Below are 57,671 nucleotides of genomic sequence, written 5' to 3'. Positions count from 1 at the left end.
TATGTGGTGTTTTGATTATTGGCTCTGACTATATTCCGTCATTATTTAATGATGATCCTGAAATCATACAACATACACCAAGTGCTATATTTTGGATATTTTTAGCTACCCCTGTCGTTATTTTCCAACTAATTGGAGCTTCCTATTTTCAGGCCTTAGGAAATGGTAAAATGGCCTTAGTTTTAACCTTATCCAAACAACTTTTCTTTTTAATTCCATTACTTTATATTGTTCCTCCATTCTTTGGGTTAAAAGGAATTTGGTATGCTTTTCCTATCGCTGATATTCTATCTGCTATACTTTGTTTTATTTTCCTATATCAAGGGATTAAAATCTTAGCTTCTAAAAAATAATTCATTTTTTTTGAAACTTTTTCCTTGCTTCATTGTCTATTGGGTAAATTATAAATTAAAAACTCAATATTATTATGGAATTGAACTTAACACCAGTTTTTATTATTAGCAGTGTTTTTGGAGGATGGGCTCTAATCCTTCACATTATCTTCTCGAGTAGAATTAAACGAAAAATTATTGAAGTCGGCAACCTTGATATTAACCCAGATCTTGTTAAGTCTTTGATGAATAAAAATAGCTCTTCAACAAATACTTTAAAATGGGGAATTATTGGAACTTTTTCTGGAGTAGGCCTCCTCATTATTCATTTATTATCAGATCAGGATGCTCCCGCTCTATTTTTTGCGATTGAAATAATTGCGGCATCGCTCGGTTTTTTAACTTACTTTTTTCTTCAAAATAAATTTAAAAACTAATCACAAAGTTATTTAGGCTAAGAATCATTGATTAATGGAAGACTTAACAATCATAACAAAGATTAAGCATAAAGATTTTGATGCTTTTAATCAGTTGATTCGCAAATACGAAAATTTGGTTTTTAGTATTATTTTAAAAGTTACCAATAATAAAGATGATGCAAAAGATATAGCTCAAGAGGTTTTTCTATCTGTTTTTAACAAAATACATACTTTTAGAAACGAATCATCATTGGCAACTTGGATTGGGAGAATAGCCTATAATTTAGCTATTAATCACGTAAAAAAACATAAAACCGAATACAATGACACTATTGTAGAACATCAACTAACAACAGCTTCTCCAGAAGAAACAATTATTGCTCAAGAAAAAAGCGATTTTATTCAAGCACAAATAAAACGTTTACCTCAAAAATATCGTACGGTATTATTACTTTATCATAAAAACAATATGAGCTATAAGGAAATTAGCTTTATTACTAAAACTTCTGAATCTAGTGTAAAAACTAATATTTTTCGAGCTCGAAAAATGCTAAAAGAAAAACTAACCATGTATTTAAAATAACTATTATGACAGATGAAGAAATACAACAACTAATTGAGCAAAATCTCAATAAAGATGAGCAAGATCAACTTCAGAATCTTAATAAAGATGAAGCTGTTTATACTGCTATTTTTGAAGAGCTTAATAAGGCAGAAAATATTGAAGTACCTTATCTCTTTTCAGAAAAGATCATAGAAGAAGCTTATTATCAAGAGGAACAGAAAGAAGAAGCCAAAACTCGATTAAAAACAATAGGATTAACTAGTATTGCACTATTAATATCTGGAGTAGCGATCTATACTTTTGAAGTTGAAGTACTTTCGTCTATTAGTTCTTCTTATTTCTTATATGGAACTTTATTGGCTTTTGTTTATTTTCTAACAGAGCTAGCAGACTTCTATCTTATTAAGAATAAACAGTAGTTCTAATTTAATAGTTCCTTTGCATTATCCAAAGCTGCGTTAGTTGGGTTATTTCCACTTAACATTTTAGCTATCTCGACCAAGCGTTCTTCATGGTTTAAAGTCTTAATAAAAGTGTTGGTTACTTCTCCCCTATCTTCTTTATAGACTTTGATATGATAACTTCCTTTACTTGCAACTTGTGGTAAATGGGTGATGCTCATTAGTTGCATTTTTCTCCCCATTTGCTTCATAATTTCTCCAATTTTATTTGCTACTTCACCACTCACACCTGTATCAATTTCATCAAAAATTAATGTTGGCAACATTCCCTTTTCGGCTAATATTGTCTTTATGGCTAACATAATTCGAGATAGTTCTCCGCCAGACGCAACTTTTTTAAGCGAATTAAACGCCATGCCTTTATTAGTAACAACCTGAAAATCGATCTCTTCTAAACCATTGCTTGTAGGCTCTTCCAATGGAGATAATTGAACTTTCAATACTGCATTTGGCATGGCCAACTCAGTTAAGATCGCCTTTATTTTATGTTCTAAATTAGGAACACCTTTCAATCTAGCTTCCGATAACTTTTTCCCCTTACTTAATACTTCTTGGAATTGAAACTCGGTTGCTTCGGTTAATTTTATAATATCTTGTTCTAAAGAACTAAAAGTATTTTCTTTTTGTTCCAACTCTTCCTTTAAATCAACTAACCCTTGAATACCAATAACGTTATACTTTTTTTCTAGTCTATTGATTTCTCCCAGTAGTTCATCAAGATAAACTAAACGCTCCTCATCCATTTCTAACGCTCCTACTTTATTGGCCAATTCAAAATCAATATCTTGTAACTCTATGGCAACACTATTTATTCGCGCTAATAAATCCCCATACCAATGATCTACACGTTCTAACTTTCCCAATATTGCCTTTAACTCTTGTAGTGCATTAACAACACCGTTTTGATCGTTATTAATCACATTTGCAGCTTCTTCTGAAACTCTAATGACGTCCTCAGCATTGGCTAATAAATTATATTCTTGTTCAAGCTCCTCTTTATTGATCGACAAATCAAGGTTTGATAATTCCTCTAACTGGAAACGAATATAATCCTGTTCTGCATTAGCTTTTTGTTGTAAATCCTTTAAATCCTCTAGCTCTTTTACTGTTTTTTCATAGACTTTCAAAACACCTTGATAAGCTTGAAACTCTTGTTGGGCATTACTAGCGACATCCAAAACTTGATATTGGAAATTAGAGGTATTGAGTTGTTGCGTTTGATTTTGACTGTGAATATCTATCAAACGTTCTCCTAAGCTTTTTAGCACAGCTAAATTTACAGGAGTATCATTGACAAAAGCTCTTGATTTTCCTGATGGAGTGATTTCTCTTCTTAGAAGCGTCTCTTTATCAAAATCAATATCATTCGCCTGAAAGAAAGTTGAAAATTTTGCTTGATCCATTTCAAAAGTTCCTTCTATGATACATTTAGCCCCTTTATCTCTTAGTGACTTTAAATCTGCTCGTTCTCCCAATATTAGTCCTAAGGCTCCTAATAGAATTGATTTACCAGATCCCGTTTCTCCTGTCAACACAGTAAACCCTTTTTGAAAATCTAACTCTAGCGCCTCTATTAACGCGTAATTTTTTATGGATATTTTTTTTAGCATCTTTTCCTTATCTATAGGTTGTCTTTCTAAAGCACTGAATATAATATACGAGCAACTCTTTTTAAAGCGAATTAATAATATTTGTATTCTTTTTCAAGACTATATTCGATATCACCTGATTGATCTATAAATTTAATCATTTTAGGATTACCATACTTGTCTAGATCCTCATTAATCGCTTTTGAAACTTCAGCTTTCCTTGAAACACCTTCAAAATTATTACTTTGTGTAATATAACTTAAAACCTTATTTTCATAAGCATATTCTGTAGAGGTTTCAACATTCTTTTCTGTATCATTAGTCATTACTTTCGTTTCTATCTTCTTATTTCGGTGTTCTGAATCCAATAAAAAACGAATATTAATCACTGTGTTTTTAGGAGATGGTTCATTCAACTGGGCTTCAATTATTGAATCATTGACATAGACATACTCCCCTGTACGTATCGTATCTTTATTCTCTTGACCTAAACTATACATTAGCTGTTTCCCGTCTTTCAAATCTCCAATAAATATTGTTTCACTCAACGTATAAGTCTCTGTTTCTTTATTGTAATTCTTATACACTTCTATTTTTGTGATATATCCTTTTTTGTTGTAATAAAATTCCTTTTTAAGTATTGGCCCATAAGAGGGAGACGTCATTACTTCTGTAAGTTTTTTCACTTCTCCTTTTAAGTTGTACATTTTCCAAGAATTGGGCTTTCCGTCTGAACTTTTACAACTTAAAGTAATAAAAGACAGCATCATAATAAATAATAGTTTCATAAATTTTGATTTATAGCCTACAAAGATAAAATTTATCCCATTACTTGACCAGCTCAACGACATATCTAAAACCTATCATTGGGGATTCTTTTGTTGCTGGTATAAATGAATTCACAGTGACTTCATCTTCAAAAGCTTTCCAATGGCCACCAACTGCAATCGAATCTTGATGCAATAGCTCAGCGACATTTCCACAAATGTTATATAATCCTATAGAATTTGGTTCAAAAGCATTTACTGGTGACAATAAATCATCAGCTGCCTTGATGACTTTCTTCCCTACATTTATTTCACCTTTTGTATAGCGAAAACGACATTTGAACAATCCATTTTCGCCACGCATTCTTGTCCCTTCCCAAGTATATTTTGAATACGTTGGCAAAGTACCCAAAGCTGCTGCTCGCCATTCTTTGCGATTAGGCAGTCGCACACGAATTAACTTTATACTGTCTCGTTTGGCTAAAGGGATTTTTTTTAGTTGTTCATTCAGTATTGCTGCTTTCCAATCACAAAACTGAACAGCTTGAACATTGGTGATGTTTACAACAGGATAATTCTTATAAGCTGGATGTTTAAAATAATAGTCTTCATACGCTTTGGGTTTATTGGGGACATTCTCCCACCTAGAAGAATTTGGCAAAACATCTGAATATAAAGCTGGATAATTTTTCTGAACATATTTAGTAAATTCTAAATATTCCTTATTCGTCACTTCTGTTTTTCCAACATACAAAGAATCACCATAGAGCATCGCTGTATCAACAGCCAATAAGTCTCGAACTGATTGATATCTTTTCCCTAAGAAAGGGATAATTAGTAAAAGTGCTAAATACTTCATTTAATAGTATAAAACTAACAATAGAAAAAAAAGTTACAGAATAAGTCTACTCCAAATTGAAAATAAAAACTGTTGCTTTAAACTTCACTACATCCTTTCTATTATCTAATCAACCAATTATCTCATTATCTCATTATCTCATTATCTCATCAGCTAATTATCTAATTACTTTCTCACTCTTTGCCCTCTTATTTTACTTAAAGCTTCAGGGGTAATTCCTAAATATGAAGCGATCATCTTTTGAGGAACGCGTTGTACGATATCAGGATATGTTTCGAGAAAATGTTCATAACGTTCCAAAGCTGGGGCACTCATCAAGAGTAAAACACGTCGTTGAAGAACAGCCACTCTTTTTAATAACTTTTCAACTTCTTCTCCATCAAAATATTTGAATGTATCTATTTCTTTGATAGTCCCGCGATCAATCATTTCTATTTGGGTATCTTCAAGCGCATCAATATACAATTCAGCCGATTTATTAAAAACTTGAGATTCAATATCCGACATAATCCAATCTTCAGAAGCAAACATATATATATGCTCTTTCCCTTTTTCATCAATGGTATAGCTTCTCAATAATCCTTTTACAACATAATAATCATATTTAACTTTATCACCTTTACGTTGTAAGAGTGTTCCTTTTTTCACCTGTACTGTCTTCACTGCTTTTTTGATGAGCGACTTTTGGTCTTCTGTTAATTCTTCATTTTTGATTAAACTCTCTAAGAAACCATTCATATACAATAGATTATTTTAGGGTAAATATAACAGCTTTCGAGCTATTAAAAACACTTTTTTTTTGTTAACTTCTCTAGGACTCGAATATTACAAATTTATACCATTTATAATGAAGTTTTTTCTTAAATTCGCAATCAGTTAAAAAGATAAAATATGAATTACGACGTTATAGTATTAGGTAGTGGTCCAGGAGGATATGTTACTGCAATTAGAGCTTCTCAATTAGGGTTAAAAACCGCTGTTATTGAGAAAGAATCGTTAGGTGGGATTTGTTTAAATTGGGGATGTATCCCTACAAAAGCATTATTGAAAAGTGCTAACGTTTTTGATTATATTAATCATGCCGCTGATTATGGAATAACTGTTAAAGATGCGAATGCTGATTTCCCAGGAATTGTAAAAAGAAGTCGTGGAGTTGCTGAAAAGATGAGTGGAGGTGTTCAATTTTTAATGAAAAAAAATAAAATTGACGTTATCATGGGGATGGGAACTGTAAAGCCAGGAAAAAAGGTGGATGTTACCAACGACAAAGGCGAAACAACTGAATATAGTGCTAATCATATCGTAATAGCAACAGGAGCTAGATCTCGTCAATTACCAAACTTACCTCAAGATGGGAAGAAAATTATTGGTTATAGAGAAGCTTTAACTTTACCTGAATTACCAAAGAAAATGGTAGTGGTTGGTTCTGGAGCTATTGGAGTTGAGTTTGCCTACTTCTATAATGCTATGGGAGTTGAAGTAACGATCGTTGAATACATGCCAAACATTGTTCCTGTTGAAGATACTGATGTTTCTAAAGCAATGGAAAAATCATTTAAGAAACAAGGGATTAAAGTCATGACCAATTCTGCTGTTGAAGCTGTTGACACAGCTGGAAACGGTTGTAAAGTTACTGTAAAAACGAAAAAAGGAGAAGAAGTTTTAGATTGTGACGTTGTATTATCAGCTGTTGGAATTGAAGCTAACATCGAAAACATTGGATTAGAAAGCGTTGGGATAGCTACAGATAGAGGAAGAATTCTAGTCAACGATTATTACGAGACCAACATCCCAGGATACTATGCTATTGGTGATGTTATTCCTGGACCAGCACTTGCTCACGTAGCTTCTGCTGAAGGAATTACTTGTGTTGAAAAAATCGCTGGGCTAAACCCTGAAACTATTGATTACGGGAACATCCCAGGATGTACCTACGCTACACCTGAAATTTCATCAGTTGGTATGACTGAAGCACAAGCTAAGGAAGCTGGATATGAATTAAAAATAGGTAAATTTCCATTCTCAGCATCTGGTAAAGCAAGCGCTGCTGGACATAACGAAGGTTTTGTAAAGTTAATTTTCGATGCTAAGTATGGAGAATTATTAGGTGGTCACATGATTGGAGCTAACGTTACTGAAATGATTGCTGAAATTGTAGCAATTAGAAAGTTAGAAACAACTGGACACGAATTAATCAAAACTGTTCACCCTCACCCAACAATGAGTGAAGCGGTAATGGAAGCTGCTGCTGCTGCTTACGGTGAAGTGATACATATGTAACATACTTATATTATGTACAATGTAAATTGTACAACGTATTTATAAAAACCGCTTAAGTATTTAGCTTAAGCGGTTTTTTAAAATCTAAAATTATGAACAAAACACTACCATTACTTCTCTCTTTTATTCTATGGGCGAACACCCCACTCTTTTCTCAAATTGATGTAAAGACCAACCCTATTACCTATGCTTTTGGTGATTATGGAATCTATGGAGAATACTCTCTTTCGGAATCAATTTCGAGCCAATTAGGAATTTTCATTGGAGAAAGCCTCAACGAGCGAATAATTAATCAATCTGGTACCTTTAACCACTTTAGAAGCAAAGGATTTAGATTAATGCCTAGTTTCAGGTATTATCCATACCTTCCTAATAATGATCCTACTAATGGAAACTTTTTTGAATTTTTCGCTGCTTTTGAATGGATGAAGTCTTTTGATATCTACGCTGAAGAGGTTCCTGTAGATGCTAACGGAAATCTATCCAACTATCCATATACTGTTAAAGTACTGGATTATACCCCTTATACCATTAAAAACAATAGGTTTGGATTAGGACTAAATTATGGTTACAAATTCACTACATATTCAGGCTTTATCCTTGAGTTCTTTTTAGGACCTAGACTTGATCTTGTTGAGACCTATAAACACGAAAACTTGGAACTTGAAAAATATGTAAAAAAGATGCCTAAACTATATAAAGAATCAAGGGCTTACCTCAATTTCGGAATCAATTTTGGATGGCGTTTTTAAACGATTAATAGCTAAAAAACTACAACAAAAACCACTTTAGATTAAATCTAAAGTGGTTTTTGTATATTTAAGTGAAAAATGAATTTCAAACAATGAATAAACTTTTATTTTTTCTTTCAGGATTAATAATATCTTGCCATATTACTGCTCAACATCCTGCCGATAATTACAATGTAGTTTCATTATCAAATTTGAACCTGAACCGTACAGCGACTAAACTAACAGCAGCTCAAAACAACAGCTACCCGCATTCAGATTGGGGTTTTAGATGGAACAGTGGAGATAATAGTACGTTAAATTGGCGTCCACAAGGGATTACAGGTATAAAATCATCAACGTTAAACTTTATTGTTGTATCCTGGTACGGCCGCTCTGATTATGGTTATGAGGATAGAGGTGCTCGTATCTCATTTGTGGATATTTCAGATCAAAACAACCTCAGCTATAGACATGTCTTATTAGTTGATGAAAACTACAATACTTTTCCAGACTTACACGCAGGTGGTTTAGCTTATATCAACGATACACTTTATGTTCCTGATAGTAGAAGTGGGAATAAATTTATTTTACGATTTGATATTAACCAAATAAAACAAGTTCCAGCAGCAGATTTGGGTAATTTCTATAACTATGGTTATATTTTGCAATTGGTAAGCACAGATACAGTTCCAATAAAACCATCTTTTTTATCTTATGACTGGGATAGTCAAGAATTAGTAACGGGTAGTTTTAACAACTGTGGAACACCATATTGTTCTCCAAATACATCAAATACACTTGCATGGCAAAGTATTGGCAACTTTAGTAATGCATCACCATATTATTCTGGCTTCTTTGGAAAAATGCAAGGAGTAGGTTCTATTAATCACCCTAATAATGCTAATAAAATAATTTGGGTTTCTACAAGCTATGGAAGAAGCAACAACAGCAATCTATATATCAGTAACTTTGACCCTGGTCAAAATAATAGTCAAGCACAACCTGTTAGCCTAGGGCAAAATTATCAACAGATCACCTACCCGCCTGGCCTAGAAGATATACATATTACACCTCAATCTGACACGCTTTGGACACTGACAGAATTTGGGACAAATGAAGGTTCCAATAACAATAGAGATGTTTTTGCTATACCTATTCAATCAATACTTCCAACAAATATTTGTCAAGATTCTACAGAGTTACCACAAGATCTTATCCAGGATATTTTTAAATGTACGATAGATACAATTTCTTATGCTGCATCTACAAACTATGTATCTTATGCTTCGTTTCATTCTTCAGAAAACGAGTGGATAAATATTAATTCAACTGCTCCTTATATCTCCAACACTAATCGTTCGGTTTTTATGTGGGTAAGGATCCCTTCTATCTCATCTACAGAAGTGCTCTTTGGAGCAAACACATCTACCTATGGAAATATTTCTAACTTACAAATAGGTAATAATGGAACACTTCAGATTTATGATGGCAGTTCCTCTCATTCTGGAACAACAAATATCGCTGATGGTCAATGGCACCATGTGGGGTATAGTTATAATGAATCAACCAATCAAACGCTCATTTATGTTGATGGGCAACAAGAAGTCAATTTTAACAACAGTCAAACAATTTCGACAACTTCACTCATTTCATTAGGTCAAGAATTTGATTCTGGAAATACCATCAGTAATTTATACAACGGAGACATGACAGAAGTCTCTATATGGAATACCATATTATCACAATCCGACATTAGTTTAATTAAGACCAGAGCCATTGACCACAATCATCCAAAATATACAAGTTTAGTTGCTTATTATCCAATGAATACTATTTGTGGGGATAACTTAAGTATTCTACAAGATTTCTCACCCAACAATATTGTAGGAGAAGCTTCTAACACAACTGTATTGTCTGTATCTAACTTAACTCAATTACCAAACTTCAATAGTGCTCAACACTTTCAAAAACAATGGAAAGCAAACAATACTACTATATCCAATTTAGATACATTAACGCTCTCAAATTATGATACAGGATACTACGAACTTATTTTGAATAGAAATAACATTACTATTTCAGACAACTGGAATATTGACTATAACATTTCACATGATACCATCAGGACTTGTAATTCCTATACAGCCTTAAATGGAGTGACCTACACCTCAAGTATCAACACTCAATATATTCAAGATGCTAATTGTGACACCTTACGTCATCTTTATTTAACAATACTAACTCCTACTACAAGTACTGACACACAAACGGCTTGTGGTTCTTATACATGGATAGACGGAAACACTTACACAACAACTAGTAATACAACTACTTATACAATTCCTAATACAGCTGGATGTGATAGTATCATCACTTTAGACCTTACCATAGTTCATGATACTTTAGACTATTCAATTGCTGTTGACACTACGGGGTTAGTACTTACAGCAAATGAATCAAATGTTAATTATCAATGGATAGATTGTAACGCTAACACTTTAATTCCTAATAGTACTCAACAAACTTATACAGCCACTAGCGAGGGCAGCTATGCCGTGATTTTATCTAATAATGTATGTAGTGATACTTCTGAGTGTTTAACTGTTGTCAATACTTCAGTGCTTCACCATGCTATAGATTGGGTTCATTATTACCCTAATCCGACTAATGGAAAAGTTTTTATTGCTCTCAATAATACAGTACCAAACTACACGATAAAAGTAATTGCTAATGATGGAAGAACCCTACAAAAGTATCGTGAAACTCAACAATCGAACGTAACCATTGATTTAACCAATTACCCTAAAGGGGTTTATTTTATACATATAGTTAGCAATGAACAGACCTCAACAATGAAAATATTTAAGCACTAAAAAGTCATCGCTAAATCTGACTTTTTAGTGCTTTTACGCTCTTCAGCTCTAAGCTAATCTTCTCTTTATGCTACGCTTGGTGTTTCACAAGCGATAGCATCTTTCATTTTATCTTGCTTTAATTTGTTGAGTTGTTCGTTCATCATCGACCTATTGATACTAAAGGCTTCAAAACCATCAACAGCTTTCAATTCTTCTAAAAAGTCATTCGTCACATTGACTTTACTTTGTCTGGCTAATAATGAAACTCCTGAAAGCTCATCAAAATCGATTAATTCAATATAAACAGTTTTATTCCCTTGATATTTAGTAAACAGCTCCTCTAACTCTAGAATGGTATTACTTGTAATGGAGTTGGCATCAAAACGCAAGTAAACTTTCTTCAATTGTTTATCACGAACATTTTCTAACAACTCAATATATTGAACATTGAACTCTTTTTGCTTACCGTCGGGGTTCCAAGCTTTTCTTTTTAATTGAACGGCCCCTCGAATGTATAAGAAGTTACCAGGAACTAAGAAGTGCATGTTCTTTAGATAGAGTTCTCCAAATAAACGGACATCTAAACTCCCATCTTTATCCTGCATATTTAACACTCCATATTTGTTCCCTTTTCTACTTTCTAGATTCATTGCATCAACTGCCATTCCTCCAAAACTAAACTCTTTGTTGGGTAACTCATTAATATGTTCGCTTAAGATATTAAGATTAACATCACAAAAATTATCTATTTCTAGTTTATAATCATCTAATGGATGTCCAGTAATATAAATTCCTACAACTTCTTTTTCTTTACTCAATTTTTCAAAAGCTGTCCATTCTTTACAATCCAATATTTTGGGTTCAGGAATATCTACATCCCCGCCTTCCATCATGTCAAACATACTTACTTGGGCAGAATTTTGTCCATTTTGATAGGCAGCACCATATTTCAATGCTTTTTCTATTAATGTTCGATCTTTTTCATCTTTTTCAAAATACTGAGCCCTATGAATACCTCCAAATCCATCTAGACCACCACCCATGGCTAAACTTTCCAAGACACGTTTATTACAGTCTTTTAAGCTTACTCTTCGAACCATATCGAAAATAGAAGTAAAAGGACCTTCTTTCTTACGCTCTTCAACCATTGATTTTACGGGGCCTTCTCCAACACCTTTCATTCCTCCCATTCCGAAACGAACCTCACCTTTGGCATTAACAGCAAATTTGTAATAACTTTCGTTGACATCTGGTCCCAATACACTCAGTCCCATTCGTTGACATTCTTCCATAAAGAAAGACACTGTTTTAATATCGTTCATGTTATTACTTAGAACAGCAGCCATATATTCTGCTGGATAATGCGCTTTTAGATAAGCCGTTTGGTAGGCAATCCAAGCATAACATGTAGAATGGGATTTATTAAAGGCATACGATGCAAATGCTTCCCAGTCGGTCCAAATCTTATTTAAAGCGTCTTCAGGATGTCCATTCTTCACTGCTTGGTTAATGAACTTAGGCTTCATCTTCGCCAAGACGGCGATTTGCTTTTTACCCATCGCCTTACGCAAGACATCGGCCTCACCTTTGGTAAAATCTGCTAATAATTGAGACAGTAACATTACCTGCTCTTGATAAACGGTAATTCCGTAGGTTTCCTTTAAGTAACCTTCCATGATTGGAATATCATAAACGATTTCTTCTTCTCCATGTTTACGACGAATAAATGATGGGATATACTCTAATGGCCCTGGTCGATACAAGGCGTTCATCGCAATTAAATCTGAGAACTGGGTTGGCTTTAATTCTTTTAAGTACTTCTGCATACCAGGAGATTCATATTGGAAAACCCCAACTGTTTCTCCCCTTTGGAACAATGCATAAGTTTCTTCATCATCAATAGGAATTAACTCAATATCAATATCTACATTATGTCTTGCCTTTACAATTTTAAGTGTATCCTTAATCAAGGTTAATGTTTTTAACCCTAAGAAATCCATCTTTAGCAAGCCCGCGCTTTCCACAACTGAGTTATCAAATTGTGTACTCCACATCTCAGAATCTTTTGCTAAAGCTACAGGAACATGCTCACGAATATCACTTGGAGTAATGATTACTCCACAGGCATGAATACCTGTTGTACGCATAGATCCTTCTATTGTTTTAGCTTGTCGAACAACCTCTCCCTCTAGGTTTTTACGACTCAATAAAGACTTTAACTCTTCAGCCATGGTCATCTGCTCAGGAGAAAGTTTTTCGGCTAATTTCTCTTCATCCATTCCAAACATCTTATTCAACTTCATGTCTGGAACAAGTTGAGCGATTCGGTTGGTATCAGGTAATGGTAAATCAAGTACACGCCCTGCATCACGAATAGATGATTTTGCTGCCATGGTACCATAAGTAATAATCTGAGCAACCTGACTAGCTCCATATTTATCAATTACATACTGAATAACACGCCCTCTTCCCTCATCATCAAAATCGATATCAATATCGGGCATCGATACCCTTTCTGGATTTAGGAAACGCTCAAAAAGCAAATCGTACTTAATGGGATCAATGTTGGTTATTTTAGTACAATAGGCCACAGCAGATCCCGCAGCAGATCCCCTTCCCGGACCTACGGAAACGCCCATTTCTCTGGCGGCTCGGATAAAATCCTCTACAATCAAAAAGTAACCAGGATAACCTGTTTTCCGAATAACCTCTAACTCAAAATCTAATCGTTCAGCAATTTCTGGTGTAATTTCTCCATAACGTTCTTTTGCTCCTTCATAGGTAATGTGACGCAAATAGTTATTTTCACCAATTTTTAAACTAGGATCTTCTTTATCTCGTTCATCTTGTAACTCCTCTGGAATATCAAATGCAGGCAATAATACATCACTTGCTAAGCCATAAGGTTCACATTTATCAATAATTTCTTGAACTGTTTCAATCGCTTCTGGTAAATCTAAAAACGTCTCTTTCATTTCATCTTGCGACTTGAAATAGAAATCATCATTTTCAAATCCAAAACGAAAACCTCTACCTCTACCTATAGGCGTTGACTTACGTTCTCCGTCTCGAATACACAATAGGATATCATGTGCCTCAGCATCATCTTTATCAATATAATAAGTATCGTTTGATGCAAAATATTTGACCTTATACTTCCTTGCAAATTTTAATAATGTTCTATTAACCAGTTCTTCCTCTTCTAAACCATGTCGGTTTAACTCGACATAAAAATCTTCACCAAACTGCTCTTTCCACCATATAAAAGCTTCTTCAGCTTGCTTTTCCCCGACATTTAAAATCAATTGCGGAATTTCTCCCTGTAAACCTCCTGTAATGGCTATTACATTTTCTTTAAGCTCTACAATTTTTTCTTTATCTACCCTTGGCACATAATAATATCCTTCGACATGTCCAGCAGAAGAGAGCTTTGCTAAATTTCTATATCCCTCTTTATTTTTAGCAATTAATGGAACTCTAAACCCATTGTCCTTTACGGACTTATTTTTTCGATCCTTACAAACAAAAAATTCAGAACCAACAATTGGTAAAACTTTCGTTTGTTTTACCTTTTCTAATTCATCTTCTAAATCTAGAATTTCTTCGGGTTCTAGTGGTCTAGACTTGGTGACTTCTTCGTCGTTTTCAACTACTTTTTCTTCTTTCATTCCAGAAGACAGTAGTTCTTCTAGCTCTTTAATTTTAGCATCAACTCCACCATTATGTTTTTGTCCTGCTAGTACAAAGTGAAAAGCTGCCATCATATTCCCTATATCTGTAAGGGCAACTGCTGGCATGTTATTTTTTACAGCGGCCTGAATCAAATCTGCGACAGCAGTTGTAGATTGTAAGACCGAAAACTGTGTGTGATTATGCAAGTGAGCAAATCTTACCTTTTTTAAACGCTCCCTACTTTCATTTTCATCAATCTCAACAACTTCATCTCCTCCCTCTTCTTGTGCTTTTCGTTTACGGATTTTATCACTCTCAGCTTTTAAGTTAAGGTGTTTTAACCCTATAGGAACTATTTGTAACGGGTTTCGTTCCAAATAATCGCCAAAATAGCTTGGTTCTACGGCTAACTCATCTTGCGTGTAAACTTTAAGTCGAATTAATTCTAAGAAACAACGAGTTGTTGCTTCAACATCGGCCGTGGCATTATGGGCTTCTCCAAAAGGTTCATCAAATAAATGTTCATGGAGTTCAGTAAGTGTTGGTAATTTAAACTTACCTCCTCTACCTCCTGGAATTTGGCAAAGATTGGCTGTAGTTTCTGTACACGTATCTAATATGGGTAACTCCTGTAAGTTATTTTCCACTTCAAAACGGTGAAACTCACATCCCATAACATTGGTATCAAACTTTACGTTTTGACCTACTACAAATTTCGCTTGTTTTAAAACCTTGTTAAACTCTGCTAAAACAAAAGCTAACGATTCTCCTTGTTCTAAAGCCAAGTCAGTTGAAATACCATGAATTTTCTCCGATTGATACGGGATATCAAAACCATCTGGTTTTACTAAATAATCTTTAGCTTCAACCAACTGCCCCATGTCATCATGTAATTGCCAAGCAATTTGAATACACCTTGGCCAGTTGTCAGTGTCCGTTATTGGTGCATTAAAATCTCTAGGTAAACCGGTTGTTTCCGTATCAAATATTAAATACATTTATTCCTGATGTATTAGGTACAACGTATGTTGTACAAGGTTTATAAATTCTTTTGTATATGGTTCTGACCACTTCTAAATGTAAAAATAATGAATAGAACTAAGGATTTAAAACATTGTTGATAAGTAATCTTCAAAACAAATGAAAACGGTTTGAGAACCACTCAACATCTCACCATAGCTTTCCCATAATCACCCTTTTTTAGTTTTATAGATGACGCTACAATTTTTACTTTTAGTTTAAAGTAACTTCATCATGAAACATTATATCCGCAGCATTTGTTTTTTTATTTTGTTTGCACCACTTCTTATGTGGGGACAAGCTAGTGATACGACAATAGTTCAACTCTTCAGTTTTTCAGATATTACGAAGAGAAAAGCTTGGTTTGTGTTACCCCAAGACACCGCTCAATACGAAAAGATTTTAATGTATTATACGTTAAAATGTGATCCACAAACAACTCAAGATGGCTATAATTGTGGTGAATGGGACTATACGACTTTTACCAATCTATATCAATATCAAAATATTGGAGATACCATTTATCAATTGGGAGCCCAAACTCCTGACACTATTTTTTATAGCAATTCTCCATCATACAATGTTTACCAAAGTAAAGAATATTCACAAATTATAGATGCGATAGCTTCTGAGAATCAAGTGCCTATTATTACAGGTACCAATACCTCCAATAACATCATTGGGACAGAAAAAACAAATACAGCTCAATATCTTTTACTGGCCTCAGACTTAACAGCAGCAGGATTATCATCTGGAGCTATTCAACGGATGAAAATAACCCTCAATCATACCGCTCAAGTGAAGCATTTCACCATAAAAATGAAAAATACAACATTAAATGAGCTTACTCCAGAGAGCTTTGAAAAAGAAGACTTTACCACTGTTTATAATAATTCTTTAGTATTAAACGCTGGTGACCACATTTTCAATTTCACAGCCCCTTTTACTTGGGATGGAGTCTCCAATATTGTACTTGAATATACGCACTATTCTCCCCACCCAATGACGACAACTGAAAGTAGCACACCTGTTAATTATAATGCAGGAATAAAGAGCGGCTTGAACTACTGTCTTGAGTTTTCCGGAGATGATTACGTAGAAGCTCCCTCAGCTGCATTTGACTCACTTGATGATGAAATCACTATCTCTTTTTGGAACTACGGAAATTCCAACCAACTTCCTATGAATGCCTATACTTTTGAGGGAAGAGACTCTAGTAACCAAAGGGTTCTCAATCTTCATTTGCCATGGGGTGATGAAAAAGTATACTGGGACTGCGGAAACTCAGGCACTAATTCTTATGATAGACTCTCTATTGCTATTGACTCCTCTCAATATGCTGGACAATGGAATCACTGGGCTTTTACCAAAAACGCCAATACTGGTGAAATGACAATCTATTTAAACGGCGATACGCTAGCTTCTGCTACTGGAAAAACAAAAACCTTAGGAAAACTATCTCGATTTAAAATTGGAGGAAAAGCCTCTAATGAACTAGAAGGAAATTATGAGGGGAAAATTGATGAATTTAGAGTATGGAACAAAGCCTTAACTCAAACTGAAATTCAAAATTATATGTATAAAAGCATTAACAACTCACACCCACAACTATCTCATTTAATTTTAGCTTATGCTTTTGATGAAACTTCTGGAACTTTAGTAGAGGATTACTCTGGAAATAATTGGACTGGGAAAATGATGGGCTATCCTGCCAGAAGAATAGTTTCCCCTTCTAATCACTACTTTAACTTCACTCAATTAATGAGTCTACCCGCTTTGGATTTATACCAAGGTATATATACCTCACATCTTGACAGTTCTCTTGTGTACGACACTTTAGTCAATAGTCAAATATCAGTTGTTAAAGACATCAGCAGTCGAGATCTTTCGACTCCAGGACTTTCCTATCACAGAATTGATACTGCGACTCATTTTCCATTTATTGATTCCTATACTTTTGATTTCAATGGAAATATCATCAACACCACTCCCAATTCAATCGCAGGTTTTTATACCAATACTGTAAAAAAAATCACACATCAACTTCAAAACTATGTTACACCTTATGGAATTGGCCTAGATTTAGGTCCCAACGGCTTTCGATGGGTTTACGACATTACTGATTACGAACCAATCTTACATGATACCGTTGAAATTTTAGCTGGAAACCAACAAGAATTAATCGACCTTAAGTTCCTTTATATAAAAGGCACACCACCAAGAGATGTCAAACAATTTGAAACCATATGGGATGGACGCTTCCAACATTCAGACATTGCTAACGACAGCGTTTTAAAAGCCGTTGACCGAACCATACTCCCAGATGCTAATCAAGTTGTTGTTCGGACGAGAACGACAGGACATTGGTTTGGCGGTTTTGAGAATTGTGCAGAATTCTGTCCCAAAACCCACCATATAAAAGTTAATGGTACTCAAACTCATTCTTGGTTGAACTGGAAAGAATGCTCTAAAAACCCTGTCCAACCTCAAGGGGGAACTTGGGTATATGATCGTGCAGGATGGTGTCCTGGTGATTTTGCTGATACTTACGATCACGATATAACTGATTATGTCTCTCCTAATTCTACTGCTTCTATTGACTATGGAATGCAAACTACTTCTGGTGGTATGGAGGGGAACTATATTGTTTCTGTTCAATTACTTCAATATGGCCCTCCCAATTTTGAAACAGATGCTAGAGTTGAAGCTATTTTAGCTCCTAATGATTGGGAATACTATCAACATTTTAACCCTATATGTAGTAGCCCTAAAATAAAAATTAGAAATACTGGTTCCAATAATATAACATCAGTAAAAATAGGTTACTGGGTATGTGGTGGCCCTATTGAATTTTATACTTGGAATGGAAATTTAGCGTTTATGGACACCACAACTGTAGAACTGCCTATTCCTGACCAATCATTTTGGGAACATACCAATTACTGTAATCTATTTCATGCTGAGATTTTTGAAGTTAACGGCTCTCCTGATGACTACCCTGACAATAACCACCAACAATCAACTTTTAAAAGTCCCCCCTCTATCCCTGGTGATATTATTCTTTGGTACCGTTCAAACAATTCTCCTAACGAAAACGCTTTATTTCTATACGATGATCAAGGAAATGTTATTTATGAGAACACCAATGCTAGCCCAACAACCTGGTACAAAGATACCGTTGAATTATCTCCTGGTTGTTATAAGTTAGTGATGAACGATAGTGGAAATGATGGTCTTTCCTTTTTTGCAAACCCTAACCAAGGCTCAGGAAGCTTACGTATTAGAAAAATGGGAGGAGGAACGCATAAAACATTCAACCCTAATTTTGGTTCGGAAATCATTTACTACTTCACTTCTGGTTACACAGTAAATACTGAAGAGCTAGGTGAAGAAGTGATTGCTAAATTATACCCTAATCCTAATGATGGATTATTTACAGTAGAAACAGAAGGTATACTAGGTCCTATTGAACTTGAAGTTATTAATAACCTTGGAGCACTAATCAAAAAAGTAAATTACACCACCCCAGACATTGCTCATAGACAACAAATTAACTTATCAAATTTACCTAAAGGTTCCTATACTTTAAGAATAACACATCATCAATATGCTAAAATTCTCCCTTTGATTAAATTCTAATTTATGGATTCTTGATTAAAGAATTTAGTAACTTTGGTACTTTACTATACCCTTTGATTAATCATGAATTTAACCGAAAAGCATTTACAAAGTATATTAGACAAACTCACTGACAATAAGAAAGTATTTGGATCTTCTTTTGCGATAAAGACTCCCCAATACTCTTGGGAAGGACATGCGGGAAACTTTAGTGCAAACCAACAATATTTTATTGCTAGTACAACCAAACTATTTACTACTGCTATCATTTTAAATTTAAAATCGCAGGGGAAACTTGATTTGAATGATAAAATTCAAAACTATGTTAAAGGTGATATTTTAAATGGGTTACATACTTTTAAAGGAGCTGATTATTCTAAAAACATCACAATACAGGAACTTCTTGCTCACACCTCTGGGCTACCCGATTATTTTCAAAACAAAGATCAAAATGGACAAAGCTTGGAAAAAGAGCTAACAAATGGAAGTGACCAGTATTGGAGTTTTGAGCAAGCTATAGAGAAGTCAAAAGCAATGACTCCTTTATTTGCTCCTAGTACACCTAAAAAAGCACATTATTCTGACACTAATTTTCAACTGTTAGGGCATATCATAGAAAACATTACACAAAAAACGTATCGTGAGTGTTGTAATGAATATATTATTGCACCATTAGCCTTAGCTCATACCTACTTATACCTAGATTATGAGGATCAAAAGCCAAAGACCCTTTATTACAAAAATAAAGCGTTAGCTATTTCAAAAGCAATGACTTCTTTTGGGCCTGATGGTGGAATTGTTTCAACATCATCAGACATGCTTATTTTTATTGAAGCTTTTTTTGAGGGAAAACTTTTCCCTCAAACCTACATTAATGAATTACAAAAATGGAATAGAATATTTTTTCCTATGCGATCTGGTATTGGAATACATCTTTTCAAATTACCTTGGATTTTTAATCCATTTGGAACATTGCCATACTTTATTGGACACTCAGGATTATCCGGCGCTTTAGCTTTTTACAGTCCTCAAAAACAAGTCTATATTACTGGAACTGTTAATCAAATTGCTCACCCAGACCTTTCATTTAAGACAATGATAAAGCTTACACAAACTCTTGTGAAACAAAAAATAATTTAAGCCGATCATTGCTCTAAAAACGCAATAACTTCAGACACGACAAAATTACTACCACTAACTAATAATAGATCATCTACTTGCGCCATTTTTCTTGCTTGTTGATATGCTCCTTCACAGCTTCCACATAAAACCACATTCTTTCCCTTAAAAAAAGTAGCCAAATCGTATAGTTCCTTTGCCCTTCTGATATTGGGTTCACACAGGTAATAAATAGCATCATTGGGCAATAATTCGACAACCTTTTCAATATCTTTATCTTCTACCATTCCCCAAACAATATGTAAATTGCTGTATTTTTCTTTTTCTAACTGATTGGTTATGGCTTTTACAGCTTGTACATTATGTGCAATATCAGCAACAATCTTTGGTTTTATAGATAACACTTCCCATCGCCCTCTCAGCAAAGTATTTTTAGTTACATTTTCGAGCCCCTGAACAACCGTTTTACTCGTGAGCTCTTGAAAAATAGGTTGCAACAACTTTATCACTTCTATTACTGTTGCAATATTATATTGCTGAACTTCTCCCAACAGCCCACTGTTATAAATAACTTTTGGCAACTCAGGTATAACTAATGGAGCCTTTTTCTCTTGAGCTATCCTTTGAATTTCATCTAAAGCTTCACCTTTTATACCATATCCAACAACACAAGGAGTTTTATCTTTAATAATCCCTCCTTTTTCAAAAGCAATAGCTCTTAACGTATTTCCTAGATATTGGGTGTGATCCATCCCAATCGTTGTAATCACACTAACCAATGGCTGAATGATATTAGATGAGTCTAACCGCCCTCCTAACCCTGTTTCTATAATTGCAATATCGACCTCTTTGTTGGCGAAATAATAAAAGGCTAATGCTGTTGTCCATTCAAAAAATGAAGGTTCAATATCTTTTACAACTGATCTGTATTGCTCAACAAAATCAATCACATCACTTTCAGGAATGGCTTTACCATCAATAGCAATTCGTTCACGAAAATCGATTAAATGTGGAGAGGTAAACAAACCTACCTTATAACCACTTTCTGTTAAGATTGACGCCAATAAACTGCTTGTTGAACCTTTCCCATTCGTTCCAGCCAAGTGAACGGCTTTCAATTTTTTTTGGGGGTTGTTAATTCGTTCACAGAGTTGGCTAATATTATCTAGGGATGGCTTATATGCTTTTCCCCCAACATTTTGGTATTGTGGCAATTGCGTATAAAGAAAATCGAGTGTTTCTTGATAAGAGGAGGGCATTAATTTAATTTAAAATTAATCGTTGTTACCATTTTATCATACTTAGGTCCATTAGGCATTGCATTAAACTTTAATTGTTTAGCATGCTTTTCGGCAGAGCGATGTAATGTTATGTTTGCTGTTGTAGTTAATCTTGAACTTGCTAAAGCTACAGCTTTTATGACCTTTCCATCCCTATTAATTGTAATTTGAACCGCTACCTTTCCAGTCTCTTGAGTTGGATTTACGAAATCTGGTTTGTATTTCAATACACGATCTTTTCCATCTCCTATCCCTTCTCCAGAACCAACACTAGGCCCATTTCCACCACCTCGGCCACCGCCAGTTCCACCATCACCATTTCCTTGATCATCTCCAGAACCATTCCCTTTACCAAAAAGGCTTCCTAAATTTCCATGCTTGGGTTTTTTAGGTGATTCTTCTTGTGCACTACTATTGTTATCATTCTTAGATGCAGGACTACTAGAACTTTCGGCTGGCGATTCTGTTTCTTGTGTTGCGACTTCCTCACTACTATCAGAACTTTCGGTTTCTTCCGTTTCCTCAGTAGGTTCATCTTCTTGTTCTGTTGCTTCTGCTCCTCCAGCTGAACCACCGCCTCCACTAAAATCCATTACTGCTACAATTCGCTCTTCTTCCTCCTCTTTAGGGTGATCAAAGCTTGTAAAGAATAAAAATAAAAACACAAAAAGATGCACTATCAAAGCGATAATGATTCCTCTTCTTTTATTTTCTTTACTGATTGGTTGCATTTAATAAATCTTTATCAATTTCTATACCTTATACAGGTTTACAGTAAAAAGGTTCAAAATTAATTGGCTTTTGTTTTGATCACTACTGCTAATCTATTTCGCTTGGCTATATCAATTACTTTTACAGAGTGTTCCCAACTAGAAAGCTTATCCCCCATTAATTCTATAACACTATCGTTTTTTAATTCAGCCATAATCGCTGTTTCTAGTTCTTCTTGTGGAACAGCTTGTTTAGACTTGGCACCAATAAAATATTCATTTTCATTGGTCACGTATACTTTTATATTCGACTTTTCTTTCGTGTTAGAACTTTTACTTGAAGGCAAATCGATATCATGACCTGATGTCACTTTAGTAGAAAGCACAATAAAAAATATAAGGAGTAGAAATACAAGGTCTGTCATTGATGACATCCCACCTTCTACCTTTACTTTATTTGTTGACCTAAGATTCATTTTATTTAGACTTAAAAATTTAAGCGTATAAGACGCTGGACTTTTTCTTTCTCATTCTGAGGAACAATTAATGTCCTGGTGCCTCTAGAATATCCATAAACTCCATTGATCCTCCTTCCATTTTTTGGATGACCTTTTCTACTTTACTAATCAAATAATTATAGGCAACATAAGCGATAATTCCCACAACTAATCCTCCTACTGTAGTCACCATAGCTTCCATAATTCCTCCAGAAATACTTGCTATATCAAAATCTGGACTTTGAGAGATTACTCTAAATGTACTCATCATCCCTAATACTGTTCCTAAAAAACCTACCATAGGAGCTACTGCAGAGATCGTTGCAAGAATCGATAAACGAGCTTCTAATCTGTAAATTTCCATTTTAGCAACATTTTCTATAGATGCACTAATATCTTTTAATGGTTTTCCTATACGCATTAAGCCTTTTTCAACCATTCTAGCAATTGGATTATCAGTAGAGATACACAGCTGTTGTGCAGCATCTAACTTTCCATCTTTTACATAATCCTTAATCTTAGCCATAAAATCTCTTTCCTCTTGTAAACTTCTTCTTATCGACAAAAAACGTTCGATAAAAATGTAAATAGACGTAATAGAAAGAACAAACAATGTTGCCATAACCACAATACTTGTGATACTGTAGCTATCTGTCTCATGATTATACCCCCAAATTAGCTGCCATAGCGTTTGGGTTGCCTCTTCCTCAGCTAATTGATTCACTGTATCTGCCAATGCTTCAGCTGCACCAGTTTCGTCTATTTGTATTTTTAATAATGAAAAAAGATTCATCTGTATTTTTTTTATTTTTTATTAACTAAGTTAAAAACGTTAACTAATTATTTAATCCATTATGCTTTTACGCCATAAGATTTTAAAGCTAAACGTTTGTTTTTAATTTTTGTTACATTACCAACAAGAAATATGCTGCTCCAGCCACATATCCAATTAAAGCTAGCCACGCAATGTTTTTTAAATACCAAAAGAAAGATATTTTTTCCATTCCCATTGCGACTACACCGGCAGCTGAACCAATGATTAACATACTTCCTCCTGTTCCAGCAGCATAAGCAATATAGTGCCATACTTGAGCATCAGGCTCTAAGTTGAACATTCCCATACTTGCAGCAACTAAAGGTACATTATCTACAACTGCAGAACCAGCTCCTAATAAGGTAACAAATAAGTTAGTATCCATAGATTGTTGAACTTCTTGTCCAAAGTTAAAGATTAACCCTAAAGATTCTAAAGCTGCCACTGTCATCAAGATTCCTAAGAAGAATAAAATAGACGGCATCTCAATTTTAGAAAGTGCTCTAAAAGTTGGGCTGCTTCCATGGTGCCCCTCGCTATCTACCGCTGTGTGGTTCGTTAAACTGAATTGTCTGTTACTAATAATTTCAGCAACCATTGAGAAAACCCCTAAAGACAGCATCATTCCTACATAAGGAGGTAAGTGTGTAACAGTTTTAAAAACTGGAACTAATACAATTAAAAACAATCCTAAATATAGCATAAATGGACCTTTTGCATTCAACTCTCCCTCTTCTGGAACTTCAGGCAATTCACCTTTGAAAGCTGGCATAAATGTACCGATCAATGTTGGTATAGCCATACACAATAAAGATGGTATGATTAGGTACTCTACCAATTTAGCAGCACTTACTTTACCATTCATCCAAAGCATTGTTGTGGTAACATCTCCAATTGGAGACCATGCTCCACCTGCATTAGCTGCGATGATAATCATACCTGCATACCACACTCTCAATTGGCTATCAGTAATTAATTTTCTTAAAATTGTAATTAATACAATTGTTGCTGTAAGGTTATCGATAATTGCAGACAAGATAAACCCTAATATTGCTACAATCCAAAGCAGTGTTTTTTTATTTTTAGTTTTAATAAAACTCTTGATGGTTGAAAAACCATTGAAGTGATCAATAATCTCGACAATAGTCATTGCTCCAATCAAGAAAATTAAAATTTCACAGGTTTTTCCGAAGTGATGCAATAAGGTATGTTCTAACCATAAGCTTTTGGTCATTTCCCCATGACCTCCATGTCCTCCACCTTCTGCATGAACTGGTAAATTAGCAAAACCTTCTACCAAAGTACTGTTTGCTGAATCAAACCAACTGGTAAATCCATCTAAGCCCATTGCGACTAATGCCCAAGCTAAAGCCATCATTAGTAAGGCTGGAATTAACTTATCAATTTTTAAAGAGTGTTCTAGGGTAATTCCTAAGTATCCTAAGATAAATACTACAACTATTATACTTTCCATTTTTATTTTAGATTAATTCGTTTAAAGCGATTTCAAACGCTGTTTTTGCGATTCCTGTTTTACTGTTTTTCTTTTCAAATGCATGTTCTAATGCATTTTTAATTGTTAATGAGGTGTCAACAAAAATTCCTTCGTCTGTTAATGTTTTTAAATCATTTCCCATTAGGTAAGCAAATACTCTTGCCATTCCACAGTTGGAGATAAAATCTGGGATAACACTAATTTGATTATCAGTATAATCGGCGATAGCACCAAAGAAAATTTCTGGATCTGCAAAAGGAACATTAGCTCCTGCTGCAATCACCTCCATTCCTGAAGCAATCATTCGATCTACTTGATCTCTTGTAATTAACCTTGATGCTGCACATGGTAGAAAAATTTCAGCGTTGATGTCCCAAATTTTTTCATTAACATCTTCGAAAGACAACATGTTATCGGCTACCAATTTATTTCCATCTTTATTTAAAAATAAATCTCTGATCTCTTCAAAAGAAAATCCATCTTCTTTAATTAAGCCTCCAACTCGATCAATAATACCGACAATTTGAGCACCTTCCTGAGCTAGGTAGTATGCTCCTGCGGAACCTACATTTCCCCACCCTTGTACAAGGACTCTTTTTCCTTTTAAGTTTCCTCCATATATGTTGTAATAATGCTTTACAGATTCTGCTACTCCGTAACCAGTTATCATATCTGCTACAACATATTTTCTCGCTACACTCGGGCTATAATTCTCATCTTCAATGACTTTGAGTACCCCTTGACGTAATTGACCAATCCTATTAATCTTTTGAGCTTCAGTAGGTTGAAAATGGCCATTAAAAACGCCTTCTTGTGGATGCCAAACTCCACAGTCTTCTGTAATTGGAATTACCTCATGTATTTCATCTACATTCAAATCTCCTCCTGTACCATAATAAAATTTCAATAAAGGAGTTACCGCCCTATACCATCTTCTTAGTACCCCCTCTTTTCTTGGATCATTAGGGTCGAAGTTTATTCCAGATTTAGCACCTCCTATTCCAGGGCCAGAAACTGTAAATTTAACTTCCATGGTTTTTGCTAAAGACTCTACTTCTCTTTTATCTAAACCTTTTCTCATTCTGGTTCCTCCTCCAGCTGCGCCTCCTCTTAAAGAGTTAATCACAACCCATCCTACGGCTTCAGTTTCAGCATCTTTCCATTCAAAAACAATTTCAGGCTGTTTGTTTTCAAACTTTTCTAATAATTCTTTCATTGTCTTATTTTTAAAATAAACACGAGGTATTAATAGCGAGCAAAAGTAATATTTTTCAGTCAATTTAAACTAGAAAAATAAATTATTCTTTGAAACTTTTATCAATTGGTTTTAAGACGGTAAGGTTACCCCCACGATGTTGCAATTTACTTTATTTATGATTCAAGTTATTTAATTCTTGAATTAAAGCTCTAAACGTTAATTGGAGTATCTTTTGAATTTCATTCGCTTTTTCCTCACTATAGTACAATTCGTCTTCAGTCATATACTACGACTTAATCATTTCTAGCTGTAAAGCATGAACATTTTGATCAGGTTTTCCAAAATATCTGGTTAAATGCCCTCCTTTAAATGGTGTATTATGGGTTACCTCATGGTTTGATTGTTGCAAAGACTGTAGTGCTGCTTTTATCAATTGGGAAGCAGCTGTAGTTTCATCATTATTCCCCAAAATTAGTGCTGGAAATTTGTCTTTTCTAATTGTAGGAACCATACTTCTAATGGAATGTGCATCCCAAAAAAGCACATGTTCATGTTCCTTTTGCAACTCATTGATTAAAGTCGTTATTTGATGATAATAGGGCCAATAATAGGTTGCTAATCTTCTCTCTATTTCTTCTTGGTTAGGTGCCAACTCCTGATGAGCATATATGGAATTCCCCAAGAAATCTGTTACAGGAGTTAACGCTGTAATAATTCTTCCATCATCGTATAATGGTTGACTTTCTGGATCTCTGTTTAAATCAATAACCCAACGACTATAATTAGCATGAATAATTGTAATTCCTAAGTCTGAAGCAAAAGCATACAACCGCTCTAAAAACCAATCGGTATCGTCTGGTTGTTTGATCAAATCTGAGGTATAGTTATCCTTTATTTCATCTGGAAATGCAATCCCACAATGTGGAATGCTTAAGATAAATGGTATCTTAGTAGTTGTTGGCTCAATTATAGTAAATGGTGTATTTTTTTTCATGGTCTTCTTTTTAGAATGGTACAATATTCTTTATCAACTATTCTTTCCCATTCAGGAGCTTGAATATAAGAAAAAAGTTCTTTTAAAACCTGTTCTTTCCCCAAAGGATATGTATCTTCATATTTTGAGTAGACAATATATTCAGCATCTTTAACATTAGGAAATAAATAGATTTTATCCCGATACGATAAATTAGGAATTATACTGCTTTGAGTACTCACTATTGCATCATGTGGAACAATGTCTAATTCTTCTTTTAATAAGTTGAGCTCATAATTTCTTTCGTAGTGTGCCTGTTGATAAAACCTGATATTCCCTTTATTGACATATCCTATTGGGTTATCCATTATACGGATAGTAACAACTAAAGAAGAAATAACCAGAACTGACGTTAAAACGGATCGAACTTTATGATTTTCCAACGATCCAATCACTAAAAACGCACCAACAGAAAGAACAACGGAAAAAGCTATTGAATAATGAAATCCTACTCCCCAAATGGCGGGGTTATTATGCAATAATTTTTGAAAGAATATTGGGATTAGCATGATTAAGAAAGACGGTTTTTTATACAAAAACAATCCTCCAGACAACAACACCGAAACGATTAACTCTATCTTAACTAAACTAACTTTTGACCAATCGTTTTCATAAACCATATACTTCAGCATTGTAAATGGTTGTGAAATCATCTGGACTAGTGCTTCTCCTACACTGTCTCCTAAAATAGCATACTCAAAACGATAGCCAACACCTCCATCATTCCTAAAATATGGCATTACATATTGTGTAATAACATAAAAATATACTGCACTAACCACAACCAACACCATCAAACGTTTGATAACCTTGAGCTCTTTTCTAAATTGAAACATTAACCCTATACCTATAAACACCAGCCATAACGAGCTATTTTCTTGCCCAATAATCATGAAGAACCATACTAGATAGAAAAGTGTATATTTTTTTTGATATAAATAATAAAGTAACCAAGGAAACAACATTGCAGCAACCACATTGCTATGATAATCATAAGCCAAAGCTGTATAAATTCCAAAAAACAAAAAAAAGTTAACACTAGCCCAGCGGCTCAGGTTAATGTTTTGAGTCTTTAACCAGACAACTTTTGAAACTCCAACACCACCCAAAAGAACGAACACAATTTGAACAATTAATAATGTATATGATTTGAACAAATATGAGCACAGAGAAAAAATAGGTAAATAAAGGTCGAAATGACTTGCCAGTATATTCTCTTCTTGAGTTTTAAAAGCTTCACTGTAATTAAAGCGAAACCTGGAGTAATCATAGAGAGCGTTGGTATAGACTCCTAAATCTAAATTAGCTGTTTTAAAATTATAATGATTAACAAAACTTATTAAGCAAAATATAATAAGAAATGGGATATAAAACCACGTATTTCTTAGCGACATGGATTAATCTAAGTCCAATACAAATTCTACAGCTGCTGGCTCATCTTTGGTAATATTTAGTACGGTATGTAACTGAGAAATTTCTATCATTTTTTTTACTGAAGGCTGTAAGTCACAAATGATAAACGTTCTATTGGCAGCTTTTAAAATACGATTACCAACTAATAAAGCACTCAATCCAGATGAGTCACAATACTTTGTTTTCATTAGATTTACAATAACGTTTTTATCGGACTGACCAAGCGTAACCAAACTAGCTTTTAGTTCAGGCGCTACCTGAGAATCTAACTTTTCAACGTTAGCCTCTACGATTACAAAATTATCATGTTTTTTTACCTCAAAATTCATAACGTCATTGTTGATTTGCTCGAAGATAGTTATTTTTTTTGACAATTTCTCCAGATTAATTCTAGAAGTTATTCGAACACCAACAGAACAAACTAAAAACAGAATGTTAACAAGCTAATTTATTGCTTTACTAAAAAAAGTTAATATCCCTTACATTTGACCTTTAAAATAAGTATTATGCAATTAAGCACACTAGATTGGATCATTGTAACTATTTTCTTTATTACTTCCATCTTAATTGGAGTCATTACAAGTAAAAAAGCCTCTTCTAGTTCTGAGGACTTCTTCTTATCTGGCAGAAAAATGCCTTGGTGGCTATTGGGTGTTTCAATGGTTGCGACTACTTTTGCTGCCGACACTCCAGGTCTAGTTACTGATATTATTCGTAAAGAAAATGGAGGGGTTTATGGAAATTGGGTATGGTGGTCGATGCTTTTAACAGGAATGCTCACTGTTTTTTTCTATGCTAAGCTCTGGAGAAAATCTGGTGTAACAACAGATTTAGAGTTTTATGAATTACGTTATTCGGGTAAGGCAGCTTCTTATTTAAGAGGTTTTAGAGCGGTTTATTTAGGAGTAATTTTTAATGTCATCACTATGGCAGGCGTTTGTTTAGCTGGTAATAAAATTGGGTACGTTTTATTTGGGTTAGCTCCCTATCAAACGCTTTTAATAGCGGGTATTGTTACCGTAATCTATTCGTCTTTAGGTGGTTTAAAAAGTGTATTACTAACCGACTTTTTTCAATTTATCATTGCCATGATTGGTTCTATTTGGGCAACAATTTACATCGTTAACCTCCCTGAAATTGGAGGAATTGATCAATTAATTACACACCCTAATGTACAAGATAAGATAGCGTTATTTCCTGATTTTACCAACAAAGAACTTTTAACTACCATGTTAATTATCCCGTTAGCGGTACAATGGTGGAGTACCTGGTACCCAGGTGCTGAACCAGGCGGTGGTGGATACATCGCTCAACGAATGCTTGCTGCCAAAGATGAGAAACATGCCACATGGGCTGTACTATTTTTTAACTTTGCGCATTATGCTCTTCGTCCATGGCCATGGATTATTGTAGGATTAGCTTCTATCATCATCTACCCTAATTTAGAAGCTTTACAAGTTGCTTTTCCAGGATTAGAAAGCAGTTATATCAAACATGATTTAGCATATTCAGCTATGTTAAAATACCTCCCTGCTGGTTTATTAGGATTAGTGGCTACTTCTTTGATTGCAGCTTTTATGTCAACACTTTCTACACAATTAAACTGGGGGTCTTCTTACCTTGTAAATGACCTATACAAACGTTTTATTAATCCTGCATCAACCAATAAAGAAGATGTTATGGTAGGACGAATCTCTACTGGTATTTTAATGTTATTAGCAGGTGGACTTTCTTTAGTTTTTGAAACAGCCAAAGATGTATTTGATTTAATGCTTCTTATTGGTGCTGGAACTGGATTGCTATTTATATTGAGATGGTTTTGGAAACGGATCAACCCTTACAGTGAAATTGCAGCCATGGTAATTTCATTTGGAATTGCTGTAGTGTTTTTCATCAACAATAAATTTGAACTTAACTTTCATAACTTAAGCGGCAGCGAACAACTTGTCTTGAGTGTTGGACTAACAACTTTGGGGTGGATTATTGTGACCTTGCTAACCCCTAGCACAGCTCATAAAACAATTAATCAATTTGAGCAATTGGTCTTTTCAAACACTGAGGGTGTTGTCAATAAATTTGAGAACTTTAAGTTTAAAATCCTAGGATTTTTTATCGCTACTATAGGTATTTATAGCGCCTTATTTGGAATAGGCTATATCATTTATAAGAGTTACGACTTAGCCCTTATATGCTGGGGAGTTTTTGGAATAGCTTTAATCTCTTTATTTTTAATGAGACGAAAGATTTTTTAATTATAAAGGTAACCAAATTGTGAATGTACTTCCTTTTCCTACTTCACTTTCTACGGTAACTTTTCCTCCATGCTCTTCCACTACAAACTTAACATAAAACAACCCTATTCCAAAACCTTTTACATCGTGAACACTTCCTTTGGGCACTCGGTAAAACTTCTCAAAGATATGCAACGTATGCTCCTTGGTCATTCCAATTCCGTTGTCGTTAATTGAGATTGCAATTCCTTTCTTTTTATTTTCTGTATGAATTGATATTAACGGATTTTCTTTGGAGTATTTTATCCCATTATCGATAACATTGTGAATAATATTAGTAATATGTACTTTATCGGCTTGTACCTTAAACTCTTCTGCATCTAAATCACACGAAATATATCCCTCTCTCTGATCAACAGTTAGTTTATACACCTCCACAGAATGTCTAATCACCTCATGAATGTCTACTTCTCCAAAATTCAATTGAATATTATCTTGTTCCAATTTGGCTACTTGCAGTACTCTTTCTACCTGACTCTCCAAACGATTATTTTCTGCTTTAATAATATTGGCATACCTATACACTCGGTCAACATCTTCCAAAACATGAGGTTTCAAGAGCACATCACTGGATAATTTAATGGTTGCTATTGGCGTTTTTAACTCATGTGTCATGTTATTAATAAAATCCGTTTTAATTTCTGACAAACGTTTTTGCTTTAAGATCACCAAAATGGCATAACCAACAATGACGATAACAACGAGAATAGCAAATGAAGACAATAATAGTGTTCTTGGGAATGGCTTCACTTCACTTATCGTTAGCTCTTCTACAGGAAAGTAAACGCCAAAATAATGGCCATCATGTTCCCACTTTTGAATAGGCACTTCATTTCTCACTAGCTTTTTCTCACCAATACTTAAGTCTACATATTGATCAAAAATAATTGAATCTGTAAAACAATCATAAATTCCATATTCAAAAACCTCTTCTATATGATAAGATTTAAACGCTTCTACTAAGAGGTTTTTTAATAAATCTCGATTAATGGTATCATAAAAGCTAGCGACAAAATAATTATCGGTTACTTTTTTCACTGGATCTAAATATAATCCAGAATTTTCAACACTTAGGGAAAGTAGTTTATCCCTTACATTCACCATTGCTAAAGTTACTTTCGAATCAAATAATTCATCGTTTCTAACTTTATTTTCTTTTTGAATTTGGATCAAGTTTTCCTGAAAATCAAAATCTTTCTTTACCCAATAAAATTGATTAACCACTAGCAAAACGAGTGTAGCTAGTGCCAATACAACTATTATTCTGATATTCTTTGACTTCATTTTAAAAAAACGATGTAAAGTAACAAACAAAAACAGAAAGTACCAACACAAAAGTATAGTAAAATACCCTATAAATATGTATTTTTGCCCAACAAATATGTTTTCAAACTCAAAGTGTATGGATTTTTCATCTGAGATTTATAAAAACCTTTTCGAAAAAGCTCGAGAAGGAATGTTACTCACTGATAGTAAAGGTGTTATAAAACTAGTCAACGAAAGCTTTATTAATATGTTTGGTTACTCTGAAAGCAGTGAGTTAATTAACCAACCTATTGAAGTCGTAATCCCGAGAAAACATAAATCCAAACATAAAGAATACACCCAAAACTATGTCAAAAAACCAGAGGTGCGAAAACTAGGAAAAGGGAAATTACTTTATGGACAACGTAAAGACGACTCGGTATTTCCTGCTGAAGTTTCTCTTAGTTATTTCAACAATAACAACGATGAATTGATGGTTTTAGCTTTTGTGATTGACATTACAGAACGAAAAAAACAAGAAGATGAAATTATTGAACTCAATGCTCGACTAGAAGAGAAAGTTGAAGATCGAACCAAGGAATTGAAAAACAGTTATCAATTATTTAGTCAAATCGCTAGAAACTTCCCTAAAGGGACCATCAATGTTTTTGATAAAAATCTAAATTATATTTTTGTTGAGGGACAAGAGCTTTATAAATTAGGTATTCATAGTCACCAATTAGTAGGAAGTAACTATCTAACTCGATTAAAAAAGAGTATTTCAGAAAAAATAGAACCCATTTTAAAAGAGGTATTTGAGGGAGAGTCCAAAACATTCGAAATTGAGACAAACAACAGTTACTATCAAATAAATGCCGTTCCTCTTCCTGAAGAAAATAATGAAATCAACCGAATACTTGTTGTTGAAAAAAACATTACTGAAGAAAAATTAGCTGAGGAAAAAATTAAAAAAGCATTAGAGAAAGAAAAAGAGCTAAATGAGCTAAAATCACGTTTTGTTTCTATGGCTTCTCATGAATTTAGAACTCCCTTAAGTGCCATTTACTCTTCTGCAACCATTCTAGCTAAATACACACAAACAGCACAACAAGAAAAAAGAGACAAACATATCGTTAGAATTAAAACAACGGTCAACAGTTTAACCCAGATTCTCAACGATGTTCTTTCCTTATCTAAGGCTGAAGAGGGGATTACAAAAGTAGAATACAAAGCTGTAATTGTCCCTGTTTTTTGTGGAGAAGTCAGTGAAGAGGTCCAATCAATTGCTAGAAGAGGTCAAAAAATCATTTATAGTCACACTGGAGACACCAACATTGTTTGTGACCCTAACTTAATGAAAAAAATCACACTCAACCTTTTATCCAATGCCATTAAATATTCCTATGACAAAGGAGAAGTACACATCAATACATTGGCTAAAGACAAACTGCTAACGATAGAAGTGGTCGACAATGGTATAGGCATCCCTCGTCAAGAGCAGAACAAACTCTTTAATCGTTTTTTCAGAGCAGAAAATGTTGCCAATATCGAGGGGACAGGGTTAGGCTTAAATATTGTTAAAAAATATGTCGAACTTTTAAATGGAACAATTACCTTTACAAGTATTCCAGAAAAAGAAACTATTTTTACGGTTAAACTACCAATAAAATAATAAAATCAATGCAGAAAACTATTTTAGTTATTGACGACAACTTACACATGCGTGAAAACATCGCTGAGATTCTTGAATTAGCTAATTATGATGTTATCACCGCTGAAAATGGTAAGGAGGGGGTAGCTGTTGCTCAAGAAAAGATTCCAGACGTTATCATTTGTGATATTATGATGCCAGAATTAGATGGTTATGGTGTTTTGTATCTCTTAAGTAAGAATCCTGTTACGAGCGGTATCCCATTTATTTTTCTTACAGCAAAAGCTGAAATGAATGATTTAAGAAAAGGGATGAATCTTGGAGCGGATGATTACCTGACTAAGCCTTTTGAAGAGACAGATTTATTGAACGCTATTGAGACTCGAATTAAAAGAAACGAATCGTTCAAAAGCATAGAAGACAATTCACCTGAAAACATCAATACTTTTTTTAATGAAGCTAAAGGTACGGCTGCATTAGAGGAGCTCTCAGAAAGTAGAAAAACCAAACAATACAACAAAAAAGAGATGGTTTATTTAGAAGATAACTATCCACATGCCTTGTTTTACATTGTTGAGGGTAAAGTGAAAACCTACAAAACGAATGAAGATGGTAAAGAATTGATTACTGGTGTGTATAGTAAAGGAGATTTTATTGGTTATTTACCACTTTTAAAAGATTGTGAATATCAGGACTCTGCAATGGCAATGGAAAAATCGACTTTAAACGTTATCTCTAAAGCGGATTTTAACCAGCTGGTTCATACCAATCGTGATGTTTCTATGAAGTTTATAAAGATGCTTTCTGGCAACATTATGGATAAAGAAAGTGAATTATTAAAATACGCCTACAACACGGTTAGAAAAAGGGTTGCCGATTCTTTACTAAAAATTGGTGAGAAATACATCAACGAATCTCAAGATTTATTTGCTTTATCTCGAGAAGATTTGGCAAACATGGTGGGAACAGCACCTGAATCTGTTATTAGGGTTTTAAGTGAGTTTAAAGAAGATAAAATCATAGAAACCGAAGGACGAAAAATTAGAATTCTAGATCTTAATAGCCTTAGAAATATTCAATATTAAAACGCTATGAAAACAAGAATAATAGCATTCGCGGCTATTTTCATTTTAGGAATTTCGGTGGCAATGATCATTACTTACGAAGAAGAAAACAAACGTACGTTACCTGTTTTAAACCCTAATGAAATTAACCCTATACTTGTTGATTCTTCTTTACACCAAAAAGGTATTGGACATCGAATTAGTGGCTTTCAACTAACTAATCAAGACAACCTTGAAGTGAATGAATCTATTATTGAAAACAAAATTGTTGTTGCTGATTTCTTTTTCACCACTTGTCCTTCGATTTGTCCTAAGATGTCGAATCAACTAAAAAGGGTTCATGACCACTTTATTGATCATGACCAACTTATTATTTTATCACATACGGTTTGGCCTGAAGTGGATTCTGTTCCTGTCTTAAAAGACTATTCTCTACAATATGATGCTGACTCTTCAAAATGGCAATTTTTAACAGGTGATAAAGTTCATCTCTACGATCTTGCTAGAAAAAGTTACTTAGTTGCACCTAGTCTAACAGACACTAACTTTACACATGGTAGTGAAAACGACTTTGTTCATACAGAAAACATTGTATTGGTTGATACAGAAAAAAGAATACGAAAGTATTATGATGGGACGGACGCTGAAGAAATAGATGAATTGATTCTTGATATTGAAAGCTTAATCAACCAATAATAGTTGAGGATGGTATTCAACTTTGAATAAACAGTCTTAAATTCTATATTTGTAAAACATTAAAAAAAATATATAAATGGCATCTACTGCAGATATTAAAAACGGGTTATGCATTAACCATAAAGGAAAATTAGTTCAAATAATCGAATTCCAACATGTTAAGCCAGGGAAAGGACCTGCTTTTGTTAGAACAAAATTAAAGAATATCGAAACTGGAAGGGTCGTTGATCACACTTTCCCATCAGGACATAAAATTGACGTTGTAAGAATTGAAAACAGACCTTATCAATACCTTTACAAAGAGGGTGATGGTTTTCACTTTATGCATACACAAACTTACGAGCAAATTTTTATTGACAAACATTTAATTGAACAACCAGAATTCTTAAAAGAAGAAGATATTTGTACAATTATTTTTCATGCTGAAGAAGAAACTCCTTTGGTGGTAAATATTCCTTTATTTATTGAAGCTACGGTTACTTATACAGAACCTGGTATAAAAGGAGACACAGCAACCAATACTATGAAACCTGCAACGATCGACACAGGTGCTGAAATTAGAGTTCCTTTATTTATTGATACAGGTGATAAAATTAAAGTAGATACTTCTAAAGGACAGTATTCTGAAAGAGTAAAATAATTGGTTATAGACCTCTAAAATTATAAACGCTTAGTCTTACGCTAGGCGTTTTTCGATAAACATTAAACTGCATACATTATGTATACGATACATGGAATACAACATTTAGGAGCTGGGGTACCAGAACATGCTTCCGCTTGGAAATGGTATAGAAAATTTATTGGATTAGACATTCCTTTTTTCAACGATGAAGCTGCTGCTCCTCTTATGGATATTTATACCAATAATCAAACAATTACTAAACGAGCAGCTATGGTTACCAATATTCAAGGTGGCTGTGCTATGGAAGTGGTTTGTCCTACTTCTTTTAAAGCTGCTCATGCAAAAGTTGAGCACCAATTGGGAGATTTAGGGATTTACATTGGAATGGTGAAAGCTGATGATGTTACCAAAGCTTATGACTTTTACAAAAAGAATGGCGCTAATGTGATCTCTGAAATAGAAACGATGCCTAACGGGTGGAAAACATTTTATGTAAAAGACCCTCAGGACATCTTGTTTCAGGTTGTTCCAGGAGATAAATGGTTTACAACAGGTAAACATGTTACTGGTGGTATTGCTGGATGCTCTATAGGAGTCTCTAACATTGAAAAATCCATGACTTTATACGCTGATATTTTAGGCTATGACAAGATTGTTTACGACCAAACAGATACGTTTTCTGATTGGAAAAACCTCAACGGAGCCAATGGTAGCTACAGAAGAGTTTTGTTAACGCAATCTAAGCCTTCTGGAGGTGGTTTTACCAAATTAAGCGGAGATACCTATATCGAATTAGTTCAGGAAATCAGTGATCGTACCCCTGTAAAAATATATGCTGATAGAATTTGGGGTGATATTGGCTTCGTTCACTTAGGGTTTGATGTCAGAGGAATGCTCGATTTAGGAAAAAAACTAGAGAGTGCTGGCTTTGGTTTCACTTGTGACACTAAAGATGTATTAAGTATGGGGGAAAACACTAAAGTTCACTGTACTTATATTGAAGATCCTGACGGGACTTGGATAGAGTTGATCGAAGTATATAAAATTCCTATTATAGAGAAATTAGGTTTATTCTTAAATGTAGAGAAGCGACCAGCTAGTCAGCCCCTACCCAATTGGATGTTAAAAGCCTTAAAATTTTCGAGAGTCAAAGATTAAATAAAACGAATAAAAGCTCATCATTTTGATGGGCTTTTTTTATAGCTTTTCATAGGTTGAAAGCTCTCCAAGATTTATGGTAGGCTCTCCATTGATTGCGCTTCCAAAAATTCTTTTAAACTTTGCTCCCCATACCATTTCACTAGCTTTATAAGAAGTTCTTGTATTGACCATCTGGTTATAAGTCACATCAAAACCTTGAATTTGAATTAAAACTTCAGCATCGGATTTTTGATAGTCTTCCTGAGTAAAATGAGCAATTGGACTATCTGCATCTAACGGATGAACCAACGTCCAACTTGTAGCCAAAATATTTATTTTAGAGATTTCTAATGGAAGGTTAAAATATTTTCTTTGAGGCTCTTCCCCTATGGTATCAATATAAGTAAAAAATACATCGGCAGTCACATCAATAATCTGACTTTCTTTAGAATTTGCCAACCTTAGCATTAAGGCATTTCCTTCTTTAAAAGGAGCGTACAACAGATGATCACTAAAAATTAATTTTGCTTTAGGTTTTGAAAATCTCCCATACAGCAATCCTGTTGCCATAGCGAAAGCCAACAACCCAATAAATGACTCAACAGCAGCAATAATACTAATAGCATCTGTAATAGGATGTAACTGCCCAAAGCCCACTGTAGTCAATGCCTGCGTACTAAAATAAAACGCTTTCATAAAATCAGAAACAACTGCTAAGTTTTCTACGCCGCCAATCCCTTCTATTCCAACCAGTAAATAAACACCTGCAAAAACAACATTCAACAATATAAATCCTGCAAATAATGTCAATACAAATGATATCCATCCCATAGAGATTAGGAAGTGAAACATACTGAATCGCTGAATAAAGCTCAACCCTTCCTTATTGACATTAGAAGAGCCATCTTTATTAATTAACCTTGCTCCTTGAGCTCTAGGAATATGACTAAACCCAGAATCATTAACCTCTTTTGCCACTTTGCTCTTATTTTAATTTAAATACTGTTAACTCCGTTTTTCGACTTAGACGCTGCTGTTCTTCATCTTGTTCTTCTTGTGTACGAGCTTTACCATAAGAGAATGCCTTAATACGTGACTGATGAATACCATGCTCAGTAAAGTACTGTAATACTTTTGCTTTTCGTTTTAACGTCAATAACTGATTATGCTCTACAGACCCTTTTGAAGAAGCATAAGACTCAATCCTGATCAATAAATCCTGATCATTATTCAACTCAACAATTCTTTGATCCAAAATGACCTTATCATCATCAGACAAAGTAAATTCATTATTCTCGTAATAAATAATCACCGTATCTTGAATTTTAGTTTGTTCAATTTGAATTACTTCAATATTAACTACAGAATCACCAAGGTTAAAATCTTCTGATTTATCAAAAACATAAAAACCGACATTATCTCGATTTAATACTGCAACAGTTTGATGAAATCTATTCGTAATATTTAGAATCGGCTCTTCTTTCAACTTAGATTCATCTGTTATTTTAAACTTATACTGATCACTCAACGTTAAACCAACAGCCATAAAGTCACCTTCTTTAGTTGAGTTTGCTGTTTTTAGTAATTCTTTTTGATCATGGACTTCTACTAACAATTTCCCTACATCTCCTTGAATCTTTTGATAGACAAACTGCCCTGTTAATGCCACCCTTTTCTCTAAAAACAATAACTCTTCTTCTTCGTTTTCTAATACAGAATACTTTCCATTTGAACTCAGCTTTCTATAGATAAAATTCCCTTGGTCATCTCTCTTTAAATGTGCAATTAATTGGTCTTTCTTATTAAAAATTAAAATATCATAATCTTCTTCATCCGCTGCCTTTAAGGTATAATTTTTATCTGTAGGCACATTTTTAAACACAAAATTCCCGTGTTTATCTGTTCTGGACTTCATAATGATATTTCCATCATCATCTATTAACAGAACCTCTAAACCTTCTAAACTTTCAGTTTGAAGATTCTTAAATACAAACTGCCCCGCCAACTCACCTTCTTTCTTGAGTAAATCAAAATCTTCTTCATCTATCAGAGCCAATGTTCCAACTTTCCCATTCGAAAGCTTTCGATAAATAAAATTCCCTTGCTCATCTGACATAAAGCTAACCTTATTTTCTCCATTGAATAAGACCATTAAAACTTCCTCCTCTGTATTCAGCATTTTAAGTTTGTAATTCTTATTGTCTGATACATTCTTAAATAAAAACTTCCCATCTTCTCCTACCCTAACTTTTTCAATCAAATTTCCATCTTCGTCATACAATCCAATCTCTAACCCATCTGGAGATTTACCTTTTAAATTTCGATAAGCTAATTGCCCTTCAACCCCTATATTTTCTTCTATTGTTTTCTCTATCTTTTTAAATTGATAAATATCATCATTCCCTTTTCCATAATTTCTATTCGAACAAAAATATCCACTTGTTTTATTTACATTAAAAATTAAAGCGAACTCATCGGCTTCTGTATTAATTGTCTCTCCTAAATTTACCGGGGACTCCCAATTTCCATTCTTATACTCAGCTACATATAAATCTAACTCCCCTTTTCCTCCAGGCCGATTGGAAGCAAAATAAATCTTATTGCCGATTAAATAGGGAAACATTTCATTGTATTTTGTATTGATTCCTTTTACTTTTTGTGGCTTTCCCCATACCTCTCCATTTCTTTCTACCTCATATATATTACTCGCTTTTTCACCTGGCACTTTATTCCATGAAAAATAAAGTTTTTTACCATCTGGAGACCAAGCTGGTTGAGCAAAAGACTGTCTATCCACATTAAAAGGCAAACGTTCTAAAGTTTTCCATTTTCCTTCTACCTGTTTTGCAATATACAATTGAGGTGTAGCTATATCTTTACCAAAGGTTTTTGATGCTTTATGAGTTACTATAGTCACAATTGCTTCTGTTCCATCTGAATTAAAAACTAGTGGTCCTACATGATCATCTTTTAGTAATAAATTGTCAAATAATTTAACCTTTTCTAACACCATAGAATCAGCAAAAATATCTTCGAAATCAGCTTTAAAAACATTAACATGGATTGTTTTCTTCCAATTCCCTTCTCCTAGTGTTTTAAAATCATACTCTCGATCTGAAACAAACACAAATTTATCTTTGTATAATACGGGGCTAAATTCATTATACGTTGTATTCACTCCATATACGGGAGCCACTTCATAATCTGTTATTTTTTTATATCTTTTCGATTGTGAATATAACACAGAGACACAAAAGAATACGAACAATAAACTATAAATCTTCTTACTTCTCATCTTATCTTTCTTGTTCTATTTTTATAAATACCTTGGTGAAACTGATTGTTTTCTTTTGGAATATAAATCTACTCCCAAAAACACCTCATGAGAACCTGAATTATACCTTTTAATATCCCCTAAATTAAAATCATAGCTGTATCCTAACCTAAAAGAATCACTAATATTATACTCTGTTATAAATACCAAGCTTGCTTCATTTAATTCCGAAAATGACGAACGATAAGAAGCTCCAACCCACAACACTTTTTGCATCAATACACTTGTATTAATATCATAATTCAACGGCGCTGACTCTGAGAACTTAAGCATTCCTGATGGTTTTATAACTAAGTTGGGACTTAAAACAAAAGCTTTTCCAATAAACCCCATCAAATGTAAGTTTAAATCGTACGTTTCAATATTATTACTAAAACTTACCTTTCCATTGGTAAGGTGATTAGCGCTAAAACCAGCATAAAACTTATCGGTATGATAATATGTGCCAAAATCAAAGTTAGGCACTAAACTATTATAGACAACAGGATCTTTACCTAAGTTGTTGGTATAGTTCAACTCATTGTTTCTTAACTGAAATGAATACAGTCCACCACGAAGAGCAAATGAAATTTTTCCTTTTCCAAGGTTTAAATGATAGGCATAAGTTCCTAAAAAAGTAGAATTATTTGTTGGACCAATAGACTCTGCCAATAAATTTAACCCTAAAGCAAAGTTTTTTCCTTTAATCGGACTATGCACAGCCATACTTACTGTTTTGGGCGCTCCATTTATCCCCACCCATTGATTACGATACAACATTACTCCACTTACAGTATTTCTTGTACCAGCATAAGCAGGATTAATGACCAAAGGATTAAACATGTATTGACTATACAATGCATCCTGTTGAGAAAAAACATTATAAAATGCTATTACCCCAAATACAAAAACTATAATTTTATTCTTCATTACTTACCGTTTTATAGATCTAAATAAACCCAACCACTTGTTGAAAAAGACTGACTTGGAACTTCTATTGTGTAAAAATAGGTCCCCTCTGGCAAAGCATCTCCTCCATGATTATCTCCGTGCCAAACACTTGATGTATTGTTATAATTTTCAAATTCCTTAACGACATCCCCCCAACGGTTATAAATTTTGACCCTAACATCATCAATAGTGATATCATTTATATAATTGAGGTCTATTTGAAAAGTATTATTTTCAACGTTATCATCATTAGGACTAAAAGCATTAACGATTGCGTCCTCTACAAGACTATCAGAACTACAATCTGTTTGAACTAAATCCACTAAGGCTGGAGAGCTATGACATCCATAATTAACTGCACTTGTATCATTCTGTATTGCAAAAATGAAAATACTATCTTGATTAGCTTGAATAGGATCTAGTTCTATTTTATGATTCAACGATACCGCTCCACTCACTCCACTATTTGCTGGAAAAAGATAATAATGCCACATTTCTTCATTCGTAATTTCTGTATCTACTATCATTAACGAATCTCCTTTACACAAAGAATAAGCGTTTTCAACTTCTGGTTGTATTGGAGGAGTCTCATTGGAGGTTGTTATTTCTACTGGAGTAGAAAACAAACGTTTAATACAACCATTTGCATCTATAATATCAACAAAATAGTTCCCTCCACTCAATTCCACAACAGCACTATTTTGAGCTCCTGAATTATAACTTACTCCAGAAGCTGTATCAACAAAGGAATAAGGAGCTGTACCTCCATTTAGTCCAAAGAACTGTATTCTACCAGTGTTTTGGTCACAATTATCATCTATTGTGGTGTAAACACTATAAGAAATCGGAGCTGGCTCAATAATTGTAACCTCTCCTATCTCACTTTCACAACTATTGGTATCCACATAATAAACATAATAGTTATCAGGCGCCAACCCTGTAATGGAATCATTAGAATTGGAATTGGAATAAGTTGTTGAAACATCATTGGTATATAGCAAAGAAAAAATAGTATCGACCCCATTCAAATATATTGTACCAGTCATCCACGATTGATTAGGGCAAAGAATATCTTTTTTTGATAAATCTATTGTTGGAATCGTTAGAACAGTTATTAAAACAGTATCAGTATCTACACATCCATTTAAGGTTGTTCCAACCATAATATATTCTAAGACTACATCTGTACTCCCATTATTCACATAACTTCCATAATCAGTCGCACTATTACTTACCACTGTTCCATTTAATGTCCATTCGCTGATTACCCCATTTGCTCCATCATTTGGTACTGCCGAAAAACTAAATTCTTGACCAGAACAAACAACATCGCCTTCAGTAAACGAATGAATACAGCCCTCTTGCGCCCAAGAATAAAGCTGAAACAACAATGACAATAAGAGTAAAAATATACCTTTCATAAAATCACTTCAAATTTAAATAAACCCAACCACTAGTAGAAAAACTTTTTTCAGGGACCTCTATCACATAGAAATAGGTTCCCTCAGGCATTCGTTCTCCAGATTGATTACTTCCATCCCAAACATTTTGTTGGTTATCATAATTATTAACTTTAAAGATTACATCTCCCCATCTATTATAAATCGTCACAACATTAGGCAACCCTTGTTCTATATAATCTAAATCAATAATAAAGGTATTGTTTTCTTCTATACCTCCATTTGGACTAAAGGCATTGGTTGTGACAAGATTTCCTGTATTGCAGTTTATAGCTAGGTACAATGCTACAACATCTTGTATCGTACAATTATTCTGAGCTATTCTAATAATATAACTAGCCGATGAAGTCACTGAAAAAGTAGTATTATTCAATAATGAACCAGAGGCATCATACCAATCTCCTTCATTATTAAGCGTGAGTAAATTAATCGTATCTCCTTCACACAAAGTGGTATCAACAACTGCTGTATAAGATGGTGTGTTAGGACTACAAGGGTCTAAAGGATCTGAAGCAGCTGTCAGCTCATCGCCATTGCTTATTCCATCCCCATCACAATCTTCATTCAACCAAGTATTGCTAGGTGTTTCTGTTACACTACTGCTGATATAATCGCATGCGTCATTATAGTCTGTACCATCTGTTATTTCAGTACCATTCAAAACTCCATCTCCATCACAATCTTGAGTCACATCATTCACATCACAAGTTTGTACGGTGATAAAAACAGTATCATTAAGACAAATTTGAGGAGTTGGCGTCCCATTATCACAAATTTCTACAACTACTGTGTCTAGCCCTAAATAACCAGCATTTGGAGTATATGTAAATGTCCCATCTGAATTGATTACAATTGTACCATTTGTAGGGGCCTTAACTGGATTCGTATCAACAGAAAGCGTTCCTCCATCTAGATCATCGTTATCACCGTTTCCTAAAATAGTGGTATCATTTATCGGTGTATCGACAGTTGTTGTCAAATACTCATTCAAAATAACTGGAGCATCATTTACGGGGTTAACATTCAATGTAATCAATGCTGTATCTTTATCATTATTAATTGCTATCAGTTCATAATTACAAGTGGCTGTACCATTAAAATTAGGAGCGGGTAAATAAGTTACTTCCCCCAAACTGCTGTTATAGGTCCAGTTTCCAGTAACATCAGTGTAGGTGGTTTGCACTCCAGTAACTGTTAAATCTAAATCAATCTCTGGCATTCCTGCTGTATTTGTAGGAGCTGCTATCATTTGTCCATTAACACTATCATTTGAAAGAATATTGATTGTTAAACCAACGCTAGCATCTTCTAGCAATGCCATTGTTGAAATATCATCGTTTGCTATTGGCCCACAACTATTAGCTGTAAAATAAATCGTATCACGATTTTCACACCCACTATTAGCAACCATATAAACAAAAGCTGTATCATGATTAATCTGAACAGTACTACTTAAAAGTGCTGTATGTGTTGTATCTTCCCATTGCCCACCAGCAGCTATTGTCGTTAAATCAAATGAAACGCCTTGACATACAACTGTATCATTTCCTAAATTAACTGATGGAACTAAATTTACCTCATACGTAGAATCAATATGTTTAACACATCCAAGACTATCTATTTCTACGTCTAAGACATAAGTTCCAGCTGTAGTACCATAAAAATAATGTGTACTGTCATTGATTGGTGTAGAAGAGAATCCGTTAGTATTATTTACATAATTACCAAAACCTGTAATTTTAAACACTGCTGAATCTCCTATACAATACTGGCTTTCAAAGAAAGAAAAAGTTGGGGCATAATCTCCAATTGTAAAGGGAGCACTAAATTCAGAAGTTGAGATTTCTCTTTGAGAAGAATCTTGAAACCTTGTCAAGGTTGCCACAATATTTTGGTTGCTTGTTACATTAGAGGGATAAGCTAGTGTTATCGTATTCCAACCATTATGCGTAGGATAAATTGTTTCATACTTTTTAAACTCAAACCCTTCTTGTGCGTCAACGTCTGCTTTATAAAACTCTATCCCATGCATATTCGAATAGTCTTCGATAAAAACTTTTAATTTTATTTTTGTTGAAGCATCTGTATCACAATAAATCACATTTAAAAACTCAGGAGGTATCAGACTATCGTTCGCTTGGGGTTTGGTTACTTCTGTTAAGTTTGCTGTTGAATTGGCATCAAGATCAATTCCCAACCCACCATTTTTATACATTATATTTTGAGTCAATCGAATATATTTACTTTTGGGAGCTACAGCAACTCCAGCTCCTACATTTTTAGCGATGACATTGGAGTCGATATGTACTTTATAAATACTGTCCAACACCTTAATACCAACCCCATTACCAAAGGTGGCATTAGTATTAGCAGCCGCAGTATCTATACCGATATAATTCCCCTTAATTACGCATTGAATTTCAGCAGGGATATCTGATGTCATTGGAGGACTTTCTCCCCCATAAGGATCTCTAAATTCTCCTAACACCACTTCTATTCCTGCGTTGTTACAATTCACAAAAAGATTGCCTTGGCTAGAGTTAGGATTTGTTGCATCCTTTCCTATCAGTACATTTTGACTATTTACAGTTCCGAAAAAAGCAGAGTTAGCCCCTCCAACTATTCGTACTCCTGCGCCTCCAATTGCTGCTAGAGCTCTCCCCTTTGGACTCAAGCCAAAAGTATTCCCTTGAATTTTCGAATCCCCCAAAATGTTCTCTATAGCATCTCCTAATATATTTCCAAAGTAATTGTTGGTGATTTTTACTCCAGTCCCTGTTGATCCTGATCCTAGAAATGTTTGGATAGCCATTTGAATATTTGAAGTTGTTTGTAAATCATATTCAAAGCCAAAATAATTATTAGCAATGTTAGCTTCAGGAACCAGTATAGCGGTGTCCAATTGACCAAAATAATTCGATTGATTCTCATTTCCTCCTATATAAAGAGAACCATAAGCATCAAGTACCTCTACTCCTTTATGGAAGGAAACGCCAGGTGAAGTTCCATCCCCTAAAAGACCTATAAAATTATTGTGTACAGTACCCTCTATATTTAAGACAAGTTGAGTAGAATCATTTCCTGTTATTATATTTCTAGAAGCGTGAGGATAGCCTTTTAAGTATTTCCTAACCCCAACATTTACCGTTTGATCTGCATATACTCCAAAACTGTTCCCGTTAATGTTTACTCCATTTCTTTCCACTCCAATATGACAACCTTCAATTGATGTATTATTGGTAGAATTAAGTACTTCTATTCCAGTACCACGAACTCCTCCACTTGATTTGGAATCAACAAAACTTAATCCGCTTACAAAAACATTATTGGCATTGATGATAAGTCGAGAACCATTTCCCCCACCTCCGTTTAGTTGTATAGGGATATTAGCTGGTGTTACAATATTTGCATTCACTCCAGGGCCAGCTATTGCACTATTACGTTGAGAATATCCATTAATTATCAAACTGTCATTAAATATTGTAGACCAATTAGTCGTTACATTTAACGTTGTTGTCAGCAAATCTAGATCAGCGACATCTAGATCATTAAGAATCGTTGAGATTTCAAAAACGACTGTTCTTTTCGTCTGTCCGAGGTTTGAATTGACAAAAGGATTATTTAGAGCATCAAAAACATCTACAATGCTCCCCACTCCTGAATTTGAGGCATTCACTACTCGAAAAGGAGTATATTCAACCGCTCCTGCATCTACTGCATCACTTCCAAAATATTGTCCTAAATTAATTGCTGCTTTACCATACATTCTTCTCCAAGATCTTCTGGCATCTAATTGTAAATTTATTACTGGATTTGCATCAACATCAATACACGGACTCATTGGATCATTGAATAGAAAATAGATTAAACCAAATCCATCTTCTGTACTACTACCCCTTAAACCTAATGAGGCATGGTACTCTAAACCAGCATACGAACTTCCTGGATAATTTGTATAATTATTGAGAGAAGAGCTATAAAAAACGGCATTGAATTGGTAAACAGGATCATCTGAACTTCTAAAAATATTATTTCTTAAATGAACATTAGAATGATTAAAATAGACGTCAGTTCCTTGATTGGCTATATTCCCATCAAATGTGTTATTGATAATGGAAATCAGATGACTATTAACTGCTGTATTGGATGCGCAAATGGCACCTCCTTTATCGGCTTGATTATTATGGAAAGTAGAATTATAGACTTCTAAAGTTCCTTCATTCAAATAAATAGCACCTCCTACACCATTGGGCACTTTAGACTCATTACCAAAAAAAGAACAGGCGTTAATTTTAACGTTACTCCCAGAATTATTGATATTAAATGTACTTCCGTTATCATTGGAGTTATTCAATGTGTTTTCTTTAAACAAACAACGACTAACAGTCAAATTCCCGACATTGTTGCTTGCATTAATATTAAAAACTCCATTCACCCCATCTTTTAGCCCAACTCCACTTAACTCTACATCAAAGCCATTAAATGTAAAAAGGCCTTCTGCATCAAATAAATTGGACATTTCGATTGAAAAATGTTTAGGTGATGGACCTAAAATAACGACACTGTGATTCAACGGAATCGAAGATTCTAACTCTAAAACCCCTTTTACATCTATCACGATGGTATCATTTCCACTAGCAATAGCTTCTCTTAAAGAACCAGGCCCTATATCATCGGCATTAGTTACGTATTCCACTGTCACTTGCCCAAGTGACAAATGCGTCAACAACAATAAACCAAAAAATGAAAAAAACTGGAAAATTCTCATACTTATCTCAATTAACAAAAGCTTAATCTAAACAAAACCAAAGTCAAAATCACAAACGAATATAAGACATTTACAGTAAATTAAATATATAATTGTATTGTTTTTTTGGATGAACTAAACTAAGATTAAGACGTTTAATCTAAAAAAACGTTGCTTTAACAATTATTAAGCTTCAAAATCTTTAATAACTGATAAAATTTCTTTTTTCTTAGCATCAGAGAGCTCCATACTTTTTAGGTCTTCCTCTCCTATTTTTTCAAACAATTCATCCAATTGCCTACTTAACTTATTGTAATTAGAGCATGCTGAGCACATTGCCAAATGCATTTTAAGGCTAAGAATCTCTTTGAACGACAATGAAATCACTTTCGATTTCTCTATTAATAACGTAGCTTTATTACACGACATGACTTAATATCCCTTTTGTATCCAGTTTCCATCTAAACAATCTTTCAACTTTAATTTAGACCGATGGACAATCTGCCATAAATTGGTATCTGTAATCTCTAATTCCTGACAAATTTCTTTGCTTTTTTTAGGAGTTACATATTTCATTTTTATTACTGAATTCCAAAGCTGAGGTAACGCTTCAATACACTCATAAAAAACGGTAACAAATTTTGGGTTATCGAGTAGATGCTCTGAGTCTTCAAAAACAAAAGGTTTATGCTCTTTATTCCACATTCCTTTACTATTAAACGACATCGATTGATCATCTAAATCTTTATCAGAAATATTAGCTTTAGCCTTCTTTCTGTAATAATCGGCTATTTTATTTCTTAATATAGAAACCAACCACGTCTTATGAGAACTCTCTCCTCGAAAAGTATTTAACTTATTTACAGCTACTATAAAAGTTTCTTGAACCAAATCCTCTGAAACTTCTTTACTCCTCGTCTTCCCTAATGCAAATCGATATAAATCATCGCTATATTGATGCACTAAGTCTGAAACCGTAATATTTTTATTTTTTACTTCTTTCATAAAAATGAATTGACTAGACCAAGATAACAATATTTTTATAATTAAAATAGAAACTCTTGATTATGAAAAAAAAATGATCTTTTTTTATTTCGGCCATTAAACCATTCATTGAATTGTTAGTCTTACTTTTGAACTTTAATCTTTTATATGGGGAAATTAGATCATATTAGTCACAAAATTTTAGGCTTACTAAGCTCTGGAAATGCTCAAGCAGCTTTTGACCTAATTATCCAAGAATACAACCAAAAAATCTATTGGCATATACGTCGTATAATTATTTCGCACGATGATACGAATGATGTTTTGCAAAATACATTTATTAAGATTTGGAAAGGACTTCTCAACTATAAAGGTGAAGCAAAAATATACACATGGATCTACCGAATAGCAACCAATGAATCAATTACTTTTTTGAATAAGCAAAAGAAGGCCCCTTTATATGATGGAACAACTCAAGAGCCATATACCACTCAAGCAGCTATTCAAATGGATGCAACTGAAATTGAAAAACGACTAGAATTAGCATTGCTAACATTACCAGAAAAACAAAGAATTGTTTTTAACCTCAAATACTTTGAAGATATGAAATATGAAGATATTTCAGCGATTACCCAAACTTCAGTTGGAGCTTTAAAAGCAAGTTACCACTTGGCTGTAAAAAAAATAGAAAAATTTTTAACCTCCAATTAAACCTTTTGATCAACGATAAGTCATAAGAACAAATGAAAGCAACAAATAAACATACAACACCAGAAGCTCCAACTCTTTTTAGTTTGAAGAAAAAGCACAACTTGGAAGTTCCTAAAGGGTATTTTGATCAACTCCCCCAACAGTTACAACAAATTGCTGAAGATACCCATACGAAAACACCAATCATTTCTTTAAAGAACTCTTGGATTTATGCTACAGCTGTTGCAGCTTTAATCATAGCTGGTCTCTTTCTTTTTAACCCTACTAAAAAACTGTCCCCAGAGCTTTTAGCTTACAATGAATCTTTCAATAATTTAACTGCAGAAAGTTTTGAAGATTTACTCCTATTGGAACAAGATGAATTTCTTAGTAACAATATTGATTTTGATGATACTGAAGATTTGCAATTTTGGGCTAGCGAATTGCATCAACCTCTACAAGAAACTGAAATTACAGTACAAGATTTTGAAGATTATTTTGAATCAGAAATTGAAGAATATTATTAATCACCATTAAAACATTGAATTATGAAAACTCGAATTTTAATCACATTAGGACTAATTATAGGTTTATTAGGAACTAACTTTGCACAAAAAGGGGCAAAAAAAGAAGAAAAGAAAGCACAAAAAGTAGCATTTATTACCGAACGATTGGCGCTTACACCAGAAGAGTCTAAAGTTTTTTGGCCAATATATGAGCAGCGTAACGAAGAACGTAAAGCAGCTCTAAAAGCAATCAAAGGAGATCGTAAGGAAAACCCTCGAAAAAAGTTAGAAGAAATGAGTGATGCTGAAGTAAAAACATTGCTAGACAACATGATTAAAGCTAAACAAGCAGAATTAGATATTCAAAAGAAATACAATGACAAATTCCTCGCTATTCTACCACCAAAAAAAGTAGCTAAACTTTACCATGTAGAACGCGAATTCAAAAAACAAAGAAAAGAACAACGTCAAACCAATCGAGGTGGTAAACAATAATTAATTTTCATAGCATTATTGACCACAAAAAAACGGGCTGAAAATTCAGCCCGTTTTTTTTATTTTTAAGCATTATGCTCAACATTAATTAATTTACTATTAATAATCCATCTTTTCTCCAAAAGCTAAATCACCTGCGTCTCCTAAACCAGGTACAATATACGATTGAGCTGTCATCTCTTCATCAATTGCCCCAATCCAAATCGTCGTATTTTCAGGCATGTGTTGTTTTACATAGTTAATCCCTTCTAAACTACTAATTACACCTACAACATGAACATGTTTGGGTTTTCCTTTACTCAACAAAGCTTTATATGCTAACACCATAGATGCACCAGAAGCGATCATAGGATCAGTAAGAATCACAACTTTCCCATCAACACTTGGACTAGACATATACTCTATTTCAACATCAAAATCCTCATTATTAGTATGCTTTCGATATGCCGAGATAAAACAGTTATCTGCACTATCAAAGTAATTTAAAAAACCTTGATGTAAAGGCAGACCTGCTCTTAAGATTGTGGCAATGACCGGTTGTTCTTCAATAATATTCGATTTAGCAACACCTAGTGGGGAGTATATTTCAGCCTCTTTGAACTGCAACTCCTTACTCACCTCATAAGCAGTAATTTCTCCTAATCGCTCCAAATTACGTCTAAAACGCAAACGATCTTTTTGAACTTTTAAATCTCTTAATTGAGCTAAGAAATTATTATAAATAGAATTACTTTTACTGAAGTTGTGAACGGTTATCATAAACAGAAGATTTTATTTACTACAAAATAAGTTATTTTTTAATAGAAGTTGTTCAAAGTTCTCATAAAATAATAATTTTTATTCATTTTTAGATGGAGTCACAGTTCTATTTTTATTACATCGCCACTACTACAGAATAAAATTAAAAAGGAATCAAAACTTAACTTGATAAGAAGTTATGACAACTTCAAAAAATCCCTTAGTATTTTTCCCTTTTTTAAAATCCATGACAACTCATTTTTAGAATAGCGATAATACTTCCTATCTTTTGCTCCAAACTTTTTATAAAAAGCAGCTATATTTTCGATATTACTCCCTCCAAAATCGAACCTTATCCGCTCTTCCTCTATACTCTTTCGAACAACATAATCCATTAATAAAAACATTGCTCCTAAAACTTTTCCCCTTTCATTAACAGAACCTTTTAGATAGGTTACTTTATCTCCTTGATGAAGAAAAACTCCCTGAGCAATAATCGTTCCCTCTTCAAGTACCACTAAAACCTGTCCTTTTTTGTGATTAATAATATACTGCACTAACGCTTCTAGTTGTTGATAATTATTGGGAGTATAATTGACTTGTTTTCCAGTGTGTGTTTTAAAAAAGGTAATAAAATCAGAAGCCTCTTGAATAACATCGATTGTTAATCCTGACTTCTCAGCTTTATTTAATAAGCGCTTAGTATTTTTAGAGTAGCTGGCTCTTATATCAGCATACTCTCCTTCTAAATCCAACACTTGATGTTGAGCTTCTTGACGATCAAACTGCTCTAAATCGATTAAACTTGAAGTTGCAAAATCAACTTTTCTATATTCCTTTGGAATTGCACTAAACATCTCTTGAACTAAATGACTATTGAGCTCTTGTTTTGAAAAAACATTTAATTCTCGTGTAAAGAAAGGCTGATAAATAATTTGCTGTCCAAACTTAATCGTATAGGGTATCGGTAAAACCGCTTCATAATCGCCCTTTACCAAGCACCCCCAATGGTCAGCAACAGCATCCAAATACCAACTTAAACAATATATATTTACTGTGTTAGCAGCTCCAACTAATTGATCATAACGAAGAATATCAATTTCTTTACGTCTTTTAAAATGTATAGTCTTTATATTTGTCATCAATTGCCTGAGTAATGAGCAAAAATACAATTAATTACCTATTCCTTTCCATTGGAACTATAATTCTAATTTATGGTTTTATAGATTTATGGGTAAAAAACACTCGTAACGAATTTAATATCTTTACTGTTTTAATCATATTCTCAGGAATATTCATAGTTTCAAAAATTTTAAGAAAGACCAAAGAACTTCCCTCTAAAAGCTTTAAAGATAGATTAAAGGAAAAAGATTAACATCTTTTAATATAAAGCTTGAGCAAGTCCCACAATTCATACTATCTTTGTTATCAATGGAAATATTCAACTACATATACCTGTTGGGAATAATTTATATTGTTTTTTCGATTTTATGGTTTTTCATTACTAGTTTACCTAAATTTCTTTCAGGTGCTTTTCAAAACAACTCGACAAGCAATTATCTTTTTAAAAGTATTCAATACTATTGCATAGCTGCACTTACTGCTGTTCAAACGGTTGATTTCATAGAGAAAAATCCAACAATAGCACATCAAACACCTTTCTATATTGCTCTTGGAGGAATTATTATATTTCTATACCTCGCCGGTAAAACTGACAAAGCAATTATGAGTGTTCAAATACAAACCAACAAGAGCAGGATTCAACTAGGAGGAGCATTAAAATATGAACCTCATATTGTTGGTATTTCAATCATACTGTATCTTTTATCTTTTAATTTCCCTTTAATTATGCACAATAATGTGGTAGCAATACTACATGCAGGAATTTTAAACTTTTACGATACTTTTTTTATTCACTTTATCATCTCTATTGTTGGCTTTTTCTTTTTATTCTCGATGTTTTCGAGAGGCTTTACAGCTACGGGTAGGTTAATTGAATTTATTGGACACCTCATTACTGGAAAACCACTTTCTCAAAGGAAGCAAAAAAATAGAAATCCTTTTCAAAACTTCAATAACATGGGAGGGTTTAACAAAGGACAAAACCCTTTTAACTTTAATCAAAATATCTTTGAACAATTCAACCAGCAAAAGCAGGACGAAATTGACGAAGATGAATACATCGATTTTGAAGAAGTTGATGAAGAAGAGGATAATTAATTATTAAAATTTAGAATGAAAATAGTTGCACGAACATTAGCTGGATTAGAAGAAGTTTTAGCTGAAGAAATTAAACAAATTGGAGGTAAGGAAATCGAAATTTTCAATCGAGCTGTCGAATATAAAGGAGATGTTCGCCTACTCTACAAAAGTAACCTTTGGTTAAGAACGGCTATAGATGTATTGTTGCCACTTTCTAAATTTCAAGCCAATAATGAAGAAGAGCTATATGAAAAAGTGCAAAAAATAAATTGGAGCAATTACATTACTTCTGAGAAAACATTCTCCATAAATCCCATTGTACACTCTTCTATTTTCACTCATTCTCATTACGCTTCTCTTAAAGTTAAAGATGCTATTGTCGATCAATTAAGAGAAAAAAAGGGAAGAAGACCTAACATAGACACAGAAAATCCTGATGTAAAAATCATGTTGAGAATATCTGAGAATAAATGTTCTCTGTTATTAAACAGCTCTGGTGAACCTCTATTTAAGAGAGGTTATAGAACTTATGGCGGGGTCGCTCCAATCAATGAAGTTCTAGCTGCTGGAATAATTGGAATTAGTGAATGGGATACACAAACTCCTTTTATTGATCCCATGTGTGGTTCAGGAACTTTCGCTATCGAAGCCGCAATGAAAGCTAAAAACATTGCTCCGGGATATATTAGAGAAGCGTTTGGTTTTATGAACTGGTTAGATTATAGAGAAGATATTTGGGAAGGTTTAAAGTATGAAGCTCAGTTTGAAATAAAAGACCAAAAAGCCCCAATATATGCTTTCGACAAGTCTAGGCAAACAATTAGAACTGCAGAAATGAATGCCAACAGTATTGAAGCTCTTAATAACGCCATTCAATTTGAGATGAAAGACTTCTTTAAAAATGAAAAACCAACTGAAGAAGGTATCATTGTTACCAACCCTCCTTATGAAGTGCGATTAAAGACTAATAACATTGAGCAGTTCTATGAATTAATTGGAAATAATTTAAAACACAAATGGACAGGATATGATGCTTGGATTATTTCTTCTAACTTGAATGCCATAAAAAGACTAGGGCTTAAACCCAAAAAGAAAGTATCTTTATTAAACGCTCAATTAGAAAGTAAGCTTGTTCATCTACCATTATACGCTGGTAGTAAGAAAATTAAGCAAGAATAGAGTTTAAAACAAAAACTTTCATATTTTTGGTTTAAATACCAACTTTATGAAATTCCTAATATCTTCCCTATTTATAGGTTTATCGTTTTTTACCATTGCTCAAAATGTAGGTGTTAACCAAAACAACCCAACGCATTCTTTACATATCTCTCCTTTTACAACAGGAGATGATCCCTTAAGAGTAGATGGATTGCAAGCTTATTCTGTTGGCGATACTTCTTTATTGATGATTAATCATTCTACTGGAGTTGTAAAGTATATCAACACTTCCGATTTTGTTTCTATTATTAGTGGAGGTGCTGGACTAGGGACTGATGATCAAAACATTGATAGCTTAATCTTAAATGGCTATACTTTAACAACTTTTATTGAAAATGGAAATGCTGCTTCTATTGACCTATCCCCTTTATCTGACAGTATATCTTCTAACATTATCAACAATAATAATTTTGAAAACCAAGTGATTTCAATTTTGTATGATAATGCCGATACTTTGTTATACAACGCTAACTTTATCTCTAGTTTACAAGATTCTATTGATACAGATGTAGACAGTTTGGTGCTTAATAATACCACACTAACTATATATGAAAACGGTTCCAATGCCTCAGTTGATTTAAGCACATTAAGCGATAATGATGCTGACCCATCTAACGAACTTCAAACGATTACCAAATCAGGAAATACTGTTACTCTAAGTAATGGAGGCGGTTCTTTTACTGATGATGACACACAACTAACCGAAGCGCAAGTAGATGCGTATGTCAACAACAATGGTTATCTAACTTCTTTTACAGAAGTGGATGGTTCTACAACTAACGAAATTCAAACCATTTCGAAAACAGGAAGTACCGTAACTCTTAGTTTAGGTGGAGGAAGCTTTACTGATGATGACACACAATTAACCGAAGCGCAAGTAGATGCGTATGTCAACAACAATGGTTATCTAACTTCTTTTACGGAGGTGGATGGTTCTACAACTAACGAAATCCAAAATTTATCTCTAAGTGGAAACTCCTTAAGTATTAGCGGTGGAAACAATGTTAATTTAAGTACATTAGATGATCATGATTGGTATGAAGTCGGAGGAACTAATCAGCCTAACAATATCAATGACAACATCTTTACACAAGGTAATGTAGGGATCGGAATTATAGCGCCAACTGATGAACTTCATGTTATAGGTTCTGGTTCTTTTGGAGCTTCTAACCTTGTGTCTTCTATCGGTGTATTTCAATCTACAACCCCTTATAAAAATTTACAGAATACTTCACTTTGGGCAGGAGGGAGTAATTTTGGAGGATATATTGAAGGGGCTCAAAATGGTCAATTAGTTCTCGCTGTTCAAGATAATCAAGCTTCTGACGGAGTATACTTTATCAATGGAGGCGGAAACTTTAATACTAACAATACCTACGATAATGTATCCATGGTAGTGAGAGCAGACGGAAGAGTTGGAATTGGGACGACCACTCCTACTTCAAAATTAGAAATCGTCGAAAACACTGCGCAAAATGCACTAACAGTACAAAAAGACTTTACTGGTTTGTCTAATACTAATGCCGCATTTATTGGAGGAACAGATGTTGGGTTTACCACCACAGGTGTATATGTCTTACAGAAAGATAACGCTTCTTTTGTCGGGCCTAATACCAATACTTTTAATGTGGTTAACAATTCCAATTCTCAATTTGTTGTTAAGGGCGCTGGAAATGTAGGAATAGGAACCTTATCTCCTACTGATAAACTCCAAGTGAATGGACATGTAAGAGTTGGAATGATCAACCCTCCTAATACAGGAAGTTACCCTAACTATGGTAATCGTCTATACTTTTCAGGTGGTCCTGTTGGAGGAACTGGAAATAGTGATGCTACCGATGTTTTATGGATGGCACGTTATAATGAAGTATATGATCGTTCTCAATTAAGAATTAATATTGGAGACAATACCAGTGGAGATGATGCACTTCATATTGGTAAATTTATTTCTGGTCAGACTTCATTTACTACAGATTTTATTTTCAGTAATAATGGCCAAGCGTATAAGTCTGGTGGAGGAACATGGGCAGCAACTTCTGATAGAAGAACCAAAAAAGACATCACTAATTTTACAGACGGATTAAATGTCTTACAACAGATTAACCCTGTGACTTTCAAGTATAATGGTTTATACCAAACCAATGATGATGGTAAAGATTATGTTGGTATTATTGCTCAAGATGTTCAAAAAGTAGCTCCATATATGATTGGTTCATACGAAGCAAGTAAATCACCTCAATCAAAAGAAATGGAAGAAATCCTCAATTACGATGGAGGAACATACATGCTATATATTCTTGTCAACTCTGTAAAAGAGCAACAACAACAAATTGATGCACTCAAAGAAAGTAACCATGAGTTAATTAAACAACTAGAAGCATTAAAAAAGCACTAATTCTAGGTTATTAAATCCATAAGATTATGAAATATATTTTTATCTCAATAAGTTTATTGACATCTCTTAATTTCTTTGCTCAAAACAATGTAGGAATCGGAACATTAAATCCCAACCCACAAGCAGTTTTAGAAATTGAATCCAGTGATAAAGGAGTTTTAATTTCCAGGTTAACAACTACTGCTCGTAATACTTTAGGCACTGCGTTAACCAATGCCGAGAATGGGATGTTGGTTTATGATAAAGACTTAACGACTTTTTTCTATTGGGACGGGCCTAATTTACAGTGGGTTCAAGTGGGAAGTGGTACGGGAGATAACTGGGGGACACAAGTCGTACAAACTGCTGGAGCTAATATCTCTGGTGATGGTACTGTAGGAAATCCATTGACGGTAACTGATAACGACAATGATCCCAACAATGAAATTGAGTTACCAGCTACTGCTAACAATGGAGAAGTTTTAACTTGGGATGGAACCAACTGGGTTCCTCAAGCTGCGCCATCTGGTGCTGACAATTGGGGTACAGCTGTCGTT

Annotated in this window: 46 protein-coding genes (1 of these 46 running past the window's edge); 22 read left to right on the top strand and 24 right to left on the bottom strand. The window is 34.0% G+C overall.

Annotation, left to right across the window (positions count from 1 at the left end; translation table 11 throughout):
* The 4 genes from N4A35_08510 to N4A35_08495 form a co-directional block, all read left to right on the top strand.
* Nucleotides 1-353, top strand: the final stretch of a protein-coding gene (locus N4A35_08510; GenBank protein MCT4581443.1) for an MATE family efflux transporter. It extends 1,006 nt beyond the left edge of the window; the window shows 353 of its 1,359 coding nt (coding positions 1,007-1,359); its start codon lies beyond the left edge, outside the window; the stop codon is at nt 351-353.
* A 74-nt stretch (nt 354-427) separates the two neighbouring features.
* Entirely contained in the window at nt 428-769 is a 342-nt protein-coding gene (locus N4A35_08505; protein ID MCT4581442.1) for a hypothetical protein, read from the top strand.
* Between the two features lie 34 nt (nt 770-803).
* Entirely contained in the window at nt 804-1,334 is a 531-nt protein-coding gene (locus tag N4A35_08500; GenBank protein ID MCT4581441.1) for a sigma-70 family RNA polymerase sigma factor, read from the top strand.
* A gap of 5 nt (nt 1,335-1,339) precedes the next feature.
* On the top strand, nt 1,340-1,735 hold the full coding sequence (locus N4A35_08495; GenBank protein MCT4581440.1) for a hypothetical protein: 396 nt from the start codon (nt 1,340-1,342) through the stop codon (nt 1,733-1,735).
* Between the two features lie 2 nt (nt 1,736-1,737).
* Here N4A35_08495 and recN read toward each other — a convergent pair whose 3' ends face one another.
* The 4 genes from recN to N4A35_08475 form a co-directional block, all read right to left on the bottom strand.
* Nucleotides 1,738-3,387 carry a DNA repair protein RecN gene (gene recN / locus N4A35_08490; protein MCT4581439.1) on the bottom strand — a complete coding sequence of 550 codons (1,650 nt, stop codon included), beginning with the start codon at nt 3,385-3,387 and terminating at the stop codon, nt 1,738-1,740.
* Nucleotides 3,388-3,458: 71 nt separating this feature from the next.
* Entirely contained in the window at nt 3,459-4,154 is a 696-nt protein-coding gene (locus tag N4A35_08485) for a hypothetical protein (GenBank protein ID MCT4581438.1), read from the bottom strand.
* Nucleotides 4,155-4,194: 40 nt separating this feature from the next.
* Nucleotides 4,195-4,992: a formylglycine-generating enzyme family protein gene (locus N4A35_08480; GenBank protein ID MCT4581437.1), complete on the bottom strand. Its 798-nt coding sequence runs from the start codon at nt 4,990-4,992 to the stop codon at nt 4,195-4,197.
* 165 nt (nt 4,993-5,157) lie between these two features.
* Nucleotides 5,158-5,730 carry a Crp/Fnr family transcriptional regulator gene (locus tag N4A35_08475; protein MCT4581436.1) on the bottom strand — a complete coding sequence of 191 codons (573 nt, stop codon included), beginning with the start codon at nt 5,728-5,730 and terminating at the stop codon, nt 5,158-5,160.
* A gap of 153 nt (nt 5,731-5,883) precedes the next feature.
* Here N4A35_08475 and lpdA point away from each other — a divergent pair, with 153 nt between their 5' ends.
* The 3 genes from lpdA to N4A35_08460 all read left to right on the top strand — a co-directional run bounded on the left by lpdA (nt 5,884) and on the right by N4A35_08460 (nt 10,876).
* A complete protein-coding gene (lpdA, locus tag N4A35_08470) occupies nt 5,884-7,272 on the top strand; it encodes a dihydrolipoyl dehydrogenase (GenBank protein MCT4581435.1) in 1,389 nt (462 codons plus the stop codon).
* Between the two features lie 92 nt (nt 7,273-7,364).
* Nucleotides 7,365-8,024 carry a DUF3575 domain-containing protein gene (locus N4A35_08465; protein ID MCT4581434.1) on the top strand — a complete coding sequence of 220 codons (660 nt, stop codon included), beginning with the start codon at nt 7,365-7,367 and terminating at the stop codon, nt 8,022-8,024.
* A 92-nt stretch (nt 8,025-8,116) separates the two neighbouring features.
* On the top strand, nt 8,117-10,876 hold the full coding sequence (locus tag N4A35_08460) for a T9SS type A sorting domain-containing protein (protein MCT4581433.1): 2,760 nt from the start codon (nt 8,117-8,119) through the stop codon (nt 10,874-10,876).
* A 65-nt stretch (nt 10,877-10,941) separates the two neighbouring features.
* Here N4A35_08460 and dnaE read toward each other — a convergent pair whose 3' ends face one another.
* On the bottom strand, nt 10,942-15,528 hold the full coding sequence (dnaE, locus tag N4A35_08455) for a DNA polymerase III subunit alpha (GenBank protein MCT4581432.1): 4,587 nt from the start codon (nt 15,526-15,528) through the stop codon (nt 10,942-10,944).
* A 256-nt stretch (nt 15,529-15,784) separates the two neighbouring features.
* On the opposite strand from dnaE, the gene N4A35_08450 reads away from it, so the two are divergent.
* Together N4A35_08450 and N4A35_08445 are read left to right on the top strand one after the other, a co-directional pair.
* A complete protein-coding gene (locus tag N4A35_08450; protein MCT4581431.1) occupies nt 15,785-19,189 on the top strand; it encodes a peptide-N-glycosidase F-related protein in 3,405 nt (1,134 codons plus the stop codon).
* 63 nt (nt 19,190-19,252) lie between these two features.
* Nucleotides 19,253-20,308: a beta-lactamase family protein gene (locus tag N4A35_08445; protein MCT4581430.1), complete on the top strand. Its 1,056-nt coding sequence runs from the start codon at nt 19,253-19,255 to the stop codon at nt 20,306-20,308.
* 5 nt (nt 20,309-20,313) lie between these two features.
* On the opposite strand, the gene N4A35_08440 is transcribed toward N4A35_08445, so the two are convergent.
* From N4A35_08440 to N4A35_08400, 9 genes are all read right to left on the bottom strand, one after another.
* On the bottom strand, nt 20,314-21,546 hold the full coding sequence (locus N4A35_08440) for a bifunctional folylpolyglutamate synthase/dihydrofolate synthase (GenBank protein ID MCT4581429.1): 1,233 nt from the start codon (nt 21,544-21,546) through the stop codon (nt 20,314-20,316).
* A complete protein-coding gene (locus N4A35_08435) occupies nt 21,546-22,298 on the bottom strand; it encodes an energy transducer TonB (GenBank protein MCT4581428.1) in 753 nt (250 codons plus the stop codon). The genes N4A35_08440 and N4A35_08435 overlap by 1 nt, the downstream gene beginning before the upstream one ends.
* A 59-nt stretch (nt 22,299-22,357) precedes the next feature.
* Nucleotides 22,358-22,753: a biopolymer transporter ExbD gene (locus tag N4A35_08430; GenBank protein ID MCT4581427.1), complete on the bottom strand. Its 396-nt coding sequence runs from the start codon at nt 22,751-22,753 to the stop codon at nt 22,358-22,360.
* Between the two features lie 67 nt (nt 22,754-22,820).
* Nucleotides 22,821-23,567, bottom strand: coding sequence for a MotA/TolQ/ExbB proton channel family protein (locus N4A35_08425; GenBank protein ID MCT4581426.1), 747 nt, complete (start codon nt 23,565-23,567; stop codon nt 22,821-22,823).
* Between the two features lie 112 nt (nt 23,568-23,679).
* The gene (gene nhaD, locus N4A35_08420) at nt 23,680-25,062 is read right to left on the bottom strand and encodes a sodium:proton antiporter NhaD (GenBank protein MCT4581425.1); all 1,383 of its coding nucleotides are present in this window, start codon (nt 25,060-25,062) and stop codon (nt 23,680-23,682) included.
* Between the two features lie 7 nt (nt 25,063-25,069).
* Nucleotides 25,070-26,299 (bottom strand): amino acid dehydrogenase, encoded by a 1,230-nt coding sequence (locus N4A35_08415; GenBank protein MCT4581424.1) that lies wholly within the window; start codon nt 26,297-26,299, stop codon nt 25,070-25,072.
* Between the two features lie 268 nt (nt 26,300-26,567).
* On the bottom strand, nt 26,568-27,275 hold the full coding sequence (locus tag N4A35_08410) for an N-formylglutamate amidohydrolase (GenBank protein ID MCT4581423.1): 708 nt from the start codon (nt 27,273-27,275) through the stop codon (nt 26,568-26,570).
* Nucleotides 27,272-28,708: a DUF2079 domain-containing protein gene (locus N4A35_08405; protein MCT4581422.1), complete on the bottom strand. Its 1,437-nt coding sequence runs from the start codon at nt 28,706-28,708 to the stop codon at nt 27,272-27,274. The genes N4A35_08410 and N4A35_08405 overlap by 4 nt, the downstream gene beginning before the upstream one ends.
* A 3-nt stretch (nt 28,709-28,711) precedes the next feature.
* Nucleotides 28,712-29,056, bottom strand: coding sequence for an STAS domain-containing protein (locus N4A35_08400; GenBank protein MCT4581421.1), 345 nt, complete (start codon nt 29,054-29,056; stop codon nt 28,712-28,714).
* A 177-nt stretch (nt 29,057-29,233) separates the two neighbouring features.
* On the opposite strand from N4A35_08400, the gene N4A35_08395 reads away from it, so the two are divergent.
* Nucleotides 29,234-30,979 carry a Na+:solute symporter gene (locus N4A35_08395; GenBank protein MCT4581420.1) on the top strand — a complete coding sequence of 582 codons (1,746 nt, stop codon included), beginning with the start codon at nt 29,234-29,236 and terminating at the stop codon, nt 30,977-30,979.
* Here N4A35_08395 and N4A35_08390 read toward each other — a convergent pair whose 3' ends face one another.
* Nucleotides 30,980-32,302: a HAMP domain-containing histidine kinase gene (locus N4A35_08390; GenBank protein MCT4581419.1), complete on the bottom strand. Its 1,323-nt coding sequence runs from the start codon at nt 32,300-32,302 to the stop codon at nt 30,980-30,982.
* A 118-nt stretch (nt 32,303-32,420) separates the two neighbouring features.
* Here N4A35_08390 and N4A35_08385 point away from each other — a divergent pair, with 118 nt between their 5' ends.
* From N4A35_08385 to N4A35_08365, 5 genes are all read left to right on the top strand, one after another.
* A complete protein-coding gene (locus N4A35_08385) occupies nt 32,421-33,935 on the top strand; it encodes a PAS domain-containing sensor histidine kinase (GenBank protein ID MCT4581418.1) in 1,515 nt (504 codons plus the stop codon).
* Between the two features lie 8 nt (nt 33,936-33,943).
* Nucleotides 33,944-34,999: a response regulator gene (locus N4A35_08380; GenBank protein MCT4581417.1), complete on the top strand. Its 1,056-nt coding sequence runs from the start codon at nt 33,944-33,946 to the stop codon at nt 34,997-34,999.
* 6 nt (nt 35,000-35,005) lie between these two features.
* Nucleotides 35,006-35,674 carry an SCO family protein gene (locus N4A35_08375; protein MCT4581416.1) on the top strand — a complete coding sequence of 223 codons (669 nt, stop codon included), beginning with the start codon at nt 35,006-35,008 and terminating at the stop codon, nt 35,672-35,674.
* A gap of 76 nt (nt 35,675-35,750) precedes the next feature.
* Nucleotides 35,751-36,314 carry an elongation factor P gene (gene efp / locus N4A35_08370; protein MCT4581415.1) on the top strand — a complete coding sequence of 188 codons (564 nt, stop codon included), beginning with the start codon at nt 35,751-35,753 and terminating at the stop codon, nt 36,312-36,314.
* Nucleotides 36,315-36,392: 78 nt separating this feature from the next.
* Nucleotides 36,393-37,454 (top strand): VOC family protein, encoded by a 1,062-nt coding sequence (locus tag N4A35_08365; protein ID MCT4581414.1) that lies wholly within the window; start codon nt 36,393-36,395, stop codon nt 37,452-37,454.
* Nucleotides 37,455-37,493: 39 nt separating this feature from the next.
* Here N4A35_08365 and N4A35_08360 read toward each other — a convergent pair whose 3' ends face one another.
* The 7 genes from N4A35_08360 to N4A35_08330 all read right to left on the bottom strand — a co-directional run bounded on the left by N4A35_08360 (nt 37,494) and on the right by N4A35_08330 (nt 48,912).
* On the bottom strand, nt 37,494-38,414 hold the full coding sequence (locus N4A35_08360) for an ion channel (GenBank protein MCT4581413.1): 921 nt from the start codon (nt 38,412-38,414) through the stop codon (nt 37,494-37,496).
* Between the two features lie 7 nt (nt 38,415-38,421).
* A complete protein-coding gene (locus tag N4A35_08355; protein ID MCT4581412.1) occupies nt 38,422-40,731 on the bottom strand; it encodes an OmpA family protein in 2,310 nt (769 codons plus the stop codon).
* Nucleotides 40,732-40,752: 21 nt separating this feature from the next.
* The gene (locus tag N4A35_08350) at nt 40,753-41,679 is read right to left on the bottom strand and encodes a type IX secretion system membrane protein PorP/SprF (protein MCT4581411.1); all 927 of its coding nucleotides are present in this window, start codon (nt 41,677-41,679) and stop codon (nt 40,753-40,755) included.
* Nucleotides 41,680-41,690: 11 nt separating this feature from the next.
* The gene (locus tag N4A35_08345; GenBank protein MCT4581410.1) at nt 41,691-43,121 is read right to left on the bottom strand and encodes a gliding motility-associated C-terminal domain-containing protein; all 1,431 of its coding nucleotides are present in this window, start codon (nt 43,119-43,121) and stop codon (nt 41,691-41,693) included.
* Nucleotides 43,122-43,125: 4 nt separating this feature from the next.
* Entirely contained in the window at nt 43,126-47,928 is a 4,803-nt protein-coding gene (locus tag N4A35_08340; protein MCT4581409.1) for a gliding motility-associated C-terminal domain-containing protein, read from the bottom strand.
* Nucleotides 47,929-48,093: 165 nt separating this feature from the next.
* Nucleotides 48,094-48,336 (bottom strand): hypothetical protein, encoded by a 243-nt coding sequence (locus N4A35_08335; protein MCT4581408.1) that lies wholly within the window; start codon nt 48,334-48,336, stop codon nt 48,094-48,096.
* Between the two features lie 3 nt (nt 48,337-48,339).
* Entirely contained in the window at nt 48,340-48,912 is a 573-nt protein-coding gene (locus tag N4A35_08330) for a sigma-70 family RNA polymerase sigma factor (protein ID MCT4581407.1), read from the bottom strand.
* Between the two features lie 147 nt (nt 48,913-49,059).
* Between N4A35_08330 and N4A35_08325 the strand changes: the two genes are divergently transcribed.
* Genes N4A35_08325 through N4A35_08315 form a run of 3 tightly spaced genes read left to right on the top strand, consistent with a single transcriptional unit; the run spans nt 49,060 to nt 50,582 of the window.
* Nucleotides 49,060-49,602: an RNA polymerase sigma factor gene (locus N4A35_08325; protein MCT4581406.1), complete on the top strand. Its 543-nt coding sequence runs from the start codon at nt 49,060-49,062 to the stop codon at nt 49,600-49,602.
* A 32-nt stretch (nt 49,603-49,634) separates the two neighbouring features.
* A complete protein-coding gene (locus tag N4A35_08320; protein MCT4581405.1) occupies nt 49,635-50,108 on the top strand; it encodes a hypothetical protein in 474 nt (157 codons plus the stop codon).
* A gap of 21 nt (nt 50,109-50,129) precedes the next feature.
* Nucleotides 50,130-50,582, top strand: a complete 453-nt coding sequence (locus tag N4A35_08315) for a hypothetical protein (protein ID MCT4581404.1) — start codon at nt 50,130-50,132, stop codon at nt 50,580-50,582.
* A 99-nt stretch (nt 50,583-50,681) separates the two neighbouring features.
* Here the strand turns inward: N4A35_08315 and upp are convergent, their stop codons facing one another.
* Nucleotides 50,682-51,338, bottom strand: a complete 657-nt coding sequence (gene upp / locus N4A35_08310) for a uracil phosphoribosyltransferase (GenBank protein MCT4581403.1) — start codon at nt 51,336-51,338, stop codon at nt 50,682-50,684.
* Nucleotides 51,339-51,517: 179 nt separating this feature from the next.
* The gene (locus N4A35_08305; GenBank protein MCT4581402.1) at nt 51,518-52,462 is read right to left on the bottom strand and encodes a GNAT family N-acetyltransferase; all 945 of its coding nucleotides are present in this window, start codon (nt 52,460-52,462) and stop codon (nt 51,518-51,520) included.
* A 289-nt stretch (nt 52,463-52,751) separates the two neighbouring features.
* Here N4A35_08305 and N4A35_08300 point away from each other — a divergent pair, with 289 nt between their 5' ends.
* From N4A35_08300 to N4A35_08285, 4 genes are all read left to right on the top strand, one after another.
* On the top strand, nt 52,752-53,540 hold the full coding sequence (locus N4A35_08300; protein MCT4581401.1) for a hypothetical protein: 789 nt from the start codon (nt 52,752-52,754) through the stop codon (nt 53,538-53,540).
* Nucleotides 53,541-53,555: 15 nt separating this feature from the next.
* Nucleotides 53,556-54,701 carry a THUMP domain-containing protein gene (locus tag N4A35_08295; protein MCT4581400.1) on the top strand — a complete coding sequence of 382 codons (1,146 nt, stop codon included), beginning with the start codon at nt 53,556-53,558 and terminating at the stop codon, nt 54,699-54,701.
* Nucleotides 54,702-54,747: 46 nt separating this feature from the next.
* Nucleotides 54,748-57,135, top strand: a complete 2,388-nt coding sequence (locus N4A35_08290; GenBank protein MCT4581399.1) for a tail fiber domain-containing protein — start codon at nt 54,748-54,750, stop codon at nt 57,133-57,135.
* A gap of 26 nt (nt 57,136-57,161) precedes the next feature.
* The coding region (locus N4A35_08285; protein ID MCT4581398.1) for a hypothetical protein at nt 57,162-57,671 on the top strand (510 nt) is incomplete at its 3' end.

It is taken from the genome of Flavobacteriales bacterium, assembly GCA_025210295.1.
Lineage (GTDB): Bacteria > Bacteroidota > Bacteroidia > Flavobacteriales_D > Parvicellaceae > S010-51.
The sequence above is the reverse complement of the archived record's forward strand: the minus strand, read 5'-3'. Positions and strand labels throughout refer to the sequence as shown.

Excerpts from the sequence above, each read along its gene's own strand:
- N4A35_08390 (MCT4581419.1), bottom strand. The coding sequence starts at position 32,302 with ATGAAGTCAAAGAATATCAGAATAATAGTTGTATTGGCACTAGCTACA.
- efp (MCT4581415.1), top strand. The coding sequence starts at position 35,751 with ATGGCATCTACTGCAGATATTAAAAACGGGTTATGCATTAACCATAAA.
- N4A35_08485 (MCT4581438.1), bottom strand. The coding sequence starts at position 4,154 with ATGAAACTATTATTTATTATGATGCTGTCTTTTATTACTTTAAGTTGT.
- N4A35_08335 (MCT4581408.1), bottom strand. The coding sequence starts at position 48,336 with ATGTCGTGTAATAAAGCTACGTTATTAATAGAGAAATCGAAAGTGATT.
- N4A35_08435 (MCT4581428.1), bottom strand. The coding sequence starts at position 22,298 with ATGCAACCAATCAGTAAAGAAAATAAAAGAAGAGGAATCATTATCGCT.
- N4A35_08375 (MCT4581416.1), top strand. The coding sequence starts at position 35,006 with ATGAAAACAAGAATAATAGCATTCGCGGCTATTTTCATTTTAGGAATT.
- N4A35_08445 (MCT4581430.1), top strand. The coding sequence starts at position 19,253 with ATGAATTTAACCGAAAAGCATTTACAAAGTATATTAGACAAACTCACT.
- N4A35_08405 (MCT4581422.1), bottom strand. The coding sequence starts at position 28,708 with ATGTCGCTAAGAAATACGTGGTTTTATATCCCATTTCTTATTATATTT.
- N4A35_08380 (MCT4581417.1), top strand. The coding sequence starts at position 33,944 with ATGCAGAAAACTATTTTAGTTATTGACGACAACTTACACATGCGTGAA.
- N4A35_08350 (MCT4581411.1), bottom strand. The coding sequence starts at position 41,679 with ATGAAGAATAAAATTATAGTTTTTGTATTTGGGGTAATAGCATTTTAT.
- N4A35_08500 (MCT4581441.1), top strand. The coding sequence starts at position 804 with ATGGAAGACTTAACAATCATAACAAAGATTAAGCATAAAGATTTTGAT.
- N4A35_08440 (MCT4581429.1), bottom strand. The coding sequence starts at position 21,546 with ATGCCCTCCTCTTATCAAGAAACACTCGATTTTCTTTATACGCAATTG.
- N4A35_08460 (MCT4581433.1), top strand. The coding sequence starts at position 8,117 with ATGAATAAACTTTTATTTTTTCTTTCAGGATTAATAATATCTTGCCAT.
- N4A35_08410 (MCT4581423.1), bottom strand. The coding sequence starts at position 27,275 with ATGAAAAAAAATACACCATTTACTATAATTGAGCCAACAACTACTAAG.
- dnaE (MCT4581432.1), bottom strand. The coding sequence starts at position 15,528 with ATGTATTTAATATTTGATACGGAAACAACCGGTTTACCTAGAGATTTT.
- N4A35_08505 (MCT4581442.1), top strand. The coding sequence starts at position 428 with ATGGAATTGAACTTAACACCAGTTTTTATTATTAGCAGTGTTTTTGGA.
- N4A35_08465 (MCT4581434.1), top strand. The coding sequence starts at position 7,365 with ATGAACAAAACACTACCATTACTTCTCTCTTTTATTCTATGGGCGAAC.
- N4A35_08330 (MCT4581407.1), bottom strand. The coding sequence starts at position 48,912 with ATGAAAGAAGTAAAAAATAAAAATATTACGGTTTCAGACTTAGTGCAT.
- N4A35_08315 (MCT4581404.1), top strand. The coding sequence starts at position 50,130 with ATGAAAACTCGAATTTTAATCACATTAGGACTAATTATAGGTTTATTA.
- N4A35_08305 (MCT4581402.1), bottom strand. The coding sequence starts at position 52,462 with ATGACAAATATAAAGACTATACATTTTAAAAGACGTAAAGAAATTGAT.
- N4A35_08430 (MCT4581427.1), bottom strand. The coding sequence starts at position 22,753 with ATGAATCTTAGGTCAACAAATAAAGTAAAGGTAGAAGGTGGGATGTCA.
- N4A35_08320 (MCT4581405.1), top strand. The coding sequence starts at position 49,635 with ATGAAAGCAACAAATAAACATACAACACCAGAAGCTCCAACTCTTTTT.
- N4A35_08415 (MCT4581424.1), bottom strand. The coding sequence starts at position 26,299 with ATGAAAGAATTATTAGAAAAGTTTGAAAACAAACAGCCTGAAATTGTT.
- N4A35_08295 (MCT4581400.1), top strand. The coding sequence starts at position 53,556 with ATGAAAATAGTTGCACGAACATTAGCTGGATTAGAAGAAGTTTTAGCT.
- N4A35_08355 (MCT4581412.1), bottom strand. The coding sequence starts at position 40,731 with ATGAGAAGTAAGAAGATTTATAGTTTATTGTTCGTATTCTTTTGTGTC.
- N4A35_08425 (MCT4581426.1), bottom strand. The coding sequence starts at position 23,567 with ATGAATCTTTTTTCATTATTAAAAATACAAATAGACGAAACTGGTGCA.
- N4A35_08365 (MCT4581414.1), top strand. The coding sequence starts at position 36,393 with ATGTATACGATACATGGAATACAACATTTAGGAGCTGGGGTACCAGAA.
- N4A35_08345 (MCT4581410.1), bottom strand. The coding sequence starts at position 43,121 with ATGAAAGGTATATTTTTACTCTTATTGTCATTGTTGTTTCAGCTTTAT.
- N4A35_08395 (MCT4581420.1), top strand. The coding sequence starts at position 29,234 with ATGCAATTAAGCACACTAGATTGGATCATTGTAACTATTTTCTTTATT.
- N4A35_08290 (MCT4581399.1), top strand. The coding sequence starts at position 54,748 with ATGAAATTCCTAATATCTTCCCTATTTATAGGTTTATCGTTTTTTACC.
- N4A35_08325 (MCT4581406.1), top strand. The coding sequence starts at position 49,060 with ATGGGGAAATTAGATCATATTAGTCACAAAATTTTAGGCTTACTAAGC.
- N4A35_08340 (MCT4581409.1), bottom strand. The coding sequence starts at position 47,928 with ATGAGAATTTTCCAGTTTTTTTCATTTTTTGGTTTATTGTTGTTGACG.
- N4A35_08450 (MCT4581431.1), top strand. The coding sequence starts at position 15,785 with ATGAAACATTATATCCGCAGCATTTGTTTTTTTATTTTGTTTGCACCA.
- N4A35_08480 (MCT4581437.1), bottom strand. The coding sequence starts at position 4,992 with ATGAAGTATTTAGCACTTTTACTAATTATCCCTTTCTTAGGGAAAAGA.
- N4A35_08400 (MCT4581421.1), bottom strand. The coding sequence starts at position 29,056 with ATGAATTTTGAGGTAAAAAAACATGATAATTTTGTAATCGTAGAGGCT.
- nhaD (MCT4581425.1), bottom strand. The coding sequence starts at position 25,062 with ATGGAAAGTATAATAGTTGTAGTATTTATCTTAGGATACTTAGGAATT.
- N4A35_08300 (MCT4581401.1), top strand. The coding sequence starts at position 52,752 with ATGGAAATATTCAACTACATATACCTGTTGGGAATAATTTATATTGTT.
- N4A35_08385 (MCT4581418.1), top strand. The coding sequence starts at position 32,421 with ATGGATTTTTCATCTGAGATTTATAAAAACCTTTTCGAAAAAGCTCGA.
- N4A35_08475 (MCT4581436.1), bottom strand. The coding sequence starts at position 5,730 with ATGAATGGTTTCTTAGAGAGTTTAATCAAAAATGAAGAATTAACAGAA.
- N4A35_08495 (MCT4581440.1), top strand. The coding sequence starts at position 1,340 with ATGACAGATGAAGAAATACAACAACTAATTGAGCAAAATCTCAATAAA.
- recN (MCT4581439.1), bottom strand. The coding sequence starts at position 3,387 with ATGCTAAAAAAAATATCCATAAAAAATTACGCGTTAATAGAGGCGCTA.
- lpdA (MCT4581435.1), top strand. The coding sequence starts at position 5,884 with ATGAATTACGACGTTATAGTATTAGGTAGTGGTCCAGGAGGATATGTT.